Origin of the sequence: Hydrosulfovibrio ferrireducens, from assembly GCF_046883345.1 — a bacterium.
Classification (GTDB): domain Bacteria; phylum Desulfobacterota; class Desulfobulbia; order Desulfobulbales; family Desulfurivibrionaceae; genus Thiovibrio; species Thiovibrio ferrireducens.
Map to the genome: position 1 here is coordinate 56,325 of NZ_JALKCW010000005.1, position 52,902 is coordinate 109,226.

44 protein-coding genes, 1 tRNA gene and 1 pseudogene (1 of these 46 cut by a window edge) are annotated in these 52,902 nt (G+C 58.8%); 27 read left to right on the forward strand and 19 right to left on the reverse strand.

The genetic code is table 11. The features are described from left to right. Positions 1-637, forward strand: partial view of a proline--tRNA ligase gene (locus MWR57_RS01240; protein ID WP_479723928.1) — the final stretch only. It extends 1,088 nt beyond the left edge of the window; only the last 637 of its 1,725 coding nucleotides appear in the window; the start codon falls outside the window, past its left edge; it ends in the stop codon at positions 635-637. A gap of 37 nt (positions 638-674) precedes the next feature. After that, positions 675-2,831 (forward strand): RelA/SpoT family protein, encoded by a 2,157-nt coding sequence (locus tag MWR57_RS01245; RefSeq protein WP_423122966.1) that lies wholly within the window; start codon positions 675-677, stop codon positions 2,829-2,831. Positions 2,832-2,935: 104 nt separating this feature from the next. Here MWR57_RS01245 and rpmB read toward each other — a convergent pair whose 3' ends face one another. Continuing rightward, the gene (gene rpmB / locus MWR57_RS01250) at positions 2,936-3,130 is read right to left on the reverse strand and encodes a 50S ribosomal protein L28 (RefSeq protein WP_423122967.1); all 195 of its coding nucleotides are present in this window, start codon (positions 3,128-3,130) and stop codon (positions 2,936-2,938) included. A 509-nt stretch (positions 3,131-3,639) separates the two neighbouring features. On the opposite strand from rpmB, the gene resB reads away from it, so the two are divergent. From resB to MWR57_RS01270, 4 genes are all read left to right on the forward strand, one after another. Next, on the forward strand, positions 3,640-4,995 hold the full coding sequence (gene resB / locus MWR57_RS01255; protein ID WP_423122968.1) for a cytochrome c biogenesis protein ResB: 1,356 nt from the start codon (positions 3,640-3,642) through the stop codon (positions 4,993-4,995). 9 nt (positions 4,996-5,004) lie between these two features. Continuing rightward, a complete protein-coding gene (ccsB, locus tag MWR57_RS01260; protein ID WP_423122969.1) occupies positions 5,005-5,841 on the forward strand; it encodes a c-type cytochrome biogenesis protein CcsB in 837 nt (278 codons plus the stop codon). A 130-nt stretch (positions 5,842-5,971) separates the two neighbouring features. Next, a complete protein-coding gene (locus MWR57_RS01265; RefSeq protein ID WP_423122970.1) occupies positions 5,972-6,265 on the forward strand; it encodes a cytochrome c3 family protein in 294 nt (97 codons plus the stop codon). A gap of 132 nt (positions 6,266-6,397) precedes the next feature. Continuing rightward, positions 6,398-6,727: a hypothetical protein gene (locus MWR57_RS01270; RefSeq protein ID WP_423122971.1), complete on the forward strand. Its 330-nt coding sequence runs from the start codon at positions 6,398-6,400 to the stop codon at positions 6,725-6,727. A gap of 173 nt (positions 6,728-6,900) precedes the next feature. Here the strand turns inward: MWR57_RS01270 and MWR57_RS01275 are convergent, their stop codons facing one another. The 5 genes from MWR57_RS01275 to MWR57_RS01295 form a co-directional block, all read right to left on the reverse strand. Beyond that, positions 6,901-7,137: a hypothetical protein gene (locus MWR57_RS01275; RefSeq protein ID WP_423122972.1), complete on the reverse strand. Its 237-nt coding sequence runs from the start codon at positions 7,135-7,137 to the stop codon at positions 6,901-6,903. A 38-nt stretch (positions 7,138-7,175) separates the two neighbouring features. Beyond that, positions 7,176-7,529 carry a MerR family transcriptional regulator gene (locus MWR57_RS01280; RefSeq protein WP_423122973.1) on the reverse strand — a complete coding sequence of 118 codons (354 nt, stop codon included), beginning with the start codon at positions 7,527-7,529 and terminating at the stop codon, positions 7,176-7,178. Positions 7,530-7,618: 89 nt separating this feature from the next. After that, on the reverse strand, positions 7,619-8,803 hold the full coding sequence (gene nrfD, locus MWR57_RS01285) for an NrfD/PsrC family molybdoenzyme membrane anchor subunit (RefSeq protein ID WP_423122974.1): 1,185 nt from the start codon (positions 8,801-8,803) through the stop codon (positions 7,619-7,621). Between the two features lie 1,093 nt (positions 8,804-9,896). Then, positions 9,897-10,325, reverse strand: coding sequence for a cytochrome c3 family protein (locus tag MWR57_RS01290; RefSeq protein ID WP_423122975.1), 429 nt, complete (start codon positions 10,323-10,325; stop codon positions 9,897-9,899). A 22-nt stretch (positions 10,326-10,347) separates the two neighbouring features. Further along, a complete protein-coding gene (locus MWR57_RS01295; RefSeq protein ID WP_423122976.1) occupies positions 10,348-11,103 on the reverse strand; it encodes a 4Fe-4S dicluster domain-containing protein in 756 nt (251 codons plus the stop codon). A 364-nt stretch (positions 11,104-11,467) separates the two neighbouring features. Between MWR57_RS01295 and MWR57_RS14415 the strand changes: the two are divergent. Then, positions 11,468-12,169, forward strand: a pseudogene (locus MWR57_RS14415) (PAS domain-containing protein); the annotation flags it as partial. Then, positions 12,146-13,870: a sigma 54-interacting transcriptional regulator gene (locus MWR57_RS01300; protein WP_479723929.1), complete on the forward strand. Its 1,725-nt coding sequence runs from the start codon at positions 12,146-12,148 to the stop codon at positions 13,868-13,870. The pseudogene MWR57_RS14415 and the gene MWR57_RS01300, both read left to right, overlap by 24 nt. Before the next feature lie 187 nt (positions 13,871-14,057). Here the strand turns inward: MWR57_RS01300 and MWR57_RS01305 are convergent, their stop codons facing one another. The 10 genes from MWR57_RS01305 to MWR57_RS01350 form a co-directional block, all read right to left on the reverse strand. Continuing rightward, complete coding sequence (locus MWR57_RS01305) at positions 14,058-15,179, reverse strand: ABC transporter permease (RefSeq protein ID WP_423122978.1); 1,122 nt, start codon at positions 15,177-15,179, stop codon at positions 14,058-14,060. A 2-nt stretch (positions 15,180-15,181) separates the two neighbouring features. After that, positions 15,182-17,965 carry a ribosome-associated ATPase/putative transporter RbbA gene (gene rbbA, locus MWR57_RS01310; RefSeq protein WP_423122979.1) on the reverse strand — a complete coding sequence of 928 codons (2,784 nt, stop codon included), beginning with the start codon at positions 17,963-17,965 and terminating at the stop codon, positions 15,182-15,184. Then, the gene (locus MWR57_RS01315; protein WP_423122980.1) at positions 17,962-19,035 is read right to left on the reverse strand and encodes an HlyD family secretion protein; all 1,074 of its coding nucleotides are present in this window, start codon (positions 19,033-19,035) and stop codon (positions 17,962-17,964) included. Before MWR57_RS01315 ends, rbbA begins: the two co-directional genes overlap by 4 nt. Before the next feature lie 49 nt (positions 19,036-19,084). Next, positions 19,085-20,530 carry an AdeC/AdeK/OprM family multidrug efflux complex outer membrane factor gene (gene adeC, locus MWR57_RS01320; protein WP_423122981.1) on the reverse strand — a complete coding sequence of 482 codons (1,446 nt, stop codon included), beginning with the start codon at positions 20,528-20,530 and terminating at the stop codon, positions 19,085-19,087. Between the two features lies 1 nt (position 20,531). After that, positions 20,532-23,693 (reverse strand): efflux RND transporter permease subunit, encoded by a 3,162-nt coding sequence (locus tag MWR57_RS01325; RefSeq protein WP_423122982.1) that lies wholly within the window; start codon positions 23,691-23,693, stop codon positions 20,532-20,534. 12 nt (positions 23,694-23,705) lie between these two features. After that, complete coding sequence (locus MWR57_RS01330; protein WP_423122983.1) at positions 23,706-24,902, reverse strand: efflux RND transporter periplasmic adaptor subunit; 1,197 nt, start codon at positions 24,900-24,902, stop codon at positions 23,706-23,708. A gap of 158 nt (positions 24,903-25,060) precedes the next feature. Next, positions 25,061-25,636, reverse strand: a complete 576-nt coding sequence (locus MWR57_RS01335; protein WP_423122984.1) for a TetR/AcrR family transcriptional regulator — start codon at positions 25,634-25,636, stop codon at positions 25,061-25,063. A 686-nt stretch (positions 25,637-26,322) separates the two neighbouring features. Then, positions 26,323-26,769: a MerR family transcriptional regulator gene (locus MWR57_RS01340; protein ID WP_423122985.1), complete on the reverse strand. Its 447-nt coding sequence runs from the start codon at positions 26,767-26,769 to the stop codon at positions 26,323-26,325. Positions 26,770-26,789: 20 nt separating this feature from the next. Beyond that, on the reverse strand, positions 26,790-27,983 hold the full coding sequence (nrfD, locus tag MWR57_RS01345; protein WP_423122986.1) for an NrfD/PsrC family molybdoenzyme membrane anchor subunit: 1,194 nt from the start codon (positions 27,981-27,983) through the stop codon (positions 26,790-26,792). A gap of 89 nt (positions 27,984-28,072) precedes the next feature. Beyond that, on the reverse strand, positions 28,073-28,357 hold the full coding sequence (locus MWR57_RS01350) for a hypothetical protein (RefSeq protein ID WP_423122987.1): 285 nt from the start codon (positions 28,355-28,357) through the stop codon (positions 28,073-28,075). A gap of 785 nt (positions 28,358-29,142) precedes the next feature. Here MWR57_RS01350 and MWR57_RS01355 point away from each other — a divergent pair. Further along, positions 29,143-31,170, forward strand: a complete 2,028-nt coding sequence (locus MWR57_RS01355; RefSeq protein ID WP_423122988.1) for a penicillin-binding protein 1A — start codon at positions 29,143-29,145, stop codon at positions 31,168-31,170. A 153-nt stretch (positions 31,171-31,323) separates the two neighbouring features. On the opposite strand, the gene MWR57_RS01360 is transcribed toward MWR57_RS01355, so the two are convergent. Continuing rightward, on the reverse strand, positions 31,324-31,992 hold the full coding sequence (locus tag MWR57_RS01360) for a CBS and ACT domain-containing protein (protein ID WP_423122989.1): 669 nt from the start codon (positions 31,990-31,992) through the stop codon (positions 31,324-31,326). Between the two features lie 318 nt (positions 31,993-32,310). Between MWR57_RS01360 and pabB the strand changes: the two genes are divergently transcribed. Beyond that, complete coding sequence (gene pabB / locus MWR57_RS01365; protein ID WP_423122991.1) at positions 32,311-34,197, forward strand: aminodeoxychorismate synthase component I; 1,887 nt, start codon at positions 32,311-32,313, stop codon at positions 34,195-34,197. A gap of 109 nt (positions 34,198-34,306) precedes the next feature. Here the strand turns inward: pabB and MWR57_RS01370 are convergent, their stop codons facing one another. Both MWR57_RS01370 and MWR57_RS01375 read right to left on the reverse strand, forming a co-directional pair. Then, positions 34,307-34,759, reverse strand: a complete 453-nt coding sequence (locus tag MWR57_RS01370; RefSeq protein WP_423122992.1) for a CBS domain-containing protein — start codon at positions 34,757-34,759, stop codon at positions 34,307-34,309. Positions 34,760-34,831: 72 nt separating this feature from the next. After that, positions 34,832-36,388 (reverse strand): NAD(P)H-hydrate dehydratase, encoded by a 1,557-nt coding sequence (locus MWR57_RS01375; protein ID WP_423122993.1) that lies wholly within the window; start codon positions 36,386-36,388, stop codon positions 34,832-34,834. 476 nt (positions 36,389-36,864) lie between these two features. Between MWR57_RS01375 and MWR57_RS01380 the strand changes: the two genes are divergently transcribed. From MWR57_RS01380 to MWR57_RS01460, 17 genes are all read left to right on the forward strand, one after another. After that, positions 36,865-36,940 (forward strand) — tRNA-Arg (locus MWR57_RS01380). 104 nt (positions 36,941-37,044) lie between these two features. Next, positions 37,045-37,629: a LemA family protein gene (locus MWR57_RS01385; protein ID WP_423122994.1), complete on the forward strand. Its 585-nt coding sequence runs from the start codon at positions 37,045-37,047 to the stop codon at positions 37,627-37,629. Between the two features lie 42 nt (positions 37,630-37,671). Beyond that, the gene (locus tag MWR57_RS01390; RefSeq protein WP_423122995.1) at positions 37,672-38,535 is read left to right on the forward strand and encodes a TPM domain-containing protein; all 864 of its coding nucleotides are present in this window, start codon (positions 37,672-37,674) and stop codon (positions 38,533-38,535) included. Next, positions 38,536-39,168 (forward strand): TPM domain-containing protein, encoded by a 633-nt coding sequence (locus tag MWR57_RS01395; protein WP_423122996.1) that lies wholly within the window; start codon positions 38,536-38,538, stop codon positions 39,166-39,168. 111 nt (positions 39,169-39,279) lie between these two features. After that, positions 39,280-40,257, forward strand: a complete 978-nt coding sequence (locus tag MWR57_RS01400) for an ABC transporter substrate-binding protein (RefSeq protein ID WP_423122997.1) — start codon at positions 39,280-39,282, stop codon at positions 40,255-40,257. Between the two features lie 148 nt (positions 40,258-40,405). After that, positions 40,406-41,488 (forward strand): permease, encoded by a 1,083-nt coding sequence (locus MWR57_RS01405; protein WP_423122998.1) that lies wholly within the window; start codon positions 40,406-40,408, stop codon positions 41,486-41,488. Positions 41,489-41,497: 9 nt separating this feature from the next. Then, the gene (locus MWR57_RS01410; protein ID WP_423122999.1) at positions 41,498-41,881 is read left to right on the forward strand and encodes a DUF2703 domain-containing protein; all 384 of its coding nucleotides are present in this window, start codon (positions 41,498-41,500) and stop codon (positions 41,879-41,881) included. 28 nt (positions 41,882-41,909) lie between these two features. Then, entirely contained in the window at positions 41,910-42,344 is a 435-nt protein-coding gene (locus tag MWR57_RS01415; protein ID WP_423123000.1) for an arsenate reductase ArsC, read from the forward strand. A gap of 135 nt (positions 42,345-42,479) precedes the next feature. Next, positions 42,480-43,088, forward strand: coding sequence for a TetR/AcrR family transcriptional regulator (locus tag MWR57_RS01420; RefSeq protein WP_423123001.1), 609 nt, complete (start codon positions 42,480-42,482; stop codon positions 43,086-43,088). Continuing rightward, on the forward strand, positions 43,088-44,245 hold the full coding sequence (locus MWR57_RS01425) for an efflux RND transporter periplasmic adaptor subunit (RefSeq protein ID WP_479723930.1): 1,158 nt from the start codon (positions 43,088-43,090) through the stop codon (positions 44,243-44,245). The genes MWR57_RS01420 and MWR57_RS01425 overlap by 1 nt, the downstream gene beginning before the upstream one ends. Next, a complete protein-coding gene (locus MWR57_RS01430; RefSeq protein ID WP_423123003.1) occupies positions 44,242-45,447 on the forward strand; it encodes an ABC transporter permease in 1,206 nt (401 codons plus the stop codon). The genes MWR57_RS01425 and MWR57_RS01430 overlap by 4 nt, the downstream gene beginning before the upstream one ends. Before the next feature lies 1 nt (position 45,448). Beyond that, positions 45,449-46,159 carry an ABC transporter ATP-binding protein gene (locus MWR57_RS01435; RefSeq protein ID WP_423123004.1) on the forward strand — a complete coding sequence of 237 codons (711 nt, stop codon included), beginning with the start codon at positions 45,449-45,451 and terminating at the stop codon, positions 46,157-46,159. Positions 46,160-46,197: 38 nt separating this feature from the next. Further along, entirely contained in the window at positions 46,198-46,620 is a 423-nt protein-coding gene (locus MWR57_RS01440) for a cytochrome c (protein WP_423123005.1), read from the forward strand. After that, positions 46,607-48,091 carry an efflux transporter outer membrane subunit gene (locus MWR57_RS01445; protein WP_423123006.1) on the forward strand — a complete coding sequence of 495 codons (1,485 nt, stop codon included), beginning with the start codon at positions 46,607-46,609 and terminating at the stop codon, positions 48,089-48,091. The genes MWR57_RS01440 and MWR57_RS01445 overlap by 14 nt, the downstream gene beginning before the upstream one ends. 495 nt (positions 48,092-48,586) lie before the next feature. Continuing rightward, complete coding sequence (locus tag MWR57_RS01450; protein ID WP_423123007.1) at positions 48,587-50,521, forward strand: DEAD/DEAH box helicase; 1,935 nt, start codon at positions 48,587-48,589, stop codon at positions 50,519-50,521. A gap of 142 nt (positions 50,522-50,663) precedes the next feature. Continuing rightward, positions 50,664-52,472, forward strand: a complete 1,809-nt coding sequence (locus MWR57_RS01455) for a sensor histidine kinase (RefSeq protein ID WP_423123008.1) — start codon at positions 50,664-50,666, stop codon at positions 52,470-52,472. Further along, entirely contained in the window at positions 52,450-52,668 is a 219-nt protein-coding gene (locus tag MWR57_RS01460) for a hypothetical protein (protein ID WP_423123009.1), read from the forward strand. Before MWR57_RS01455 ends, MWR57_RS01460 begins: the two co-directional genes overlap by 23 nt. The last annotated feature ends 234 nt before the right edge of the window (positions 52,669-52,902 follow it).

A 52,902-nucleotide genomic window follows, 5' to 3' on the forward strand; every position in this document is an offset into this window, starting at 1 on the left:
GAACTTCCATCTGCTCAATGCCAATCTGGGCCGCGACTTTACCCCGCAGACCATCACCGACCTGCGCCAGGTCACCGGCGAAGACCGCTGCCCGCTTTGCGGCGGCAGCCTTGAGCTGACCCGCGGCATCGAGGTGGGGCATATTTTCAAACTGGGCACCAACTACAGCGAGGCGCTCAAGGCAACATTTTTGGACAACCAGGGTACGGAACAGCCCTTCATCATGGGCTGCTACGGCATCGGGGTCAGCCGCACCGTGGCCGCATCCATCGAGCAGAACCACGACAAGGACGGCATCATCTTCCCGCTGCCCATCGCGCCTTTCCAGGTCATCCTCTTGAACCTCTCCCCCAAGGACGAGGCGATCACCGGTGCAACCAACGAACTGTACGGCCAACTGGGCAAGGCCGGGATCGAGGTACTCTTGGACGACCGCGACGAGCGGCCGGGCAGCAAATTCAAGGACGCGGACCTGCTCGGCATCCCCTACCGGATCATGGTGGGCAAGGGCTTCAGCGAAAAGGGGGAGGTGGAGATCCGAGACCGGGCCACCGGCAACACCCTGAGCCTGCCCCTGGCCGAGGCCGAGGCAAAAATCATCGACCTGGTTCGTGGCGCGCTGACTCCGCCACAATGACCAGGGATCAACCGACACCATTACCGCCGGCAGCCGCATGGTTACCATAGAAGCAATAGTCGAACGGGCCAGGGGCTACATGCCCGAGGAAGATCTCGCCCCGCTCATAAAGGCGCATGAATTTGCCACGGAATGTTATTCGGGCAAGCATCGCCTTTCCGGCCGGCCCTTTCTGTACCACGCCCTCATGGTCACCGACATTTTGGCGACCATGCGCCTGGATGTCCCCACCCTCTGCGCCGGACTCCTGCACGGCGTGCTCAAGCATGCCGCCGATCTCAAGGGCACGGAGAAAACCCTCCGCGAAACCTTTGGCGACGATGTCGCCAATATCGTCAGGGGCGCCACCAAGATCACCGATGTCCAGTTCAACAGCCACCTCGCCTACCAGGCGGAAAATATCCGCAAGCTCCTCCTGGCCATGTCTTCCGATATCCGGGTTTTGCTGGTCAAACTGGCCGACCGGTTGCACGACATGCAGTCCCTGCGGCATATTCCGCGCGACAAGCAGGTGGAATTCGCCCAAGAGACCATGGAGCTCTATGCCCCGCTGGCCAGCCGGCTGGGCATAGACTGGCTCAAGCGGGAGCTGGAAGACCTTGCCTTTTCCCATCTCCATCCCGACGAATACGAGGATCTCGCCACCAAAACCCATACCTCCCTTGCCGATCGGGAAACCTATGTGGATGAGGTCAAGGCGCTGCTCAACCGGAAACTGGCCGAGCATGGCCTCAAGCAATTCCGGGTACTGGGCCGCCCCAAACACCTTTACAGCATCTACAAGAAGCTGGTGGCCCAGAATATCCCCTTCGAGAAGGTCTACGACAAGGTTGCCTTCCGGATCATCGTTTCCTCGGTCAAGGAGTGCTACGAGGCCCTGGGCATCATCCATTCGCTGTGGCCCCCGGTGGATGGGCGCTTCAAGGATTTCATCAGCACCCCGAAGAACAATATGTATCAGTCGCTGCACACCTCGGTGGTGGGGTTGCGCGGGGAGTTCATGGAGGTGCAGATCCGCACCGAGGAGATGGATCAGGTCGCCAAGGAAGGCATTGCCGCCCACTGGGCCTACAAGGAAGGCAAGGCCATCACCTCCAAGGACGCCAGGCTTTTCAAATGGCTCAAGCAACTGGTGTCCACCCTCCAGGAACTGGAAGACCCCAGGGAGTTTCTGGATGCGGTCAAGGGCGAGCTTTACGAGGAAGAGATCTTCGTGCTGACCCCCAACGGGGAGGTAAAGGAATTTCCCAAGGGCAGCACCCCCATCGACTTTGCTTACAGCATCCATACCGAGGTGGGGAATCGCTGCACCGGCGCCAAGATCAACGGCATCATCGCCCAGCTCAAAACCCAGCTCAAGAACGGCGATCTGGTCGAGATCCTCACCTCGCCCAAGCAAAAACCGAACCGCTCCTGGCTCGGGCTGGTCAAAACCGCCCGGGCCAAAAGCCGGATCCGCCAGTGGCTCAACCAGGAGGAGCGGGAAAAAACCCTGCAGGTCGGACGGGAAATTTGCGATCGTGAGCTGAAGCGGCACAACCTCAGCCTGAAAAAGCTGATCAAGACCGGCCACCTCCGGGAGCTTCTCAAGACCCTTGCCTGCAACTCCCTTGACGACCTCATGCGCCGTGTCGGCTCAGGAAAAATGACGGTTCAGACTATCATCAAGGAGCTGCAACCCGAGGAAATCAGGGAAACCCTGCCCGAGGACATTGTGCCGGAAACAACTCCGGCCAGGGGAGGGAAAAAACAGGACAAGGACAACATCATCCTGGTGAGCGGCGCGGACAATGTCCTCACCAAGATCAGCCATTGTTGCATGCCGGTACCCGGCGACGAGATCGTGGGCTTCATTACCTCGGGCCGGGGCATTTCCGTGCACAAGGCTTCCTGCCCCAACCTCGCGGCCTCGGACCAGCAACGGCTTATCGCGGTCAACTGGGCGGAAAACATCAAGGCCACCCACCGGGCCCAGATCCAGGTTGTCGCCCGGGATCAGAAAGGGTTGCTGGCCACGCTCAGCAATGCGATCAGCCACGACGACGCCAACATCCTCACCCTTGAAGCCACAACCTCAAGCGGCGGAATCGCCAAGCTTTCCATAATCGTTGAGATAAACAGCCGGGAACATCTCTTGCGCCTGTTGCAGCATGTGCAGCAGCTTGACGGTGTCCTGGAGGCCAGAAGAGCCTAGGGGCGTTGGGGCTGCTCCAACCCCGGGATTTCCCGAAGACAAACAAAAAAAAGCCCCGGCTTCTTAACGGAAGCAGGGGCGGGGAACATCAATGTCGGAGAATATCAGGCAGGCTTGACCACGGCGCCGGAACGGATACAACGGGTGCAAACACGAACCTGCATGCCGTTACCACCGGAGGTGGCCATTCTAACCCGCTGCAGGTTCGGCAGCCAACGCCTTCTGTTCTTGTTGTTGGCATGGCTGACATTATTACCGGTGGTCGGGCCTTTTCCACAAATCGCACATTTTTTTGACATGACAAAACTCCTTTACACCCAGAGGGTATAAGTTTCGTACGAGCAGGCAAGCTGCTCAACTCAGCTTTAACAAACCGCGCCAGCGGGTATCTTGAAATCACCAGACAGAGACAGCCTGAGTTCTTCCGGCCGATCCCTTTTCAAAGAGGAAAATGTATACACCTTCTCCCGGAGCTTGACAAGTATTTTGTTCTCTTTTTTTATCCTTCGGAAGAAAACGCGGCAGGCGCAAAAAGATCGGAACAAACCAAAAAAAGGAGTGTCTCACCTACAGACGGACTCACTGGCCATGCTTCCCGATGCCCTGGACAAAACCCGGCGTCCAACACCGCCGAAACCCATCTGGAGATGGGACGCCCCCTTTGCCGGGAGTTTTTTATTGACAGCCCAAGGCAAACACAGGTAGAGATTACAAACTATAATCTAATTGGTTACACTCCTATTAAAATACAGGGCTGTCCCTCTTTCCCCAGCCCCTCCTCCCCCAAAATCCTCGTCACAAGGCGCATATGAAAAAAACAGAAAACATGGTGTGGCGTTTTTTCGCATCGGTCAGGCTTGCCCTTTTTACCCTGCTGATCCTTGCCACGACCTCCGTAATCGGCACGCTTATTCCCCAAAAAAACCCGCCCGAGTTCTACATCGAGTCTTTTGGCCAACGCACCGCGCAGTTCTTTCAAATGCTCGACGTGCCGGATATGTACAACTCCTGGTGGTTTCTCTCCCTTCTTTTCCTGTTCAGCATCAACCTCATCGTCTGTACCATCGACCGGCTCCCCAACGTCTGGCAGATGGTGGTGCTGAATAATCTGGACACCGACCCCGAACGGCTGGAAAAAATGCCCCACCGCCAGCTTTTCCATGCCTCCGGAAACACCGCCGCCCTGACGGAAACAGCCATTGCCCTTCTGGCCAAGAACGGCTGGAAAGCCGCGCATGAAAATAAACCGGACGGTTCGCTCATCTTTTCTCAGAAAACCCCGTGGAGCCGTCTGGGCGTTTACGCGGTTCACCTGAGCATCCTCGTCATCTTCGCCGGGGCCATCATCGGCTCCCTGCTCGGCTTCAAGGCGGGCGTCATGATTCCGGAGGGAAGCGCCAGCGACACCGTCTACGAAAGCAGAACCGGCAGCCCCATCCCCCTTGGTTTCACCGTGCAGTGCGACGATTTCAATGTCGCGTATTACGCGGACGGGGCAACCCCGAAGGAGTTCCGCTCCATCCTCACCGTACAGGAAAACGGAAAAACCATGATTGACAAGCGTCCCATCATCGTCAACGACCCGTTGGACTACAAGGGAATCACCTTCTACCAGTCAAGCTATGAACCCATGCAGGGGTTCAACGTGGTCATCACCAACACAAACACCAAGGTCAGCCAATCCTTCCAAATTCCCTTCGGTCAGAAAATCAGTTGGGCCGACGGAGGCATCGACTTCGGAATTATCAACCAGGAAGTGCGCAGCCGCATGGGAGATGTCAACCGTCTGAAAGTCTGGTTCTCCGACGGACAAGGAGAACCGAGCATTTTCTGGATGGACAACAGCGCCAGCCAGACCATTACCACCCCGACAGCGACCTATGAATTCGCGGCAAGCCAGGTGTACGCCACCGGCCTACAGGTCGCCAAGGATCCCGGGGTATGGACCGTCTATGCAGGATGCACCCTGATGCTCATTGGCCTCTACGTGGCTTTCTTTCTTTCACACCGAAGGATTTGGGTTTATATTACCAGGGAAGAGAATGGGGACCGCTGCCGAATCCTGGTTTGCGGGGCCAGCAGCAAAAACAAGATCGCCTTTGAAAAAGAATTTGCCGCCCTAGTCCAGGGCTTCACGAACGACTCCTCGTTTCAAAACGCTTAAGGATCCGCCATGAATAGTTCACAACTCCTGGGCATTACAACGTTTGCGTACCTCTTCTCCGCGGTACTGTACATTGCCATCTTGGTCTTCCGGGCCAAAAAGATCGGCCTTTTCGCTACGCTGGTTACCGCCGGGGCGTTCCTGGTCAACACCGCCGGCATTGGCCTGCGCTGGTACGAATCGCACCAGATGGGGATCGGTTACGCGCCCCTTTCCAACATGTATGAGTCCCTGGTCTTTTTTGCCTGGTCCATCGCCCTCGTGTATCTCTTCATGGAAATACGCTACAAAAACCGTGTACTCGGTGCGTTTTCCATGCCCTTTGCCGCTCTGGCCATGATCTTGGCGGGCCTCAAGAACCCGGATATCAAACCGCTCATCCCGGCCTTGCAGAGCAACTGGCTCATCGCCCATGTCATCACTTGCTTTATCGGCTATGCAGCCTTTGCGGTTGCCAGCGGCATGGGGATCATGTACCTGGTTAAGGATCGAAGGACGGACAAGACCGCTGCCCCCCTCATCGCCTCCCTCCCTGAGCTCAAAGTGATCGACGACATCATTCACAAAACCCTGGTATTCGGTTTCTTATGGCTCACCGCAGGTATCATCACCGGCGCCGTCTGGGCGAATTCGGCCTGGGGCACCTACTGGAGCTGGGATCCCAAGGAAACCTGGTCGCTGATTACCTGGTTTGTCTACGCGGCAACCCTCCATGCCCGATTCACCAGGGGATGGGGAGGCCGCCGCATCGCCTGGCTGGCCATCGGCGGCTTTGTCTCGGTGATGTTCACCTACTATGGCGTCAATTTTCTCCTTTCCGGGCTGCACAGTTACGGCGGCAACTGAAGAACCGAAACGCGCATTCCATTCTTCCTGCTTGACAAGGCTCGGCAAGTGGGTTTATAAAACAACATTTGTAATTGAATGGGGATTCATATACCCAATTTATAAACCAACCGTATTAGGGAGAAGTATCATGAAAAAATCCGTTCTCTGTTCCGTAGCCTTCGCGCTGGTCCTGGGCTTTGCAGCCACCTCGGCACTTGCTGCCGACGTTGTCACCTATCCCGCGGCAAAAGCGCCGATGGGCAAAGTCACGTTCAACCACAAGGCTCATCAGACCAAACTTGGCGATTGCGCCAAGTGCCACGAAGGCACCCCGGCAAAAATCGCGATCAACAAAGAAGCTGCGCACGGCAAAGCCTGTCTTGATTGCCACAAAGCGATGAAACAGGGTCCGGCCAAGTGTGCTGAATGCCACAAGAAGTAAGTATTCGCGCGTAGCATGGATACAAAAAGGCTACTCGAATGAGTAGCCTTTTTTATTGTTTTTGCCTTAAACGGCACGGACGTGGTTACGCGGCACCTCTCTTCATCCCCCATACGGTTACCCCCAGCGCCCATGAAACATAGTGCACTTCTCCTCGCAGGCATGCTGCTTCTTCAGAACACGACCGCCCACGGCGGCGCGGTAGACAGCCCGGCAACAAAGGCTGACCATCCCACCGATGCCCCATCGGTTATCGTCCTGAAAAGCGAGTCAGGGAAAAGGCCTGCAATCTTTCCCCACGCCAAGCATCAGACCAAGCACGACTGCGACACCTGTCACAAAAACGAAAACTTCCCAACGAACAAAAATTGGGACCTCAAGACCGGGCATGCCCTCTGCATGGGGTGCCACAAGGCAAAAAACGAAGGCCCGACCAAATGCAATAACGCGTGTCACCAATAAACCAACCGACTGCTTTTTTGGACAAAAAAAGGCTGCTCAACCGAGCAGCCTTTTTTCTTGCCTTCCGCCATTCCTGCAACCAAGGGTCAACCATCAGTTACTTCTCAACGCAACTGGCCGCTCACTCCTGATCACAGAAACCATGCCCAGAGCAACGCTCATCGTTTTCGTCGTTAGCACCTCGCCTCAGGCTCAACCCCGTTACCCTGCTTTGCCAGGGATACCACGCTGCAAACGGCGGCAATGGCGGAAAACGGACCCAAGAGCAGAAACAGGGCAAAGGTCGCAATTCCCCAGAAAACCTCGCTGATCCGGCGAAAAGAATCCCTGGCCGAAACACTTCCTGTCGCTTCATCCGCGCCCAAACCGCCGAGGCTGATCTTATCCAGAAACTGTGTGATGGTGGTCATTGTCGTTCTCCTTGTTAAAAACAAAAGCCGAGTACCGCTCAGGCAGCAACATCTCCCGATCTCTGCTCAACACTGATTTTTCTGGGAACAAGCCCGCTGGACATGAAGGCCGTGCACTGCTTTCTTTTCTCAAAGGGGCAGTCGGCAATGTTCCAGCAGGGGGTGTACTGCAACAACTTTTTTATAGCGGCGATGCTGATGCCATGCTCATGGATCATGTCGCGCAGACATTGGATCCATTTAATGTCATCCATGGTGTAGTAGCGCCACTGCCCGTTGCGCAAAGGCTTGACCAGATTTTCCCTTTCGTAGATCCTCAGGGTCCGCGGGTGCACTTCCAGCATTTTGGCCGCAGTTCCTATGGTGAAGATTGCTTTATTGTCAGATATCATCGTCTCTACTCCGGTTTGAACCTCCCGCGGGCGGGATATCCCGCCCGCGGGAGGTCATTTGTCTTAATTCAGCCTCGCGTGGGCAGTGATCAATGATGACCGCTGGGCCGGAAAGCCTTGCCAAAAAACCGCTCCCCAAGGAGGAACCCGAGACCGACAAGACCGAAACCACCCAGGGCGATCAAAAATTCGGCCACGGAGGGGATATAGGAAAGGTAGGTCGGCAGATCATCGAAGCCGTTATAGATCGGCACGATCTGGCCGGCGACCACGATATCGAAGCGCTGGAAGTACGCACCAACCAACACCATGAGGGCAGCAGCGGACAGAGCCTGCTGGCTCTTCATCCGGGAGAGGGTCAGGATCACGATGGGGGCAAGCATGCCGACCACGGTCTCGAACACCCAAAAATTCATGGCGAGCGGACCCTGGAGCAGGCTCAGGGCGGCAAGACGAACATCTTCCGCGCCACCGGCAAAGGCGGCGATGAACTTCCAGGTGGTGGCGATGGCCAGCAGCACGAGGGTGCTGAACATGACCTTGCCGGCGCCCTGGAGACCTTCGCGGGTGGACTGGCTCATTTCCTCGCCCCGCATCTTATAGGCCCAGTTGCTGAACAGAATGATCGCGGCGGAACCGGTCATAACGGCGGAAGCAAGAAAATAGATGGGCAACTGGGAACCGTACCAGAAAGGCCGTGCGGAAAGGGTCGCGAACACGGCGCCAAGGTTGGTGTTGGCCGCAAGCTCAGCCAGGGCGCCAAGTACGCCAAGGGTAACAGCCAGAGAGTATTTTTTGGTCAGGATCAGGTAAAATTCCACAAACATGAAGCCCACGGCCATGCTGTACAGGGTTCCCATCCACCAGATGTTGGAGGTCAGATTCGGGGAAAGCATGTTGTAGAGGAGCATGCGATGGGGATTCTCAAGCTCAAGGCCGATGATGAGGAACCCGCCGAAGATGACCACGATGGAGAGGTATACCATGCGGTTGGCCAGCGCGGTCAAACGATTGTGCCCGAAGATGTGGCTCAGCACGGCAAGCAGGCAGAGCCCGGTGGAGATGATGGCGAAATACGCGTAATTCGCGATCAGGATGCCCCAAGGCATCTCCCGGGTGTTGGCAAAGGCATGTTCATGCCCGACAACCTGGGCATACAGACCGGCGCCGACACCGACCAGGGCCAGGATCGCGCACAGGATGGTGGCTTTGGTCACGGTCGGGGTAGCGACCTTTTCCTCTGCCACCTCAGCGAGTGAGAATGTGTTCAACATGATTTTTCCTCCCTAAAATTTTTACCTGCAAATTAACAGTTAGTGTAACTCACTCCCGGCCAGGGAGTTATTTCTGCAAACTTCGTTTAATTTTCGCTTTCAGCCTGTACTCAAACAGTTGCTGGTATTTTCTGGAGCAAGGGTTACTTTCCGGGCCGCCACCCGTTGATTGAGGAGTTTCTCCCCTCCAGAACATTTTCCGCCAACTCTCCCTGGCCACCTCCTTTTCTGTGCATTCGCTTGCTCGGCAATGGGCTTTCCCTTACACTGCTCCCATGTCGGTAATATCAAAGAGCAAAGTGCGTGCCACAACAAATCGATCCACCTTCTTTTTTAGGAAAAATTCAGTTTTCCATAGAGAAGCAAGGAGTTAGAGTTTTACAACCACAGATTTCATATCTATCGCGGACATATGCTGTTGCAGGTTATTTAACGTGCAGGGCTATTTTTGATCTGACACCCCGCCCACAATGGACGCAAAACGATCCACCTGCCAAACACAAGGCTCAATCGCCAATAAAACGTAAAAATAACATAACTACAGGGCGATACGACACTCACCCCCCATAGCATGCCGCACTGCCTCCCCAGGAAGCCTCAACGCATGTCTGTTTTTTTGTTTATTAAAATCAAACAGATAGACAAAAAACGGCGCAACATACGCCTCCTCAGCCCCACGCACACGTCGACATGACTCTTCCGGGAGGATCATATCTCGATCATTTCCGAACAAAACGCACTGGAATAGCGCAACGGACAAAAAAGGAAAACAGCGAGAAACCGGCACCTTCACACCCAGGACTCATCTGCGCCTGGACGCAAGGGCGCACAAATCGGCAGGACAGAACAGAAGGCGAGAACTCACCTATTATTTGACAATACGGATTGTAATACGATTGCGAGGGGTCCAGGGATTTCCTGAACCAAGAGCCTGGTGTTGGCAGGTGGGCGAACAACAGTAGAAAGGAGGCAAACAAAAAAAAGCGGAAAGCCCAAGCACCCCCAGACTTTCCGCTTAAAAAACAGGACAGGCATCAACCCCTTTCGTCTGCTCGCTATCGCGGCAAACGAAAGGATTGAAACACCGATAAAATCAATGCTTACCGGTTGCCTTGCCCTGGGGCGCGGGGCCGGTCAGTTTATTGTACCCCTTCACGCCCACATGGCAGGTGGCGCAACGGGTGTTGGAGGCAAAAGCCATCTGCCCGTCATGGCAGGCGCCGCAGTATTTCCCTTTGTACAAGGAAGCCATGGTGAAATCCGCCTTCTCCTCGGCAGCTCCGGCTGCCATCTCAAAGAGTGTGTCATGGCACATATCACAGGAAAGACCGGCGTCCATGGTGTGGGTTTTATGATAAAACACCACGCCCTTCACGGGTTTTGTCCAAATAATGGGCGCCTTCGGCCCATAGGTATCCTCATCGTAGGCTTCCTCGCCAAAGGACTGGCTGGAAAAAACCAGGAGGCCGATCACAGCCGCCAAGCCCACCATATTCATTACGCTCTTATTATTGCGTTTCATTACGGCCCTCTCCGCTGTTTGGTTAATCATTCATGTAGAACACGTTGGGCATGGCGCCGGTTTCAGGACGAAGAACCCAAACAACCTTCTCAGGCGTGTGGATCAGCTTGTACGCCTCACTGTCGTAATTGGTGAGATCCCCGAATACGCGAACTCCAGCCGGACAAGCAGCGGAGCAAGCCGTCGTGCTTTCGCCCTTGGACAGGCGGGTGTCGAAACAAAAATTGCACTTGTCAACGGCCCGGTTCTCTTCCTTGAAATAACGGGCATTGTAAGGACAGGCTGCCATGCAGGTCTTACAGCCGATGCAGCGCTTGTAATCCATCATGACGATACCGTTTTTCTTGTCCTTGTAAGTTGCGGTGGTGGGGCACACCCGGACACAGGGCGGACGATTGCAATGGTTGCAGAGCACCGGCATGAACACCCGCTCTTTCTCTCCCCTGGCAATCTCCCGCTCCTGCTGGAGAATGGTGGTGCGGTAGCCGTAGGAAGGCACGTTATTGGTCTTCACGCAGGCTTCCATACAGCGTTCACAGTCGATGCAGCGGTTCTGCCGCATGACCATGGTGTAATGGGGGCTGTACGGAAAACTTCCGGCGGCGGGCACCGGACCCATGGCGCTCTCGGCCTTCCGCGCGGAGGTCAGGGAAAGCACGGAACCCCCGACAAAAACACCGGTTACCGCCAACCCAAAGCGAAGGAATCGGCGGCGCTCCTCGGAAGGAAGGTTTTCAACCCCCTCATTCTCGAGTTTTTCAAGATCATCTATCTTCATTCTCACGTCTCCTCAGTTATTTCAGAAGGGTGCTCGACCTCTTCCACCCTTCAGGAATCGGATAATCCAGAAGGTATTTAAGCAATTAACGTTTGGTTTAATTGCCAATGGATAAATTCAAGCCATTGTAATTTGACAAACCCGCATGTCAAGATAATTTTCACGCGTTCTGGGCAAACGTCCCATTGTCCCCGCACCCGACCGGACCCTAAATCCGTCAACCTTCTCCCATTTTGAGAAAAACACCTTGCTTCTTGCCTTTCCGCAAGCGCACTTTGTTTTTTTTTGCTATATCCTTTAATAGATTCAAGAATGATTCTTAACAATTATCCATAACCCAAAAGACTCCATTATTTCATAAACCATGGACGCCAAAACCACCCCCCCTTCTTCCCTGGCCGTACAGGAAGCAGTTTTCACCGTCAATGAAAACTGGCAGATCACCTCCTTCAACCACGCAGCGGAAAAACTCATGGGCCTCACCACCGGTGAGACCATCGGCAAGAGCTGCCAGGATGTTTTCAGCGGATCAGGCAAGTTTGAGGCACTGTGCAGTCTGTATGGTCCGCTGGCCTCCGGCCGCGCCATGCATGGGTTGCGGGTCGTGATGCACAAACCGGACAGCAAGGACTCGGTCATCCTCCTGGTCACGGCGATCCCCATTCCCGACAAAGACGGCAAACTCACCGGCGCCATCATCACCCTCCGCGACGCCACCGACCCGGGCCACATCTACCCGCTGGTTTTAAACAGCATCGCCGACGGCGTCTTCACCGTGGACAAACATTTCCGCATCACCTCCTTCAACAAGGCGGCCGAAGAGATTACCGGCTGGACACGCCAGGAAGTGGTAGGCATCTCCTGCAATAAAATCTTCCAGTCCAATATCTGCGGCGCCGACTGCATCCTGGCCCAAAGCGTCAACGAAGGAAAATCCATCGTCAATCGTTCCATCTATATCAAAGGAAAGAATGGCCGGACCATCCCCATCAGCATCAGCGCCTCGCCGCTCATCGACCCGGAAGGCCAGGTCATCGGCGGGGTGGAAACCTTCCGGGACATTACTTCCAGCCTGCAACAGGATCTCATCCTGGACAGCATTGCCGACGGCGTCTTCACCGTGGACCGGAATTGGCATCTGACCTCCTTCAACAAGGCGGCGGAACACATCACCGGCTGGAACAAGGATGAGGTTCTCGGCAAGCCCTGCAGCTCCATTTTCCATTCGAGCATCTGCGGGGATGCCTGCATTCTCGCCCAGAGCGTGGAAAGCGGCCAGCCCATCGGCAACCGCTCCATCTTCATCAAGGGCAAGGACGGGGAGACCATCCCGATCAGCATCAGCGCCGCCCCCCTTACCGACCCGGACGGCGACGTGATCGGCGGGGTGGAAACCTTCCGCGACCTCACCTCGGTCATGACCAAGGATCTCGTCCTGGAAAGCATCGCCGACGGGGTGTTCACTGTAAACCGCAGTTGGAAGATCACCTCCTTCAACCGGGCGGCCGAATTGATTACGGGCTGGAAACGGCAGGATGCCATCGGCAAGTCGTGCAGCGACGTGTTCCACTCCAGCATCTGCGGCGAAAACTGCGCCATCGCCCAAAGCCTTTACAGCGGCAAGCCCGTGGCCAACCGCTCCATCTTTGTCAAGAACATCGACGGCAAGCAGATCCCCTTAAGCATCAGCGCCGCCCCGCTTCTTGACCACGAAGGCAACGTCATCGGCGGGGTGGAAACCTTCCGGGATCTGAGCGTGGTCACGGAACTGCGCAAACAGCTTTCCCGGCGCTATACCTTCGGCGAGATCCTGAGCAAGAGTGCCTCCATGCAGCGGATCTTCAGCATCCTGCCCGAGATCGCCCACAGCGAAAGCAATGTCCTGGTGCTCGGCGAATCGGGCACCGGTAAAGAGCTGGTGGCCCGCGCCATCCACACCTCGAGCCGGCGCAACAAAGGCCCATTCATGGCGGTCAACTGCGGCGCCCTGCCGGAAACCCTGCTTGAGTCCGAGCTTTTCGGCTACAAGGCCGGCGCCTTCACCGACGCCAAGCACGACCGGCCGGGCCGCTTTGCCAGCGCCGAAAAAGGCACCCTGTTCCTCGATGAAATCGGGGATATTCCCGCCTCCCTCCAGGTCAAGCTCCTGCGGGTTCTCCAGGAAAAGGTGTACGAACCCCTTGGTTCCAACAAACCGGTCAAGGCCGACGTGCGGATCATCGCCGCCACCAATCGCAACCTGCAGCAGCTTGTCCAGGAAGGCATCTTCCGGGAAGATCTCTTCTATCGCCTGAACGTGGTGAAGATCCTCCTCCCCCCCCTGCGGGAGCGCATGGAAGACGTGCCCATGCTCGCCGAACATTTCATCAAACAATTCAGCAATCAGCAGGGCAAGGATATCGTCGGGATTTCCGATGAAGCCTTAGGCATTCTCATGCGCTACGGCTTCCCCGGCAATATCCGCGAGCTGGAAAACATCATCGAGTACTCCTTCATCCTCTGCCATGGAGGGTTCATCCGGCCGGAACATCTCCCCGAACCGTTTGCCCCCAAAAGCCAGGAAAGTCCGCACTCCGGCCCCATCCCGCTCCACAAGCCCCTTCCCCTCGAGGAGATCGAGAAACAGGCGATCTTTCAATCCCTGGAACGGAACCACTGGCGGCGGATGAACACCTGCCGGGAGCTGGGCATCTCCAAGGACACCCTACGCCGGAAGATCGAGCGGTATGGACTGAAGAATCCCTTTGGCGAGGACCTTGGCGACTGAACGCTCCCTTGCGCCGCCACGGTTTTCGGCAAGACATGGGTGAAGGGGGTTCGAGGGTTCGCCGGACACCATGCTCCACCGCTACGCAGGTTCCCCCGCACATCGCGTCCACCCATAGGCCGACGATTCCCGCTTAATTCCCGCTTGAGACTTTTTCACACGGCCCGCAGCCGTGGGCTTGGCCTTTTTACCCCAAGATCCCGATGGTTTTGCGAAAGCGGACCAGCGTGATGCCGAAAAAAACCGCCCCGATCACAACGAGAATGGCGCACTGCGGCCACACCACATCGAGGCCTGCCCCCCGATAGAGAATCGCCTGGGCCAATGAGACAAAATGGGTGGTCGGCGCTATCTGCATTATCACTTGAATCCAATCAGGCATGCTTTCGCGCGGGGTGACGCCGCCGGAGAGCATCTCCAGCGGCATCAGGATAAGCATTAACAGCAGCCCGAACTGCGGCATCGAGCGCGCGATGGTGCCCATGAAAATACCCATGGAAGTCGTGGCGAACAGATGCAGCGCGGTGCCGGCCAAAAACAGCACGAGCGAACCTTCAATGGGCACCGACAAAAGCCCCTGTACCACAAACACCAGGGCGAAAGCGCAGGCAACAAGCACCACCAGCCCCATGGCCCAGACCTTGCTCGTCATGATCTCACAGGGCGTCACCGGCATGACCAGCAGATGTTCGATGGTGCCGTGCTCCCGCTCACGGATCAAAGCGGCGCCGGTGAGCACGATGGAGAGCATGGTGACGTTGTTGATGACTTCCATCACCGCCCCGAACCAGGCCTGGGTCAGGGAAGGGTTGAAGCGCGCCCTCAAGGCCAAATCCACCGGCGGCGCCGCAACCCCGCGGTAACGCTGGACGAACTCGGTTACCTCGCTGGTGATCATGGTCTGGATATAGCCACTGCCGGTAAAAGCCTGGCTCATGCGGGTCGCATCGACATTGAGCTGAATCGTCGGTTGCCGCCCAGCCAGCAGATCGCGCTGAAACTCCGGGGGGATGTTCAAGGCGAAGGTATCGAGGCCAGCATCCATCCTGGCATCCATCTCGGCCTGGGTGATCATCACCGGCGAGAGAAAATGGGGGAGATAAAAGGCGTCAACGATCCGCGCCGACAGCGGCGACCGGTCTTCGTCCACGATGGAGATCGGCGCCTTGTTGAGGGTTTCCGGCATTGCCGTGGCGGCCGAGTAAATCGCCGCCGTAAAGGCAAAAAGGATCAACCCCAGCATGATCGGGTCTCGGGCCAGGCTGCGCAATTCCTTGATACCCAGATGGCGAATGGTGGCGAAACGCATGTTCAGGCCTCCTGTTTTCGCAGCAACAGCGCGCATAGCCCGATCAGCACGGGAACGGCCAGGATGAGCGGCAGGAAGGATGCCTGGAGGTCCGCAAAACCAAGCCCCTTGGAAAAGGTGCCGCGGGCAATAACCAGGAAATACGTGGTGGGGTAGATGGCGCCGATCATTCTGCCCACCCCCTCCAGTGAGGAGACCGGGTCGGTCATGCCGGAGAACTGTACGGCAGGCAGAATGGTGAGCACTGCCGTGCCGAAGATTGCCGCAATCTGGCTGCGCACAAAGGTGGAGAACAGCAACCCCATGGCGGTGGCGGAGATGACATACAGCAGTGCCGCCGTTGATAAGGCAAGAAAGCTCCCCCGCATCGGCACGCCGAAAACAGTCACCGCAAGCAAGGCCATGAGCAAAAAATTCACCATTGCCAGCCCGATGTAGGGCAGTTGCTTGCCGAGCAGAAACTCAAGCCGGGTAACCGGCGTGACATAGAGGTTGACGATGGAGCCGAGCTCTTTTTCCCGCACCACGCTGAGCGCGGTGAGCATCGCCGGAATCATCATCAGCAGCAGGGGAATCACCGCCGGCACCATCGCCACCAGGCTTTTGACATCGGGGTTGTAGCGAAACCGGGTTTCGATGTTGACCAGCCCAACGGAGCGGGATTGGCCAAGCTTGCGCGCGGCCAGGTCGGCCAGCCAGTGGGCATGCATCCCGCTCACATAGCCCTGAATGGTTTCGGCCCGCTGCGGCATGGCCCCGTCGATCCAGGCCCCGATCGCCACCGGAGTGGAGCGGTCCAGATCGCGGGCAAATCCCGGAGGTATCTCCAGGGCCAGGCTGATCTCGCCGGCCCGCATGCGCCGGTCCAGATCGGCGTAATCGACAATTGGCGCATGCTCGATGAAATAACTCGAACCGGCAAGATTGCGCGCATAATCACGGCTGGCCGAGGTCTGGTCGCGATCGAGTACGGCAAAGGCCAGATCCTCCACATCCATGGTGATGCCGTACCCCATGATCAGCATCAGAATGACGCTGCCGAGCAGCGCCAAGGTGGCCCGGATCGGATCCCGGCGGAGTTCCATCCCCTCACGCCGGCTGTAGCTGAACAGGCGGCGGAGGCTGAAGCCGATTTTTTTATTGGGGGTGGTTATGCCGCGGGACGGCGGCACGGAAGGGGCCATGGCCGCGGTTGTCGGCGGTTCAGGAGTCTTTCTTTCCGGCGCCGCATCTTCCAGATACCCGATAAATGCCTCTTCCAGCGTTGATGTCCCACGTTGTTGCATGAGCGCGGCGGGCGTATCGCTGACCAGCACCTGCCCGGCATGCATCAGCGAGATGCGGTCGCAGCGTTCGGCTTCGTTCATGAAATGGGTGGAGATGAAGATGGTGACCCGGTCGCGGCGGGCAAGATCGATCAACATTTGCCAGAAACCATCCCGGGCGATGGGGTCAACCCCAGAGGTGGGTTCATCGAGGATCAGCATCTCCGGGCGATGGATCATCGCCACCGCCAGGGAGAGCCGCTGGCGTTGCCCCAGGGGGAGACTGCCGGGCAGCGCGGCCATGACCCCGGACAGGCCGAAACGGCTGGCCATTTCATCCACGCGTCCGGAAATCTGCTCCGCGGGGACACTGAAAAGCCGGGCGTGCAGGGTCAGATTCTGTTCCACGCTCAGTTCGGAATAGAGCGAGAAGGATTGGGTCATGTACCCGACCCGCCGCCGGGTTTCAAGATCCTTGGGGTTTACCGCCTGGCCGAACAGCCACGCCTCTCCCGCGCTGGCCGTCAGCAGGCCGGTCAGCATCTTCATGGTCGTAGTCTTGCCGCAGCCGTTGGAACCCAAGAAACCGAAGATCTCGCCGCGGGCGATGCGAAAACTCACCCGGTCCACCGCGGTGAAGTCGCCGAAACGCATGGTCAGCTCCTTTGCCTCGATCGCTATCTCGTCGCCATCGGTGGCGCGGGGTGGAATCCGCACCGCCCGGTGATCGGCGCGCTTTTCTTCTGGCAGCAGGGAGATGAAGGCGGACTCCAGTGTCTCGCTGGCCGTGCGGTCAAGCAGTTGCCGAGGAGTGCCACAAGTCAGCACCCGCCCGCCATCCATGGCCACCAGCCAGTCGAAGCGGGCAGCCTCTTCCATGTAGGCGGTGGCCACCAGCACACTCATCCCGGGTTGCCCGGCGCGGATGCGGTCGATCAGCTCCCAGAACTGGCGGCGCGAAAGCGGATCAACCCCGGTGGTGGGTTCATCGAGGATCAACAGATCGGGATCGTGGATAAGCGCGCAGCAGAGTCCGAGTTTTTGTTTCATGCCCCCGGAAAGCTTACCCGCCGGGCGATCCCGGAAAGGCGAGAGTCCGGTGCTTGCCAGCAGGTCGTGGATACGGCGGTGGCGTTCGCCGCTGTCCTGGGCGAACAAGCGGCCGAAGAAATCGATATTTTCAAATACCGACAGCGTGGCGTAGAGATTCTTGCCCAACCCTTGCGGCATATAGGCAATGCGCGGGCAGACAATCTTCCGGTGGTGCGCTTCAGCCATGTCGCCGGCCAGCACCTCGATCCGGCCGGTCTGGATGACGCGGGCGCCGGCGATCAGCGAAAACAGGCTGGATTTGCCGACCCCGTCCGGTCCGATCAAGCCGACCATTTGCCCTGTCGGCAGATCCAGGGTGACCCGGTCCAAGGCAAGCGTCTTGCCGTAACGCAAGCTGACATCGGTTACCCTCACGACCGGCGCGATTCCTGCCGCAACAGAGGAAGGAGTCGCCAGGTCGCCGGTCATTGCGGCAGCCTCACCTGCAGAGCGGCCGGCCATTCACGCTGCGGATCGAGCCGCACATAGGCCATGCCCGGCAACCCGGTCTTGACATGATGAATATGTTTCTTGAGCAGCTCCGGAGCGATTTGCGCCTTGACCCGGAACATCAGCTTCTGGCGTTCGCTGGCGGTTTCCACGGTTTTGGGGGTGAATTGGGCCACGTCGGCGACAAAGGAAATCGTCGCAGGGATGACGTACTCCGGCGCGGCATCGAGCACCAGCCGCGCCTCCGAGCCGATCGCCACCCGGCCCGCAATGGCAGATGGCAGAAAGAAGGTCATGTACACATCGCTCAGATCGAGCAGATTGAGAATCTTGCCGCCACCGGCAACCACCTCGCCGGGCTGGGCAATGCGATACTGCACGCGGCCGTCACGGGTCGCCTTCAAGGCGCTGTCGTCGAGGTCTGCCTGGAGCCGCTCTAGCGTGGCCCGCGATGCCTCGACAACCGAACGCGCTTCAACCTCCTGGGATTGTGCCGTGGCAATCGCGGCTTCCGCCGCTGCTATCTGCGCGTTGGCCGCACGGATTGCCGCTTGGCTGCTCAAGGCCTGGGCGCGGTCGTCGTCCAGTTCCTGGGTAGCGATGGCCCCGATGCCGGCCAGGGATTCCGAACGCGATAGACGTTTTAAAGCCGCATCATATTCGGCCTCGCGTTCTGCGAGCAGCGCCATGGCCGCGGCTCTCTCACTCCGGCGCTGCACCACTTGGCTTTGCACGGTTTGCACACCGCTTTCCGCCTTGCGCAGATATGCTTCCGCCTCACGATGCTGGGCAGCGAGCGTCTCGGTATCCATGCGCGCAACAATCTGCCCGGCAGTGACGAAGTCGCCTTCCTTCACCAGGATGGCCTTGATCCGCCCCGCCGTCTTGGCGGCGATGTCGATTTCAACCGCCTCGATGCGGCCATTGCCGCTGGCAAGCCCGATTTCCCGATCCTTGCTGGCAAACATTCGCCAGCCGAGGCCTCCCAGAACAGCCAGAAGCAGGAACCCGGCAACCGCGATCAGCCATCTTCTCTGTTGCCCTGCCATAGCAATGCTCCTTTTCCGGCCGTGGTTTATTCTTCACCTCGGCCGCTGCTCACGGAATGTATGGCGCAGACGCGACTTCCCCCCCGCCACCGAGCACTTTGTATAATGTTACCATATTCAGCAGCCGGATCAAACGAGTGGCGATCAGCTCCTGCTGTGCGCCATACAGCGAGCGCTGGGAATCGAGCACGGCCAGATAGCTGTCAACCCCTTTTTCATAGCGGGCTTGGGAGAGACGGTGACTTGTGGCGGTGGCGTCGGTGAGGGACTGCTGCGCCGTCAGTTGCTCATCGATGGTTCCCCGCTGGGCAAGGGCGTCGGCCACTTCCCGGAAGGCGGTCTGAATCGCCTTTTCGTACTGGGCAACGGCGATATCCCGGTCCACCTCCGCCACCTTCAAGCTGGCCCAGCGTGAGCCCGCATCAAAAATCGGCAAAACGATGTTCGGAGCAAAGGCCCAGGCGCCGGAACCTGAGCTAAAGAGGGTGGCGAGTTCGTCGCTGCCCACGCCGACGGAGCCGACCAGGGTGATGCGCGGAAAAAACGCGGCCCGGGCCGCGCCGATGTTGGCGTTGTATCCCTTGAGCAGGTTCTCGGCCGCCAGAACATCGGGGCGACGGAGCAGCACCTCGGAGGGCAGGCCGGGCGCGATATCCTGCACAGCGGTGAGGTTTTCGGAAAGCGCCTTCGGAAGCAACTCGGCAGGAACCGGAGCGCCGACCACCACGTTGAGCCCGTTTTCATCCTGGGCCACCAGGGTCGTATAGCGGGCAACATCCGTCCGCGCCGCATCGACTCTGGTTTGCGCCTGCCGCAGATCCAGCTCGGAGGCGGCCCCCACCTCAAAGCGGCGCTGAATCAGTTGGTGGGTGGCCTGCTGGGTTGTGAGGGTTTCCCGGGCCAATTGCAACCGCTCGCGGTCGGCGGCCAGGCTCAGGTAGTTGGCAGCCACCTCGGCCACCAGGCTGATCTGCACCGTGCGGCGCGCTTGCTCGGTGGCGAGATGGTGCTCCAATGCCCGGTCTTTCAAACTTTGCACCCGACCAAACAGATCAAGCTCATAGGCGCTGACCCCGAGGCCGGCGCTGTACTGCTCGACGGTTTCCGCCTGGCCGGTGGAGGAAAGTGTTTTCGGAATGCGCTGTTTGCTGCCGGCGCCGGTGGCATCGATCTGCGGCAGCAGCTCGGCACGCTGGATCCGGTACTGGGCCCGTGAGCGCTCGATGTTGAGGGCGGCGATGCGCAGGTCGCGGTTATTCGTAAGGGCCAGGGCGATCAGCTTTTGCAGTTGCGCATCGACAAAGAACTCCTGCCAGGCAAGACCGGCCGCTTCCTGGTCGGCTTGGTTGCCACTTGGCTCTTGATACGCCTGCCCGCTCGGCCAGGCAGCCGGCACCGGCGGTTCCGGTCGGGCATACCTGGGGGCCATGGTGCAGCCGCCCAGGCACAGCAATGCGGCCAAAGGCAGACACAGGGCTGTGCTCTTCGCTTTCATCTCACTGCACCTCCGCAACGTTGGGATCAGCCGGGGATTGTGGCGCCGGCTGCTTTTTTGCAAAGCGCCGGGAAACCAGGACAAAGAAAAACGGGATGAAGATCAGGTCGATGAAGGTGGCCGAGAGCAAGCCGCCGGTGACCGCGGTGCCGATGGCGTTCTGGGCCGCGGCGCCCGCCCCGCGGGTCAAAGCCATCGGCAAGGTGCCGAAGAAAAAGGCCAGCGAGGTCATGATGACCGGACGCAGCCGGGTCTTCACCGCCGCCAGGGTGGCCGCAACCAGCTCTTGCCCCTCCTGCATCTGCGCCTTGATGAATTGGATGATCAGGATGGCATTCTTCGTGGAAAGCCCCACCGTGGTCAAGAGACCGATTTGAAGATAGACATCGTTGGGCAGGACGCGCATGGTGACCGCGGCAACCGCACCCACCAGCCCCAGCGGCAGCATCAACAGGTTGACAAAGGGGATGGTCCAGCTCTCGTACAGCGCCGCCACGGCCAGAAACACCACCAACAGCGAGATGGCGTAGAGGGCCGGCGCCTGTTTGCCTGCCTGTTTCTCCTCATAGGAGAGGCCGCTCCATTCGAAACCGAATCCGGGCGGCAGCTCGGCGGCCATCCTTTCCATCTCGGCCATCGCCTCGCCGGTGCTGATCCCAGGGGCCGCCTGCCCCATGACCTGCACGGAGGGAATACCGTTATAGCGTTCCAACCGGGGAGAGCCATACTGCCAATGGGCGGTGGCAAAGGCCGAAAACGGCACCATCTCGCCCTTGGCATTGCGGACATACCAGCGGTTGATATCCTCCGGCAGCATCCGGTATTTGGCCTCGGCCTGGAGATAGACCTTCTTGACCCGGCCGTTCTGGATGAAGTCGTTGATGTAGGAACTGCTCCAGGCGGTGCTCAGCACCGTATTGATGTCGTCCGGGGAGAGCCCCAGGGCTCCGGCCCGCACGTCATCGATGTCGAGCTTGAACTGGGGGGCATCGTCCTGGCCGTTGGGACGGACGGCGATCAGCTTGGAGTTGTTCTTGGCCATGCCCAACAATTGGCTGCGCGCCTCCATCAGCTTGTCGTGTCCCAGGCCGCCGCGATCCTGGAGCTGAAAATCAAAGCCATTGGCCTGCCCCAACTCGATCACCGCCGGGGGAGAGAAGGCAAAGGCCAAACCGTCACGAAACTGCGAGAAGGCCTGCATGGCCCGCCCGGCCACGGCGACGGCCTTCAACTCCTTGGATTTGCGCAGATCCCAGTCCTTGAGCCGCACAAAGGCGAGCCCCATGTTCTGGCCACGCCCCGCGAAACTGAAGCCGGCGATGGTGATAATGGCCTCCACCGACTTGGCCTCCCGCTCCAGGAAATGCTGCTCCAGTTGCTCGATGAGCTTCAGGGTCCGCTCCTGGGTAGCGCCGGCCGGCAACTGCACCTGGCAGATAATAAAGCCCTGATCCTCGTCCGGCAGAAAGGCGGTGGGCAGACGCAGAAAAAGGAAGGCCATGACCACGACAATGAGCCCGTAAACCACCAGATAACGGACCGGTTTGGCAAAGGAGCGGCTCACCAGCCGTTCGTACTGATCCCGGCGGCGATCGAACCACTTGTTGAACCAGCGGAAGAAAGGGCAATACCAGCCGCTCTCACAGGCCTCATGTCCCTTGGGCACGGGTTTTAGCAGGGTGGCGCAGAGGGCCGGAGTGAGGATCATTGCCACCAGCACCGACAGGATCATCGAGGATATGATGGTGATGGAGAATTGGCGGTAAATAACCCCGGTGGAGCCGCCGAAGAAGGCCATGGGCAGAAAGACCGCGGTGAGCACGGTGGCGATGCCCCAGAGGGCGCTGGTGATCTGGCCCATGGACTTGATGGTGGCCTCCCGCGGCGAGAGCCCCTCCTCGGACATGATCCGCTCCACGTTCTCCACCACCACGATGGCATCGTCCACCAGCAACCCGATGGCGATGACCAGGGCGAACATGGTCAGGGTATTGATGGAAAAGCCGCTGGCCGACAGCACCCCGAAGGTGCCGAGCAGAACCACCGGCACCGCGATGGTGGGGATCAGGGTGGCCCGGAAATTCTGCAGGAAGAGGAACATGATGATAAAGACCAGGCAGACCGCCTCAAGCAAGGTCTGGACCACCTCTTCCATGGAGATCTTGACAAAGGGGGTGGTGTCGTAGGGATAGACCACCTTCATGCCGGGGGGGAAATATTTTTCCAGTTCCGCCATCTTGGCCTTGACCCGATCGCCGGTATCCAGGGCATTGGCGCCGGCAGCGAGCCGGATCGCCATGCCGCCCATGGGTTTGCCCTTGTAGCGCGACTGAATATCGTAGCTTTCGGTGCCGATCCTGCTTTCCGCGACATCCTTGAGTCTGACCGTGGAGCCGTCAGGGTTGGTGCGCAGGATGATGGCGTCGAACTGCTCCGGAGTCTGCAGCAGGGTGCGGGCGGTGATGGTGGCGTTGAGTTGCTGCCCGGCCACCGCCGGAGTGCCGCCGAACTGACCGGCCGAAACTTGCGCGTTCTGGGCCTGCAGCGCCTCGATCACATCGTTGGTGGTCAGGCGAAAATTGTTCAGCTTGGCAGGGTTCAGCCAGATCCGCATGGCGTTCTGGAAGCCGAACAACTGCAATTCCCCTACCCCCTCCAGACGGCTGACGATGTCCTGGACGTTGGAAACCATATAGTCGGCTAGGTCGTTACGGTCCATGGAACCGTCTTCCGAAACCAACCCGATGATGAGCAGGAAGTTCTTGGTGGATTTGACCACCGAGATCCCCTGGCGCTGCACGATCTGGGGCAAGAGCGGCGTGGCAAGCTGCAGCTTGTTCTGCACCTGAACCTGGGCGATGTTCGGGTCGGTGCCGGCCTTGAAGGTCAGGTTGATGGCCACCGTCCCGGATGAATCGCTGGTGGAGGACATATAGATCAGGTTGTCGATGCCGTTGAGCTTCTGCTCGATGACCTGGGTGACGGTATCCTGCACGGTCTGAGCCGAGGCGCCCGGATACCTGGCATTGATGGTGATCTGGGGCGGGGCGATGGGCGGATACTGGGAGACCGGCAGGGTCTTGATCGCCAGCAACCCGGCCAGCATCACCATGATGGCGATGACCCAGGCAAAGATCGGGCGGTTGATGAAAAAACGAGGCATGGAGGGGCTCCTTTACTTTTTAGCGGGCGAAGGCTGCGAGGCACCGGCCGGGGAAGTCTCCGGCTTGGCGCCAAACACCACTGCCTTGACCTGGGTTCCCGGGCGCGCCTTTTGAATCCCTTCCAGGATCACCCGATCTCCCACCTTCAAGCCATCACTCACCAGCCAGTTTTCACCAACCGTGCGCGAAACCTTGATGACGCGCGGCTCCACCTTCTCCTCACCGCCGACCACCATGACCATGGCCTCTCCTTTCGGATTACGGCTCACTCCGCGCTGCGGCACCAGGATGGCCTGTTCGCTGACCCCTTCCTGCACGATGGCGCGGACGAACATGCCGGGCAGCAGCAGTTGCTCCGGGTTGGGAAAAAGAGCCCTCAGGGTGACGGAGCCGGTGCTTTGATCCACGGTCACTTCACTGAATTTCAGGACTCCCTCCTGCGGATAGGAGCTACCATCTTCCAGTACCAGCGTGACCTTTGTCTGGCCTGCATCCTGCCCCTTGATCTCGCCATTGGCAAGATTGCGCTTCAGGCGGAGCAACTCAGCGCTGGATTGAACCACGTCCACATAGACGGGATCAAGCTGCTGAATCGTGGCCATGGGCGCCGCCTGGTTCGCCGTGACCAAGGCCCCGCCGGTTACGGTCGAACGGCCGATCCGGCCGGATATCGGCGCCTTGACACTGGTATAATCCAGATTGATGCGGGCGGCGTCAACAACCGCCTGATTGGCCGCCACCTCGGCTTCCGCCTGCTTGAGCATTGCGCTGGCGTCATCATGCTCCTGCCGGCTCACGGCATTGATTGCCACCAACTCGCGGAAGCGTTCTTCCTTGAGCCGGGCAGGAAGAAGATTGGCCTCGGCTCGGGCCAGGGCCGCCTTGGCGCTGGCATAGGCGGCCTGATAGGTGGCCGGATCAATCCGGTACAGCACCTGCCCAGCCTTCACCTCCGACCCCTCCACGAACAGCCTTTCCTGAATGATTCCTCCCACTTGTGGACGCACCTCGGCAATCAAGCGGGGTGAGGTCCGGCCCGGCAGCTCCATGGTCAAGGTGACCGGCGCGGTGGTTATGGCCACAATCCCCACCTCGGGGGCGGAGGGTTGAGCCCCGGAGGGAGAGTGTTGTTTGCAGCCGGTTATCGCGAATATGCCGATTACGAGTCCCGCCAGGGCGAGCAGTTTGATTTTGCCAATGGTTTCCATCAATAAATACCTCAAAGGAATTGAGCCACTTCCTCGCTTGCTCGCCAGCGCAACGAACTGATGCGCCAGCAGCGGGAAGAATTGCACGACCGAACACAAGAACACGGAGTTACTCCGCACCGCGACATAACGACCTTTTCCGGAAATGCCGCGCGCAGTTACCTCTTGATCCCATCCCAGCAGGCCTGAACGGTTTGCGCGATTAAGGATGCATCCAGTTCGACGAAACCAAGGATATGGTCCCTGGCCACAGCCAGAAGAGGGCCAAACGCCAAGGCAAAAAGCACAACCAGAGGGAGGTCCTTTACAATCTGTTGGGCAACGCCCTCTTCGAGGAGGCTGCGGTACAGATCCCCATTGCCTTCGCTGCCCAAAAGTCGATCCCGGCGAAAGGCCACACCATAGGGGGAGTTATGATACTGCTCCAGGTAGCGAAAATCCAAGGGGTTATCGATGAAATAGCGCAGCAGCGCCGTGCTCAGATGGACAAACCGTTCCCTGAGCGAACTATCAGGCGCATATCCTTTCAGGATTCCTGCACAGATTCTATCATGCAACGCCTGAAACAATTCATTGATAAGCACGTCCTTGTTTTCAAAATAGCGGTAGATGGTCCCCGCTCCCACGCTGGCCCGCTCGGCAATTGCGGCAATGGGGGCGTCGTGAAACCCATGCTCGGCAATCAGTTCCAATGCCGCGTGCAGTATTTCCTGACGTTTTTCAGAAGTCGCCATAGGGGGTCCCTTTTCCGGAATGAATGTTCACTCCGCGAATATATTGCGTTATCCCTCCCTGGTCAAGATATTTTGCAGCACGGAGCCTTCACGCAGAGAATGGACTGGACTGCGGGAAGACGGACATCACCATCAGGCCTTTCCATCTTTTGCGAAGAAACCCAATAAAAAAAGATTCATCCGGGAATCGCGGAGAAAGAGGCGATGAAATCAGTCCGTTTATTTCTTTGCTTGCCAAAAAAAACGAACTAAAGAAAGGGCGACCAGGCACTTGTCCCGCCGATGGCGGGATGCCAGGAGTTTATGCCCCGCATGGGGTACTCAAACAGTGCAAAGCCCTTTTTCGGCAGACTCTCCGCTGCTCGGCTGCGTGCCAACGGGATTTTCCCTTCCCCCATTTGTCCTGCCGCGCCTCGCAGACGGGGGCGGAAAAAGACGCTGAAACTGTCTGAGGGCGAAGCCCGAGTTTTTCCGCGTCCCGCCCTCGGCGAGAAGTAAGGGAAGCCCGTAGGGCCAGGACCGGTTGGGGTGCCTTTTTCTTGTTTCTTCTTTTGGGCACGCAAAAGAAGAAAGAGAGAACCGCAAAAATGCCTCGACACTTTCCCTGCAATTCCCGGATGAACTAAAAAAAAAGGGCCGAAGAGAATCTCTCCGGCCCTTTTTTTATTGGTTAACCACCAGTCGTATCAACTGCGCCCGACCAGCTTCTTGCGGCCGGAACCGGCGCTTTTCTTGGCCCGGTCGGCCGCCTTGGCTTTTTTTTCTGCCACCTCATCGCCCGCGACACGCAACGACCTCGGCACGGCCCTGTCGAAAAGACATTCGCAGGTTTCATGAACCTCACCGGGGCATTCCGCGATCTCCCAGCACGGCGCAAGGGTCAACAACCTTTTCAACCCCGGAATGCTGATCCCCTGATCATGGATCATGGAGCGCACACATGACACCCACTTGATGTCGTTCAAGGAATACAGCCGCCGGGATCCTGTATGCTGGGGATGAACCAGCCCTTCTGCCTCGTAGATACGAAGTGTTCTCGGATGAACATCCAACAGCTTTGCTGCCACCCCGATGGGGTAAATCGGCAAATCAGGCCGCAAAGGCTGGATGGCCGTTTTTTTCTTGGCCACCATAATCCTTCTCCTCTGCGCGCTTAATGATCCTCGGACAAATGCCCCCTGAAAAGCCTTTCACCCATAAAAAATCCCATGACACAGATTCCCATTGCCCCCAAGGTGATGACAATCTCATGCAGGGAAGGGGTGTAGGTGAGCAGATGCGGCATATCAACAAGCCCGAACTCATGGTACCAAGGCACGAGCTGTCCTACCACAACCAGATCGTAGCGCATGAAGAAGATGCCGACAACGCTGGAGACCGAGGCCCAGAAGAGCACGGGCAGATTTTTGGCGCGGGCGGCCAGGATCATGGCAAAGGGAATAACCATGCCGAGCATGACCTCGCCGAGCCAGAAGTTGATCGCATAGGGGCCGCTCACCAAAGCCATCATGGCCTCGTATTTTCCCGGCGGCTGACCGCTGATGCCGGAGATCATCTTCCAAGTGGTGAAGAACATGATCACCGCGATCAGGGTTGCCCCCAATTTTGCCGTGGCCATAAGGGAGTTCTCCAGCTTCTCGCTCATCTTCCAGCCATTGGCCCGGTAGCCGAGATAATGGAAGAAGATAACCGCGGCGCAGCCGGACATCATGGCTGAGGTGATGAAATAGATGGGCATGTACGGCCCATGCCAGAACTCACGGCCGGAAAGCAGACCAAAAACCGCGCCGAGGTTACTGTGGGCGGCGATACCGGAAACCAAACCCAGCAGGCCGAACATCCCGGCGATCTTATGCTTCTCCATCTGCAACAGCGCAAACTCGACAACCATGAAGAAGAGATACGCTCCATAGAGGGTTCCCATCCACCAGATATTGGAGGTGGGATTGGGGGAGAGCATATTATAGATGGGCATGCGCCAGGGGTTTTCAATCTCGAATCCGATCACGAAAAAACCGGCGACAATGGTGACGATGGCCATGAACACGGAACGCTTGGCAATGGGCTTGAACGACTCAACCCCAAAAACATGGCCGATGGAGGAAATCAGACACAACCCGGTGGAACTGACCACAAAGAATACATAGGTGGCAATGAGCAACCCCCAGGGAACTTCCCGGGTGACGCCGAAGGTGTGCTCATGGCCGACATACATGGAATGCACCCCGGCGGCAAGACCGAGGGCGGCGAGCAGGCCGCCGATGGCAATGGTGACGTTGTAGGAACGGGTGGGGCTGGCAACGAGGCCGCCTTCCCGCGGCAATACATCAGCTAAAAAATTATTCATGGGAACAACTCTCCTTATGCGTAATTTAATCGTTAATCTTGCGATCCAGAATGACGGAAACCTTGCCCGCTAGTCTCCACAAGAGAGCATCATGGCAATGTTTCCTCATTGGCCTGGATCAACGGTTTGATTTTGAGATCAAATACGGTATGGAGTGTTGCACCTCCGATCCAGAAAATTAAAAAAAGTAGACCTTCCATTTTTTTCTCCTCAATCAAACGACCTGATCTTCCAGGCTTGTGGTTCATCGTCGACCCGAACGGAATGGCGGTTCCAAACGAATCACTTCCGCGACGTACCAAACCATATTCCTCTTCCCTGCGACCCTCCTTTGCGTGTTGTTTTTCAGTGAAAATCTTTAGGCCGTCCCACATGGGGGAAACCCACCCGAGCCAATACTGTTATTCTCAAATTACAAAATGGAAAAAGCCATTGTCAAGTTTTTATTCTTTCGAGATTCCGGTTTTTGGTATTTTTTTTATGCACATTTAGCCCAAAATGAAAACGCCTCTTAACAAGAGGGCGCAATATCTCTTTTTCCGACAACTCCAGCATACTGTTTTCCGCACGGAAACAACGCGAAAAAACAGGAAGATAGCCTGGAATTTCCAACACAAAAGCGAAAACGGCAGACCGGACTCCACCATCACACAACACACAATGCGGCACAAGGCCAACATCACCAGACTTGGCAAAAAATGATCCGACTGCGCGCGAATCAGGGATCAAAATGAGCCAAGCGCGTACAACTATACCCGCAAGAGAAAATCCGAACAACCCAAAAAACACCGCGATGAAAATAAGTTAACCAACCGAAACAAAAGGAGATAATATTAACCTGAAACAATAAACAGCAAAAAAACCACACGCTGGCACAGTGATTGCTTTAAGACACAGAAGGGAACAACATGGTTTTCCGACCATGCGAGACACAAGACAGACGACCTTCCGTCTTTCCGCGCAAGCGGACTCAATCTATTCCTTCCCTGCAAAGGATCCTCGGTGGCGGCCTAGGATCCTTTTTTTCTTTCTCCCCGGAAGCCTCTCACCCAAGAAATGTAGTGACCTTGCCGCGCTAACCCTGTATTATCATGCGCTGACGCCACCGGGTGGAAATCGACATCGTCTTGTTCCGCTCTATTAATGAATAGCTTTTTCAGTGTCTGCCGTGCAAAATACGACCCAGCCCACAATCAGGACCTGGACCCATGTCCAGCTCACGCTCTTCCTGCTCGCCATCAGCCTCATCCTGACCCTCGGCCTGGGCGCGGCCTTATACCTCTTTATCTCCCTTGATATTCCCTCAATCGGCACCCTGAAACACTACCGTCCCGCCACCACTTCCATCATCTACGACGCGGAAAAACAGCCGATCACCCATGTATCACGGGAAAACCGGACCCTTGTCCCGCTTTCGGCAATGCCGGAGTTTCTCCCCCAAGCATTCATGTCCGCGGAAGACTCCCGGTTTTATCAGCACAGCGGGGTTGATGCCTGGTCGATCATCCGGGCGCTTATCCACAACATTCGTTCGGGGGAACGGGGCCAAGGCGGCAGCACCATCACCCAGCAGGTCGCCAGGGCGCTTCTGCTCACCCCGGAAAAAACCTACACTCGCAAGATCAAGGAAGCAATTCTCGCCTACCGGATCGACACCGCCCTCAGCAAAGAGGAAATCCTCCACATCTATCTCAACCAGATTTATCTGGGCAGCGGCGCCTATGGAGTTGAGGCCGCGGCCCAGATCTACTTCGACAAACGCGTTCAGGATCTGAATCTTGCCGAAGCCGCGCTTCTTGCCGGGTTGCCGCAAGCGCCAAGCCGGTACTCACCGTTTCGCAACTTCAAGCTTGCCAAGAACAGACAGCTCTATGTCCTGAACCGCATGGCGGAAGAGGGATATATCACCCCGACCGCCGCGCAAAAGGCCTATGAAAAAACCCTGCTCTGGAATCCCGCCAAGGAAGGCCCCACGGAAAACAACTATTTTGTTGAGTATGTAAAGGCCTACGTCGAAAGCAAATATGGCACCGAGGCCCTACTGACCGGCGGCCTTCGCATCTACACCACCCTTGACCAGAACATGCAGCAGGCCGCCAACATGGCCATAAAACGCGGCACGGCCAAATGGGCCATCCGCCAGAGCAAACACGCCGATACCCTGCCCCAAGCCGCCCTGATCTCCATGGAAGTGAAGACCGGCCGCGTCCGGGCAATGGTGGGAGGCACCGATTTTGACAAAAGTCAGTTCAACCGGGCCACCCAGGCCCGCCGTCAGCCGGGTTCAGCCTTCAAGCCCTTTATTTACGCCGCCGCCCTTGAAAACGGGATGACCCCGGCCACCATGATTGTCGACGAACCGATTCATTTTCGCGGCGCCACCGCGATGCAGTATTGGGCGCCCAAGAATTACGACAATAAATTCGAGGGCCCCACCTCCTTTAGAAACGCGCTGGTTCGCTCGCGAAACGTCCCCACCATCAAGATTCTGCAACAGGTCGGGGCAGCCAAGACCATCGATCTGGCCAGAAGGCTGGGCATCACCTCCCCCCTGGTAAAAGATCTCTCCCTGGCCCTGGGAACCTCCGGAGTTTCCCCCCTTGAGATGATCCGGGCATACGCCGCCTTTGCCAACAATGGCCGGATGCCCCAGCCTCTTTTCATTGAAAAAATTGTGGACAGCAGCGGCAAGGTGCTCGAGGAACAGCAGCCCTCCTTCAGCGAGGCCGTTGATCCACGGGTTGCCTACCAGATGACCCGCATCATGGAAGCGGTCATCACCGACGGCACGGCCAAAGGCATCAGCAGCTTCGGCGCGCCCGCAGCCGGCAAGACCGGAACCACGGACCAGAATGTGGATGCCTGGTTTGTCGGCTATACCCCTGAGCTGACGACCTGCGTCTGGATAGGGCACGACCAGAACATCTCCCTGGGCAGCGCCGAAACGGGCGGACTGGCAGCAGCGCCCATCTGGCTTGATTTCATGAACCAAGCAAAGAAGACCTATCCCCCGTCCGGCGGTTTCCAAATTCCTCCGGGTATTGTCTTGCTGCCCATGGACAACCGCACCGGCCAGCCAGGGTCAGCGGTCGGCGGCCCTGTCACTCTGGAGGCCTTCCGGGAAGATACCCCGCCTTGGCCCCAGGAAGAACCGCCCACCACCGAGAGCAGCGACTCGCTTTTATAGCCTGGAACAAAAAAAGCCGTGTTTCCGGGCACTCCCGGCAACACGGCTCATAATGCGTCCACTCTTTTTTTGACAGTTCGCTGAAGATCCTGCGGTTTGTCTCAGCTCCGCAGCTTCACTGCCTCGTCTTCATCTTCTCCGGCTTCCGCCGGATCAAACAGCCCGTTTGCGCGGCATGTTTTTCAATTCGTCCTTGCCATGGTAGACCACGGTAAATGTTTCCCGCAGCTCCTTGGTCATCGCTTCCTCCTGGCCGGCATCATCGATCATCACCCGAACAGCCACCCGTTTTTTCCCTTCCGGGGCATCCTCGAACGAGGTGAGAACACTGATAACCCTGGCATTGAATTTGCGGAGGGACTCAATAACCCGGGTCACCGAACCAGCGACATCAGGCAGGTCGAGCACAAACTGAACGGCGCCATCCTTGATGCCCGTGCTGTGAATGAAGCCCCGCAGGACATCGGTTTCGCTCAGCAGCCCGACAAGATGCCCCAGCCCGTCCACCACGGGCAAACCGGAGATCTTGTCCTCCAGCATGACCAGCGCGGCTTTTTCCAGGGTATCGTCCTCGCTCAGGGTAAGCGGATTGGAGGTCATCACGTCCTTCACCTTCATCTCCGACAACAAATAGTACAGTTCATGGATATCCAGGGATGTTGTCTTGGAAGGTGAAGCGTCTTTCACATCCCGATCCGTCACGATCCCGATCAATTTCCCATGGGAAACCACCGGCAGACGACGGATGCTGTTTTCCTTCAGTATCCTGGTGGCACGCATCAGAGAAGTGTTCTCATCCACGGTCAGGACGTCTTTCGCCATCCAGTCTCTAATCAACATAACGCACAACCCTCCATAGATATTGTCTAACCAAAGCTCACGCAGAGCAATTCTTGTCCGCACCAAAAATATGCCGGTGGATACCCGGCACCTGTTTTTATAAAATATTCCTATTGTTCCCGCAAGACGAAGTGCGCCTCTTGTCCCAAAAATCACAAAGAAAGCCGCAACTGCCCACGGCATCCTTTTTTACCTTGCTTAACTTCCCCCGACTCGGTAAAGAATTTACATTCCAGAAAGGACCATTCCTCCAGAAACATGCGCTGCGCCGACCAGAATAACCATCATGAAAAAAACCCAATGCCTTGCCCCCTAACAGACGAGACCTTAACCCGGATCATGGCCATGGCGGCCAGCGAGGACTGCGTTTTTCTTGAGACCAGCAGGGTAACCGCCGAGGAATCGCGCTCCTATTTTTTCCACACCCCGGTAACCCATCTTGCCTGTTACCCCCACGACGACCCTGCCCGGTTTTTCCAACAGGCCGAGGATTTTCTCGCGGAGGGGTTGTACCTGGCCGGCTGGCTGGGATATGAATTCGGGTATCTACTCGAACCCTCCCTGGCAAAACACATCCGCCTCGATCCGCACAAGCCCCTGGCCAGACTGGGCGTGTTCCGCGCCCCTCTGATCTTCGACCACCTTTCGGGAGAGCCGCTCGGCGCCCTTTGGCCGAATCCGCCTCAAACCGGGACCTCCACCGGCTACCGCATCACCAATCTGCGTCCCAGCCTCGGGAAAACCGATTACACCGCAGCCCTTGCCAGGATCAAGGAATATATCGAAAGCGGCGACACCTACCAGGTAAACTTCACCCTGAAGCTGCTCTTTGACTTCGAGGGTTCACCGGAAGCGCTCTATCAGGCATTGCGGCGCAACCAGAGCGTCTCCTTCGGCGCCTACCTCCGCTCCGGCGATCAACGCATTCTTTCCTTTTCTCCGGAACTGTTTTTCAAGAGGAGCGGCGAACAGTGCCTGGTCCGCCCCATGAAAGGCACCATCCGCCGCGGCCCGTATCAGGCGGAAGACGCCCGGTTGATGGCGTTTTTGCAGACCGATGCAAAAAACCGCAGCGAAAACGTGATGATCGTCGATCTGCTGCGCAACGACCTGGGCCGCATCTGCACCCCGGGAACGGTGCAGACTCGCTCCCTCTTCGACATCGAAACCTACGAGACCCTGCACCAGATGACCTCCACCATCACCGGCCATCTGCCCAGGGAAACACGGATCGAATCCCTGTTCAAGGCCCTGTTCCCGTGCGGCTCGGTCACCGGCGCCCCCAAGATCCGGACCATGGAAATCATCCGCGCGCTGGAAAACGGGGCGCGCGGCGTCTACACCGGGGCCATCGGCTTCATCGCCCCCACGGGTGAGGCAACCTTCAACGTGCCGATCCGCACCATCGAACTCAACGGGAGCACTGGCGAAATGGGCATCGGCTCCGGGATCATCCACGATTCCGACCCGGAGCAGGAGTGGCGGGAGTGCCTGCTCAAGGGACGTTTCCTGAGCGATCCGGCCCCCCCCTTCAGCCTGATTGAAACCCTGCTCTGGCAGCCGGGTTCCGGCTACTGGCTCCTGGAGGAACATCTGGAACGGCTGGCCGCTTCCGCCGCCTACTTCCGCTATCCCGCAAACCCGCCCGAGTTTCTGGCCCGGCTCGAAAGGCTGGCCCTGAATTTTGCCGCCTCGCCCATGCGGGTGCGGCTAACCCTGGCACGAAGCGGCCGGATGGAACTCGAGGCCGCCCCCTGCCCGGCCCCGGCCTCCATCACCTGGCCGATGCCGCGGACTGCCCGCGCGGAATTGCCGAAAGTGAGCATCTCGGCCAAGGCCACGGATCCCAACGCACCGTGGCTTTTTCACAAAACCACCCGGAGGGAGCTGTACGACAGCGAGCGGCAACGGGCCGTGGCCGAGGGGATGTACGAGGTACTTTTCACCAACACCAGGGGAGAGGTGACCGAGGGAAGCATCACCTCCATCTTTATCCTGCACGGGGAAACCCTGCTTACCCCAGCCATGGAATGCGGCCTTCTGCCCGGAGTTTTCCGAAGATATCTGCTGGAGCACGCCCCCCTCCCGGTGCGGGAAGCCATCCTGACCCGCCGGGATCTTGAACACGCCGAGGCGCTGTTCGTGGGCAACTCGGTGCGCGGCCTGGTCCAGGTCCGGCTCGACTGAATTATACCCACAGTCCATACGTTTCCGTTGAGCAGACATGCTGCTCAACTCAGCTTTTCACCCTTCGGGTATAAGTTTTGTTTGAGCAGGCAAGCTGCTCAACTCAGCTTTACCCCCTGGCCAGGGTCCGGATAATATCCGATTTGCCGACCACGCCGACCAGAACGCCGTTCTTGAGCACCGGCAGGGTATGAACCTTTTTCTCGGCCATGATGGTGGCGATTTCGTCCAGGGGGGTATCCTCACGAATGGTCACGGGTTCCCGGGAGCAAATATCCCCCACCGTGGCGCCGGTCATTTTGGTGATCTCCTTTTCCACCGTTTTGGCGCGGTCCAAAAAGATAACCGAGTCCAAAATGGAGATGGCGGTGGGGATGTGAAACCTCTTGGTCTGATCCACCAGATCGCTTTCCGTCACCACGCCGATCAGCAGCCCGTCCTCATCGACCACCGGCGCTCCGTTGATGCGGTGCGCCCAGAGAACGCCCGCCAGTTTTTCCACCGGCAGATCCGCCTTTACCGAAACGACCTTCTTCGCCATGATCTCCTTGGCTATCAGCATGTGTTTTCTCCCAAAAAAATTTAACGCAAAACCGCAAAAACACCCGGTTACGAATTATCCCCACCCAATCATCTATAGTGCGCCGCCTTTCTCCAGCACCTCCTGAAAAGCCGCGGGAATCTCCGCGGCCAACTCACCGGCCAGAAAACCAAACGGCCGCCCTGCCCGGACAATCCGGTCCCCGGCCAGGCCGTGGACATAAACCCCCAGGCAGGCGGCCTCAAAAGGCGCCACGCCCTGGGCCAACAGGCCGCCGATGAGTCCGGTCAGCACATCGCCCATGCCGCCCGCGGCCATGCCGGGATTGCCGGTGGGATTGATGGCCAACCGCCCGTCCGGCGCGGCAATGATCGTGGACGCCCCCTTCAGGACCAGATACACGCCATGCCGTTTCGCAAAATCCGCGGCCACCGCCCGACGCTTGCCCTGTATCTCAACGGTTGAAATCCCCGCCAATCGGGACATTTCCCCAGGATGGGGAGTCAAGACCCGGGGTCCGGCGGCAAGCACGGCAACCTCTCCGGCCAGCAGATTGAGGCCGTCGGCATCAACCACCATGGGTTGCCGCAACTCCCGGTAAAACTTGCGCACCACCTGCCCGGTTTCTTCCGCTGTCCCCAGGCCGGGGCCAACAGCCACCGCCGCCTTGCCATGGGCCGAGGCCAGCAACTGTTCGTAGTCGGGTTCGGAGAGATAGTTTTGCGAAAAAGCGAGCGGTTCGGTCATGGCCTCGGGCAACGCTCCCTGCAACACCCCACAGAGCATCTTGGGCGCGGCGATGGTCACCAACCCTGCCCCGGAGCGCGCCGCGCCCAAGCCGCAGAGCACCGCGGCCCCGGCTTTGCCCAGCGAACCCGCCAGCGCCAGCAGGTGGCCGAAGGTTCCCTTGTGGGACGCCACCCCCCGCGCCGGGATCACTCCCTTGACCCAGGCATGATCCAGCCACTCCACCGTAATCCCGATCCGCTCCACCACCTCGGCGGGGATGCCGATATCGATAACCTCAAGCAACCCGACATATTCCTTGCCCGGCGGTTCGACCTGGGCAAACTTGGGCAGACCGTAGGTGCAGGTGAGCCGAGCCCGCACACTGACGCCCTGGGGAATACCTGTGTCGCCAGCCAGCCCGGAGGGGATATCCACCGCCACCACCGGCACCTCGCTGGCGTTGAGACATCTGATCACCGCGGCGAACACCCCGGTGACCGGGCTGCGCAGCCCCGTGCCGAAAAGGGCGTCCACCAGAAGATCGCTCTCCCCCACCAGCCGTTCCACCCAAGACAACTCCTCTTCGTCAAGGCAGGTGTAGAGCGGCATGGCCAACTGCTTGACCCGATCCAGATTTCGCGCCGCATCCCCCTGCAATTTCTCAAGGGGAACCAGGCTCACCACCTGCGGCCGGGCGCCCTGCTCCAGAAGAAGCCGGGCGATCACCAACCCATCGCCTCCGTTATTGCCGGGTCCGGTAAAGATAAGCACCTTGCGTTCGTTCAGCCCTCCAAAATGGCGGGCCATGGCCGCCACCGTACCGCGTCCTGCGTTTTCCATCAGCTCCAGGCCGGGAATGTTGTATTCCGCGCTGGTCAATCTATCGCAGAGCAGCATCTGTTCCGCAGTGGCAATCTTCATTCCGCCTCTCCCTCAAATATCCGGCGCGCCCTGGGCACGATCGTCCGACAGCACCGGGGTCTCACCCCAAAAACGTTTCGGTCAAAGACGCCCCGGCCCCTGCCAGGTTTCAATGTATCCTGCGTCATTCTAGCACATCCCGGCAGGCGGGCCAGCATTTTTGTTCCAATCGCTGAGAGGCGCGGGCCGCGACAAACGCCGCGTGCGGCAGGAGAAAAAAACGACCGAAGGCGGCGGAGATGGGGAAACTCTCTCCTTGTTATTGCGAAGTACGTCATTGTTTCCCTTTTACGAGGCCACCATTTTCCCCACATCTTTCTCCACTCCGGAGGGAGCGCAACAGAGGCATGAGCAATCCAGTCCGGATCACTCTTCTGCCAAGCGGCACAAGCGCTTCCAGCCAAGAAAGATATTGCGCATTGAACTGCCGATGGTATAGTACGACCCTTCTTTTGTGCTGAAAAAGGAATACTTCAGCCCTCGTAGCTCAGGGGATAGAGCAACCGCCTCCTAAGCGGTAGGTCGTACGTTCAAGTCGTACCGAGGGCACCAGTAATTTTCCGGATATTTCCTCCCCGCCGTGCCTGTTGTCGCCGGATCCACGGAGGAAGACGCCGATATCACGATTTCCCAAGACCATTGTAAGGAGAACCACCATGCAGAGATTCCTCGTATTTGTCAGTGTAGCGTTTCTCACCCTGGGCTTGAGCGGTTGTGGCTACAACACCATCCAACAAAACGACGAAGCCGTGATCGCGGCCTGGGGCGATGTGGAAGCCTCCTACCAGCGGCGGGCAGATCTCATTCCCAATCTGGTGGAAGCGGTAAAGGCCTACGCGGCCCACGAGAAAGAAACCCTCACCGCCGTAACCGAGGCGCGGGCCAAGGTCGGCACCATCCAGGCCGGGGCCGAAGTGGTCAATAACCCCCAGGCCTTTGCTAAATTCCAGGAAGCGCAGGGAGGGCTTTCTTCCGCCCTCTCCCGTCTGATGGTGGTGGTAGAGCGCTATCCCGACCTCAAGGCCAATCAGAACTTCCTCGATTTCCAGCACCAGCTCGAAGGCACGGAAAACCGGATCAACGTGGCCCGGGTCCGGTACAACGAGGCAGTGCGGATCTTCAACACCTCCATCCGCACCTTCCCCAACAACCTGACCAACAAGCTCATGCTCCAACTGCCGCGCCGCGAGGCTTTCAAGGCGGAAGAGGGCGCGGCCAAGGCCCCGGCGGTAAAGTTCTAACCCATGTCGCACCCTGGGCGGCATACCGCATATCGGGCCGGCATGGCGCAGCGGCTCCTCTTTCTTCTCGGCCTCTGCCTTCTTTTTGTTGTTGCTCCCGCAGCAGCCAAGGCGCTGGAGGTTCCGCAATACCAAGGGTATGTCACCGATCTGGCCGGGATGATCTCGCCGGCTGAGCGCCAGAGGCTGGAGCAGACGCTCCTGGCCTTTGAGCAGTCCGACTCCACCCAGATCGCGGTGCTGACCATCCCCTCCCTGGAAGGCGACGCGCTGGAGGATTTCAGCATCCGCGCGGTGGAGGCCTGGAAGATCGGCCAGAAGGGCAAGGACAACGGGGTTCTGCTCCTGGTCAGCAAGGACGACCGCAAGATCCGCATCGAGGTGGGCCGAGGGTTGGAAGGGGTGCTGACCGACCTTCTTGCCGGCCGCATCGTTGATCAGGTCATATCGCCGCGCTTCAAGGCGGGCCAGCTTGACGAAGGCTTTGCCGCCGGAGTTGCCGCGATCATCAGCGCCGCCCGGGGCGAATTCAAGGGTACCGGCAGACCTGGCCGGGGAGCGCGTACCTCCGGCCAATCCTCCCTGTTCAACTACCTCATCTTCTTTGCCATCCTGGTCGGCTTTCTCGGACGGTTGAGCAAACCGGCAGGCGCCCTCACCGGAGCGGCGCTCCTGCCGCTGTTCGCCTCCCTCGGGGTCTCTTCGCCCCTGGGCTGGCTGATCCTGCTCCTCCTTATCCCGGGCGGCGCCCTGTTGGGGCTGCTGCTCCCGATCCTCTTTGCCAATGCCGGACGGGGGGGAGGATTGTATATGGGAGGCGGCGGCTTTGGCAGCGGCGGTGGCGGAGGTTTCGGCGGCTTCGGCGGCGGTGGGTTCGGAGGCGGCGGCGCCTCGGGGGGCTGGTAGATGATGCGCGCAGAGACTTTTTTTACAGAGGCGGAAAAGCAGCGGATCGCCGCGACCATCTCCGGGGTGGAGGAAAAAACCTCCGGCGAGGTTGTCGCCATGGTGGTGGACAGCAGCGACACCTACCCCGAGGCAAGGATGCTGGCAGGCCTCAGCATCGGCGGCCTGATAGCCCTCGTCATCACCGACCTTTTCCTGGCCGACAGCCTCGGATACTTTCTGCCCCTTTTGCTGGGCGGCGCCACCCTTGTGGGCGGCCTGGCCAAGTTCTGCCCCCCGCTGCTCCGGCTGTTCATCCCCGAAACCCGGAAGGAAAGCCGGGTGGCAGAACGGGCGCTCCGCACCTTTTACGAAAAGGAGCTCCACACCACCCGCGACAACACCGGGGTACTGTTCTTCATCTCCCTGCTCGAACACAAGGTCTGGATTCTGGCGGACAGGGGCATCTACCTGAAAATTTCCCAGGAAACCCTGCAGGCATACGCCAACGAGGTCGCCACCGGCATACGGCAAGGACAGGCCTGCGACGCCTTGTGCCGGGAGATTGAAGCGGTGGGCGGTATCCTGGCCAACCATTTTCCGGTCAAAACCGATGACACCAACGAGCTTTCCAACCAGGTGCTCACCGGCTGAACCCACCCTGGAAATTCTCCTGTTCTTTTTTCCATCCCCGGTGCTATGATGCTGCAATAAGGCAATTGCCCCTTCCTTTCAGTCCCCCTCCGCCGGCAAGGGAACCGCCCCATGCACACACCCCGAATCAGCGCCCTCTTCCTCAAAACCGCCCTTCTCAGCCTCGCGGTAATGCTGCTCATCCCGGAAACAGGATTTGCGGCCCGCTGCCTATACGTTTCCTCCTACCATGCCGGTTATGTCTGGAATGACGACATCGAGGACGCCATGAAAAAGGTGCTGTCCGGCCAATGCGAGATCAAAAAGTTCTACATGGACGGCAAACGCAACCTCTCCCCGGAATTTGCCCGGCAAAAGGGGCTGGAAGCGAAAAAACTCATCGAAACCTGGAAGCCGGATGTGGTCATCGCCGCCGACGACAATGTCTCGCGGTACCTGGTCATGCCGCACCTCAAGAATGCTGCGGTGCCCGTGGTATTTTGCGGAGTCAACTGGACCGTGGAGCCCTACGGCTACCCCTACCGCAACACCACCGGCATGGTGGAGATCGGCCCCGTTGAAACCCTGGCCAAGGAGGTGCGCAGAGCCGTTCCCAATGCCAGACAGGGGGTGTTCCTTTCCGCGGACGAAATGACCCAGCACAAGGAAGTTGCCCTGAACCAAAAGGTGTACGCCAAGCATGGCATCACCATCACGCACCGGCCGGTGAAAACCATGGCGGAATGGGAAAACGCCTTCCTCGAGGCGCAGAAGGTTGACTTTATAATTCTCGGCAACAACGCAGGGATCAACGATTGGAGCCATGATCTCGCCCTTGCCCAGGTCAGGAACAAGGCCACCAAATTCACCGTTTCCTACCTGGACTGGATGGCGCCCTACACCATGCTGACCATGGCCAAGATCGCCGGAGAACAGGGGGAATGGGCGGCCAAGGCGGCCTTGCGCATCATCAAGGGCGCCAGGCCGGACAGCATCCCCATTGCCGCCAACCAACGCTGGAACGCCTTTATCAATCCATCCCTCCTGAAAAAAACCGGCTTCACCCTTTCCCCTGAAATCACGAGCAAGGCCGTTCAGGTCGGGCCATAAGAAGCGGGAACGTCTCGTTTCCAGCCCCCCAGCCCGCCCCGCTCCAATCTGTCCCCTTGACAATGCCGAAGCATAGCCATATAGTGATTTGGCTATATAGACATATCCCCCATTCACACACCCGCCGCACACCACAAGGGATACACGAATGCAACCCATCACGCTGGCCAATCTTGCTCCGCAACCTCCACGGCCAAAACCGCCTCTTCCCCCGGCCGTCATCATCCGCTACCTGGCGGGGGGGCTCCTCTCCCTGTCCCTCTGGTTTCTTGTCTACAAACAGCTTCCCGCCCTGGCCGATTTCCTCGCCTTTGATTTGCTCGCGCTCTCTCCGGACAGCCGGATGGGCAAGGCCATCCAATTCTTCCTCTATGACACGCCCAAGGTGCTGATGCTTCTTGCTCTGGTGGTTTTTGCGGTGGGCATCCTCCGTTCCTTCTTCACTCCGGCAAGAACCCGCAAGATCCTCGCGGGCAAACGCGAATCCGTGGGCAATGTGCTAGCCGCCTTGCTGGGCATCGTCACCCCCTTCTGCTCCTGCTCCGCCGTGCCCCTGTTCATCGGCTTTGTCACCGCGGGCATCCCCCTGGGCGTCACCTTTTCCTTTCTCATTGCCGCGCCCATGGTCAACGAGGTCGCCCTGGTCCTGCTCTATGGGCTGCTGGGCTGGAAGGTGGCCGGACTCTACCTCGTCACCGGCCTTGTCATCGCCATTGTCGCAGGCTGGACCATCGGCCGCCTCCACATGGAGAACCATGTGGAGGAATGGGTCAAGCATGTGCTGGCCGGCACCACCGAAGCCGCCATGCCGGAAAATATCCGGGAACGGGTGCAGTACGGATGGCAGGCGGTGCGGGACATCGTGGGCAGGGTCTGGATCTATGTCATCCTCGGCATCGCTGTAGGCGCGGGGATACACGGCTATGTGCCCGAAGGGTTCATGGCCTCGATCATGGGCAAGTCCGCCTGGTGGTCGGTGCCCCTGGCCGTGGTCATCGGCATCCCCATGTACGCCAACGCCGCGGGCATCGTCCCGGTCCTCCAGGCCCTGCTTGCCAAAGGCGCGGCCCTGGGCACGGCCCTGGCCTTCATGATGAGCGTCATCGCCCTCTCCCTGCCGGAGATGGTCATCCTCCGCAAGGTCTTAAAACCGGCGCTCATCGCCACCTTTGTCGGCGTGGTCGGCAGTGGCATCCTGCTGGTGGGCTATCTTTTCAATCTGGTTATCTAGGAGAACACAATGGAAACAATCACGGTTGAGTGGCGCCATCTGGACAAAGAAGGAAAAACCTGCGACCGGTGCGCCGAGACCGGACAGGGTATAGCTGAGACGGTGCAACGCCTGCGGGAGGAATGCAGGGGAAAGGGGGTGGAGATCCTGTTCACGGAAACCAAGCTGAGCGGGGCGGAGATCAGCCAATCGAACCTGATCCTCATCAACGGCAAACCGCTGGAGAGTGTCTTGCCCATGACAACAGCCTCGGAAAGCTGCTGCTGCTCCTGCGGCGACCTCACGGGCAAGGAGGAATCCTGCCGCACCATAATCAGGCACGGCCAGGTTCATGAAGCCATCCCCCAGGAATTCATCCGGGAGGCGATCTGCCGAGTCGCGGGCTGCTGCTGACAGCAAACCCAACCCAGGATCATTTTCCATGCGCACACTGAAGATTCTTTTTCTCTGCACCGGCAACTCCTGCCGCAGCCAGATGGCCGAGGGCTGGGGCAACTCTCTCCATCCGGATCGCTACGAGTTTTACTCGGCCGGCATCGAAAAGCACGGCCTCAACCCCCTGGCAATAAAGGTCATGGCCGAGGCCGGAGTCGATATCAGCACCCAGTATTCGAAGCTGCTCTCCGAACTGGAGTCCATCACCTTCGACTATGTGATCACGGTCTGCGACCATGCCCATGAGCAATGCCCCCTGTTTGCCGGCAAGGCGATCAGATTGCACCAAGAATTTCCCGACCCGCCCCGTCTCGCCAAGAACGCCGCCAGCGAGGAAGAGGCTCTGGGCCATTACCGGAATGTGCGCGACGCCATTCGGGAATACCTGGTCAACCTGCCCAGCATCCTTGCCAGCCTGTAACCCTAGCCCGCTTTTATGATCACTTGGCGCTCGATGTGCCGCGAGCAATACACTCATGGCCCTGAATAAAAATCTTGACACAAGCACCGCTTCCGATAAAGATAGTAATCAATTACTATCTTTATCGGAGCTTTTATGATCCCACATGTCAAACATCTTCCGGCGAACGAGCGCCGGGCGGTAACGGTCGAAACCGTTATCAAATTGGCCGCGGAACGAAACCCGAGCGATATTACGACGGCTGCCATTGCCGAACGCATGGGCCTGACCCAGGGCGCGGTATTTCGCCATTTCCCCAACAAGGACGCCATCTTGCAAGCAGTAATAGAGTGGGTGGCGGAGCGGCTGCTGTTTCTGGTGGATAAAGCGGCGCGGGCCGCTCCGTCTCCGCTCGCCGCGCTTGAGGCCATGTTCATGGCGCATGTGAATTTTATCATTGAGCACCCGGGCATCCCCCGCATACTGTTCGGCGAGATGCAACATGCCGGGGAGACGATACCAAAGCGCATTGCGCAAACACTGACACACCGCTACCGAGAGCGGCTGCATCGGCTGATAGAAAGAGGGAAAACAAATAAAGAACTGGACGCCAATCTCGACAGGGAGGCTGCCGCCTTTCTCTTTATCGGCATGATCCAAGGCCTGGTGATGCAATCACTCTTGGCCAATGACGTAGGACGCATTATGCATGATGCGCCAAGAGTCTTTGCCATTTTCCGGCAGGGAATAAGGAACACACAATGATGAAACGTTTCCCCATACACATACAAGGACGCACCCTGGCGCTGGTGGTGGTGCTGGTGCCTCTTCTCGCCCTCTTCATCTATGTCGCCCTGCGTTCGGGGCCGCTTGCCCCGGTGCCCGTGACGGTGACCACGGTGGAAGATCGCGCCATCTCCCCGGCCCTGTTCGGTATCGGCACCATTGAGGCGCGCTACACCTACAAAATTGGTCCCACCTTTGCTGGGAGGATCAAACGCCTGGATGCGCAGGTGGGCGACACGGTTACAGCCGGACAGGTGCTTGGCGAAATGGACCCGGTTGACCTTGACGAAAGGATCCAGGGCCAGGAGGCCGCGCTGAAACGCGCCAAGGCGCTGCTCAGTGAAGCCCTGGCGCGCCAGGGCTACGCGCAAACGCAATCCCGGCGCTATGAACAGTTGCTGGAAGTGCGCGCGATAAGCGAGGAAACCGTGGCCACCAAAAAGCATGAGCTGCAGGTGGCCGAAGCAGGCTTGAACGCGGCGCGGGAGGAATTGGCTCGCGTTCAGGCCGATCGCGAGGCATTGATCGCCCAGCGCAAAAACCTGAAGCTTGTCGCTCCGGTGGATGGCCTGATCACCGCGCGCGACGCAGACCCCGGCACCACGATTGTCGCCGGACAGGCGGTGGTGGAGCTGATCGATCCGAAAAGCCTGTGGGTCAATGTCCGCTTCGACCAGATTCGTGCGCACGGGCTTGCCGCCAAATTGCCGGCCACAATCGTCTTGCGCTCGCAGACAGTCGAGTTGCCGCGGGGACGAGTATTGCGGGTGGAGCCATTGGCCGACGCTGTGACCGAGGAAACCCTGGCCAAGGTTGTATTTGACCAGCTTCCCGAGCCGTTGCCGCCGATCGGCGAGCTGGCGGAAGTCACCGTTGCCTTGCCACCGCTGCCGGCCGCGCCGGTCATCCCCAATGCCGCTGTCCAGCAACGCAATGGCGGCTTGGGGGTATGGCAGGTGCACAACGGCGACCTGCGCTTCACCCCGGTCATCTTGGGCGCCGCCGATTTGGATGGCAATGTGCAGGTGCGCGAGGGGCTGCAAGCCGGCGACCAGGTGATTGTCTATAGCGCAAAGTCCTTGAGCGCGCGCAACCGCATCACCATCGTTGACCGGATTCCCGGAGTGAAGCCATGATCAGCCTTGCGGGCCGGGACATCATGCATGCCTGGGGCAAATTCGTCTTTACCGGCGTGGGCCTTGGCCTGCTGATCGGCATAACCCTGTCCATGGCCGGCATCTACCGCGGCATGGTGGACGACGGCAAGGTCTTGCTCGACAACAGCGGCGCCGATCTCTGGGTGGTGCAAAAGGACACCCTCGGGCCCTATGCCGAATCGTCCAGCATCTACGACGATACCTGGCGTTCGATCCGCACCATGCCGGGTGTCGCGCGGACGGCCAACGTCACCTACCTCACCATGCAGGTGCGCCAAGGCGAGCGCGACGTGCGCGCCATGGTCACCGGCATCATGGCCGGAGAGCCGGGCGCCCCCGGCTGGCCTCCGTACCTCGTCGCCGGCCGGCAGATCACCCGGGGCCATTACGAGGCCGTAGCCGACCTTGCTTCCGGGTTCAAACTCGGCGACCGTCTCCAGATCCGCCGCAACCATTACACCGTGGTCGGCCTGACCCGGCGGATGGTCTCTTCCGGCGGCGACCCGATGATCTTCATCCCCCTCAAGGATGCCCAGGAGGCCCAGTTTCTGAAGGACAACGACGCCATCCGCCAGCAACGCCGCCGCACCGCGGAAAACCCGGCCTTCAACCGGCCGCAGGTTCCGGATCTCCTTGCTGCGGTCATCGCTTCGCAAAGCACCAACCCGTACGTCAACGCCGTTCTGGTGCGGATTGGCTCGGGCCATGCCGCCGAGAAGGTGGCGGAATCGATCCGCAGATGGAAACGCTTGACGGTCTACACCCGCGCCCAGATGGAAGAAATCCTCATCGGCAAGCTGATCGCCACTTCGGCAAGACAGATTGCCATGTTCCTGGTGATTCTTTCCATTGTCAGCGCGGCCATTGTCGCGTTCATCATCTACACCCTGACGCTTGGCAAGATCCGCGAGATTGCCGTGCTGAAGCTGATCGGCACCAAAAACCGAACCATTGTCGGCCTGATCATGCAGCAATCCATTGCTCTGGGCCTGATCGGCTTTGTGGTGGGCAAGATCACGGCCACCCTGCTGATGGCGCCGATCTTTCCCAAATATGTGCTGCTGGAGCCGATGGACTCCATTATCGGCTTCATTGCCGTGGTGGTAATCTGCATCCTCGCCAGCATCATTGCCATTCACGCAGCCCTCAAGGTCGATCCGGCCGAGGCCATTGGAGGCTGACATGACAGGCAAAGGCATTCGCATCGAAGGTCTGCGGAAACGCTATGGCAGCGGCGACACCGCCGTCGAGGCCCTGAAGGGCGTGGACATGCAAGTGGCTCCCGGCGAGGTGATCGGTCTGGTCGGCCCTTCCGGCTCGGGCAAAAGCACGCTGCTCAAGTGCTTGGGCGCGGTGATCGAGCCCAGCGGCGGGCGGATGATTCTCGGCGACGAGGTGATCTATGACGACGGCTGGAAGGTTACTGATTTGCGCGCACTGCGCCGCGACAAAATCGGCTTTATATTTCAGGCGCCATACCTGATCCCCTTCCTCGACGTTACCGACAACGTCGCTCTCCTGCCCATGCTGGCGGGAATACCGAATGCCGAGGCGCGCAGCCGGGCAGTAGAGCTGTTCACATCACTCGATGTGGAGCATCGCGCCAAGGCCATGCCCTCGCAGCTTTCCGGCGGCGAACAGCAGCGGGTGGCCATTGCCAGAGGCCTGATCAATCGCCCGCCGGTTATTCTGGCCGACGAACCCACCGCGCCGCTCGACAGCGCACGTGCTCTCGCGGTAATCCGAATTCTCAACGATATGGCCCGCAAATACGAAACCGCCATCATCATCGTCACCCACGACGAAAAGATAATCCCGACCTTCAAGCGCATCTATCACATCCGCGATGGCGTGACCTACGAGGAAGCCGGCGAGGGCCGGGGGTTCGAATGAAATACAACCGTACCGCCAAGGCAATCGTTGCCGCTGGAATGATCGGCATGTTCCTGGCGCCTGCACGCTCGGCAACCTGGGCCAACAACACTGTCGAAGCCAACCCGCTCGCCCTGCATAAGATCATGCAAGACCTGGCCGTGGATATGCAGGCCGTTGCCGATGGCATTTCCCGCGAAGATTGGCCCCTGGTGGCAAAAAATGGTCTGCGGATAGCCGGCCACCCCCAACCTCCGCTGGCTGAAAAGATGCGCATCTTGAATTTTATCGGCTCCGATGCCGGAAAATTCAAGGGCTATGACGAAAAAATCCACCAAGCTGGACAGGAAATGAAACGCGCTGCTGCGCGCCAGGACGGGACGGCGGCTATCCTTGCGTTTGCAACGTTGCAAAATAGTTGCCTTGCCTGCCATAAGAGTTTTCGCAAATCGTTCCAGGAGCATTTTTATGAGCAGCGCTAAACGGATCAGTGGCTGTATCCCCTTCACCTTCATCCTGCTCGGCCTGCTGACGGGATGCGCGGTGGGTCCCGCTTTCAAGCGCCCCGCGACGCCGGACACACCAACCTACACCGCCACCCCCTTACCCGCGCAAACATCCCCCGTCCCCACACCGTTGGGAGAAGCTCAGCATTTCGTCGCGGGCGGCTGGGTCAACCCGCAATGGTGGCAGGAACTCGGCTCAGCCAAACTGAATGCGCTGATCGACGAAGCCTTGCAAGCCAGCCCCACCTTGGCCAAGTCTCAAGCCGTGTTGCGCCAGGCGCAGGAGCTGTACGCCGCACAGGCCGGATCGACCCTGTATCCGCAGGTTGACGCCACCCTCGGCGCCCAGCGGCAGCGAACCACCCCCAGCTCCTTGGGCCAGGTTGGCGACCCCCGGGAATTCTCCCTCTACAATGCCGGCGTCGGCGCTCGCTACACGCTCGATTTAGCCGGCGCCACCCGCCGCTCCCTCGAGGCTCTGGCCGCCAACATCGATTACCAGCGCTACCAACTGGAAGGCGCACGGCTGACCTTGACGGGCAACATCGCCACCGCGACCGTCACCCAAGCGAGGCTGGCCGGGCAGATTCAGGCCACGGAAGCCATCCTCCATTCCCAGGAAGAACAACTGGGCCTGACCCGGGAACGGGTGCGCCTCGGCCATGCCGCTCCCGACGATGTGCTCGCCTTGCAAACCCTGGTGGAACAGACTCGCGCCGGGATTCCGCTGCTGCGCAACCAGCTCCAGCAGAACGACCATCTTTTGGCCGTACTCGCCGGCCGGGAACCGGGCGCGGGAGGCTTGCCATGCTTTTCCTTGCAGGAGTTCACCCTGCCAGCCGATCTGCCGCTTACCGTACCCTCCGAACTGGTGCGCAATCGCCCGGACATTCAGGCTGCCGAGGCCCTGCTGCACTCGGCAAACGCCGAATACGGCGTGGCGATCGCCAAGCTGTATCCACAGCTCAATCTCAGCGCCACGCTTGGCTCGCAAGCCTTGACCGCCGGCGCCTTGTTCGGGAGCGGTTCCGCGGTCTGGAGCCTGGTGGCGCAACTCACCCAACCCTTGTTCAACCCCGGATTGCCGGCGGAAAAACGTGCGGCCCTTGCCGCATTCGATGCGGCGGCGGCGAATTACCGGAATGTCGTGCTCGAAGCCCTGCGCAATGTTGCCGACGTGCTGCGGGCGCTGGACAACGACGCGCAGAGGCTGGCCGCCTTGGCTGCCGCCGATGCCGCGGCGCAGGAATCTCTTGCCTCCATGCAGCGCCAGTATTCGCTGGGCGCGGCCGGGTATATCCAACTGCTTACGGCGCAGCAGCAGGCGCAGCAGACTCGAATCAGCCTGATCGAAGCGCAGGCGCGGCGCCTTGCCGATAGCGTTGCCCTGTACCAGGCCATGGGCGGCGGAAGAACAAACGACGGCGAAGAGCTTGTCCGTAAATAAATCTTTGGTGCTCGCCTCCGGCTTTTGGCCGTTTTGGGCCGCTTCTCAATCGTCCCGCCCAAATCCGCCTCACAATCCGGCGCGATCCCTGAAAAAATTATTTACGGACACGCTCTAAAATTCGGCAAGGCCGCGCCTATTTTTCGCGCCACCATGGCGTATTCAGGCAACAATCAGACATTCCGCTTGCTTTCCTCAACGAACCATGGTACATATCGCAATTCATTGTGTTGCCTCTGCCTGTAATCGCTATACGAACAAAAGCGCACCGCACAAAGCCTCTGCCGAGGGCGTGCGGTTTTTTTGTTTAGGAGCCGTTCGTTATTCAATAACTTGTGCAATCCTGAACGTTCCTTTACGGCTCCTTATGCCGTTTTACCTACCCAGACGACAACATTATTTGCATAACGGCTTATGGGTCGTTGGGCCGCAAGGATCTCTTTTTTCCTGCACAGCAACCCTTCACCCACACGCCCTTCAATAAGGAACACCATCATGACCACCTTTGCTGACCTTGGCATCCATCCCGACATCATCTCCGCCCTTGAAGCCCTAGGCTTCACCGCGCCAACCCCGGTTCAGGAACAGATCATCCCGATCCTCCTTGATAAACCGGTGGATATCGTCGGCCTGGCCCAGACCGGCACCGGCAAGACCGCGGCCTTCGGCATCCCCCTGGTGCAGCTCTGCTCGCCGGATAGCCGCAAGACTCAGGCCCTGGTGCTCTGCCCGACCCGGGAACTCTGCATGCAGGTGGCCCGCGACCTCAACAGTTTTGCCAAGAATCTTCCGGCCATCCGGGTCTGCGCCATCTACGGCGGGGCCAGCATCGACAACCAGATCCGCTCCCTGCGCCAGGGCGCGCCGATCATCGTGGCCACCCCGGGCCGATTGCACGATCTGATGCGCCGCCAGGAGATCGATCTTTCCGCTGTCCGCTCGGTGGTGCTGGACGAAGCCGACGAAATGCTGCAGATGGGGTTCCAGGACGAGCTCAACGCCATCCTCGCCCAGACCCCGGCGGACAAACACACCCTGTTGTTTTCCGCCACCATGCCGCAAAGCGTGGCCTCCATCTCCAGAAAGTACATGAAAAACCCGCTGGAGATCACGGTGGGCACCCGCAATGCCGGTTCGGAAAACATCCGCCACGTCTACTACATGGTCCACGCCAAGGACCGCTACCTGGCCCTGCGCCGGTTGGTGGACATGAACCCGGACATGTACGCCATCATCTTCTGCCGTACCCGCCAGGAGGTCAACGATGTCGCGGACAAGCTCGGCAAGGACGGCTACAACGCCGACCCCCTGCACGGCGAACTCTCCCAGAGCCAGCGCGATTACGTGATGCAGCGTTTCCGCAGCAAGTCGGTGCAGTTGCTGGTGGCCACCGATGTGGCGGCCCGCGGCCTGGACGTCACCGACCTGACCCATGTAATCAACTACAACCTGCCCGATGACTCCGCCAACTACACCCACCGCAGCGGCCGCACCGGCCGGGCGGGCAAGACCGGCATCTCCATCTCCATCATCCACATGCGCGAACGGTTCCGCATCAAGGAGATCGAGAGCAAGATGAAACGGCAGTTCGAGCTGGGCAAGGTTCCCTCGGGACACGAGGTCTGCAAAAAGCAGCTTCTCCACAAAATCGAGACCATCAAGAACGTCGAGGTAAACCATGCCCGGCTCGCCCCCTTCATGGAGGCCATCACCGAGGCGTTGGCCGATCTCGACCGCGACGAACTGATCCTGCGTTTTGTCTCCCAGGAGTTTGCCGACATCCTGGCTCATTACCAGAATGCCCCGGACATCAATGTTTCGGACAAGGGCCGCGGCCAGGATGAGGGCTACAACCGCCCGGAGAGCAGATTTGCCAGACCGGAACGCCCGGAGGGCAGATTCGGCCGCCAGGACGACCGTGACCGCGGCGAACGCGTGCATTTCAGCCGGTTTTATCTCAATATCGGCCAAAAAGACGGCCTCTATCCGGCCCGGCTCATCGGCCAGATCAACGATGCCAGCGGTTCCGCCTCCATTAAGATCGGGCGCATCGAGATCCTGGACAACACCGCCATGCTCGAAGCGGACAGCCGTTTCGCCCAGAAAATCATCGAAGTGTTCCAAGGCCTCAAGGTCAATGGGCGAGACGTCGAGGTAAAGACCCTTGACACCCCCAAGGGCCGCCCTGCGAAACCTGCCGGCGGCGGCTACCCCGGACGCGGCAACAAGGGCGCCAAGCCGTCATACAAGCCCTCCTCTTCGGGCAAGCCCTATGGCTCGAGCAAGCCGCATACTTCGGCCAAACCATATGCCTCGGTCAAACCGTATGCCTCGACAAGGCCCGCATCCCCGGGCAAACCGGCATCCGCATCCAGACCGCCGTCCGCCGGCGTTCCCAGACGCGGGAAGAAGAAGCCTTTCCCTGAATGAGCGTAGCTTCCTTCGAACAGGGGCCCTTGCTGAAATATTTTTGCCAGGGGCAGGATCTAATAATAACCTGACCACATTCTAACAATCCCATGCTATCCTGTTGCTGTTGGCCCAATCAACCCCAACCGCAACAGGAATTGCCATGCATCATAAACGCCTTATCTGGCAGTTGTATCCAAGCCAGCTCCTCATCACCATCATCGCCCTGCTGGCCGCGGCCGGATACGGGGCATACTCCCTCCGCGCCTTTCAACTGGCCCAGACCGGCGCCGGTCTTGAAGCGCGGGCCCACCTGACCCAAGAGCACGTTCTCTCCCTGCTGGCCGCAAAGGACCCGGCTGCATTGCAAACCTTCTGCGCCAGCGCCGGAAAGCGCTCCGGAACCCGGCTGACCGTTATTGCCACCAACGGCGAGGTTTTGGCCGACTCCGACGAAAATCCCGGCCGCATGGAAAACCACGCCGGACGGCCGGAGATCATCGCCGCCCTTGCCGGCCGCCCCGCCCCCTCGCTGCGCTTCAGCCATACCCTGCAGGAAAACATGATGTACGTGGCGATTCCCCTGGTGCAGAACGGCAAGGCCAGGGGCGTGCTACGAACCGCGATCCCGGTGACCTTCATCGACAGCGCGCTGAGGGAAATCTTTTTAAAGATTATCTGGGGTTGCCTGATTGTCGCCCTGGTGGTGGCACTGGTCGCCTGGTTCATCGCCCAACGCATCAGCAGGCCGCTGGAAGAGATGCGGCTGGGCGCGGAACGTTTTGCTGGCGGCGCTTTCACCGCTAAGCTGCGGGAGGAAGGAGCCGAAGAGGTGGCGAGCCTGGCCCGGGCCATGAATGCCATGGCCGATCAGCTCGACACCAGGATCAAAACCATCGCCCGGCAGCACAGCCAGTTGCAGGCGGTCTTTTCCAGCATGGTCGAAGGGGTGATCACCGTGGACACCGAGGAGCGCATCCTCGATATCAACCAGGCCGGAGCCCGGCTGCTCAACATCGCCCCGGAAAAGATCCGGGGGAAAAGCGCCCTGGTGACGGTGCGCAACCTGGCCCTGCAACGCTTTATCAGCCAGACCCTTGCCTCGGCCAAACCCATCGAAGGCGAAATCGACCTCACCGGCCCAGACGGGCAGGAAAAATATTTCTACGCCCACGGCACCCGGCTCCAGGACGCCTCGGAGATGACCAGCGGCGCGATCGTCGTCATCAACGATGTCACCAACCTCCGGCGCTTGGAAAACATGCGCCGAGATTTCGTGGCCAATGTTTCCCACGAGCTGAAAACCCCGATCACCTCCATCGAAGGCTTTACCGAAACCCTGCTGGATGGCGCCTTGGAAAGCCCCGAGGATGCCCGGCGGTTTGTGGAGATCATCGCCAAGCAGTCCAAACGGCTGCACGCCATCATCGAGGATCTTCTCGCCCTTTCCCGGCTGGAACAGGAGCAGGAGCACACCGAACTGGTGCTGACGGAAGAAAAGATCATTACCCCTCTGCGGAGGGCCATCGAGACCTGCGGGCTCAAGGCAGCCGAGAAAAAGATCAGCCTCGAACTGGCCGCGGACGATGATCTCACCGCCGACCTCAACGGACCTCTGCTCGAACAGGCAATCACCAACCTCATCGTCAACGCCATCAAATACAGCGACGAAGGCGGGAGGGTAATAATCCGGGCCGATCAGCGGGACGAAGATACCATCGCCATCGAAGTGCAGGATTTCGGCACCGGGGTCGCAGCCCAGCATCTGCCGCGGTTGTTCGAACGCTTCTACCGCAGCGATGCGGCCCGCAACCGCAAGGTCGGCGGCACCGGCCTGGGGCTGGCCATCGTCAAACACATTGTCCAGGCGCATGGAGGCGAGGTGGGTGTCACAAGCGAGGTCGGCAAGGGCACAACCTTCACCATCCTGCTTTACAAGGAGAAACACCATGAAAACACCAAGACAACATGACAAACCCACCTTGAGTACCGCCCTGGAAAAAGCGGCCAAACATATCTGCACGGCCAGAAGCGGACTATGCCCCCATGTGGTCGAACAGTACCCCTGCCCCAGCGACTGCACCCTGGACACCATAGCCTGGGAATGCTGGGCTCAGTACTTTCTTGATCAAGCAACCCCTCCCCGATCCCGGGAAAAAACCGCCTGAAAAAACTCGCTCCGCCCCTCCTGGCCTGCCTCCCCTCCTGAACCAAATCATGTTGCAACGCTAACACGCCCCTCACATAACCCCCTTATAACTCTAGCAGGATGTTGAAAAAGAGTCTTCACTGAAGGCGTTCTTGCCGTCAGCCCTGATTTTCAAATTGTTCTTTGAAACTTTGCACCCACCCTGTGGGAGATTCTGCCATATTTCGATGCACTTTTCTTCATTTCAGGGGAA

Excerpts from the sequence above, each read along its gene's own strand:
- MWR57_RS01405 (WP_423122998.1), top strand. The coding sequence starts at position 40,406 with ATGCAACCCATCACGCTGGCCAATCTTGCTCCGCAACCTCCACGGCCA.
- MWR57_RS01400 (WP_423122997.1), top strand. The coding sequence starts at position 39,280 with ATGCACACACCCCGAATCAGCGCCCTCTTCCTCAAAACCGCCCTTCTC.
- MWR57_RS01315 (WP_423122980.1), bottom strand. The coding sequence starts at position 19,035 with ATGGCAGGGCAACAGAGAAGATGGCTGATCGCGGTTGCCGGGTTCCTG.
- MWR57_RS01340 (WP_423122985.1), bottom strand. The coding sequence starts at position 26,769 with ATGGTGGCCAAGAAAAAAACGGCCATCCAGCCTTTGCGGCCTGATTTG.
- rbbA (WP_423122979.1), bottom strand. The coding sequence starts at position 17,965 with ATGACCGGCGACCTGGCGACTCCTTCCTCTGTTGCGGCAGGAATCGCG.
- MWR57_RS01335 (WP_423122984.1), bottom strand. The coding sequence starts at position 25,636 with ATGGCGACTTCTGAAAAACGTCAGGAAATACTGCACGCGGCATTGGAA.
- adeC (WP_423122981.1), bottom strand. The coding sequence starts at position 20,530 with ATGAAAGCGAAGAGCACAGCCCTGTGTCTGCCTTTGGCCGCATTGCTG.
- nrfD (WP_423122974.1), bottom strand. The coding sequence starts at position 8,803 with ATGTTGAACACATTCTCACTCGCTGAGGTGGCAGAGGAAAAGGTCGCT.
- MWR57_RS01295 (WP_423122976.1), bottom strand. The coding sequence starts at position 11,103 with ATGAAGATAGATGATCTTGAAAAACTCGAGAATGAGGGGGTTGAAAAC.
- rpmB (WP_423122967.1), bottom strand. The coding sequence starts at position 3,130 with ATGTCAAAAAAATGTGCGATTTGTGGAAAAGGCCCGACCACCGGTAAT.
- MWR57_RS01430 (WP_423123003.1), top strand. The coding sequence starts at position 44,242 with ATGATCAGCCTTGCGGGCCGGGACATCATGCATGCCTGGGGCAAATTC.
- MWR57_RS01390 (WP_423122995.1), top strand. The coding sequence starts at position 37,672 with ATGGCGCAGCGGCTCCTCTTTCTTCTCGGCCTCTGCCTTCTTTTTGTT.
- MWR57_RS01440 (WP_423123005.1), top strand. The coding sequence starts at position 46,198 with ATGATCGGCATGTTCCTGGCGCCTGCACGCTCGGCAACCTGGGCCAAC.
- MWR57_RS01395 (WP_423122996.1), top strand. The coding sequence starts at position 38,536 with ATGATGCGCGCAGAGACTTTTTTTACAGAGGCGGAAAAGCAGCGGATC.
- MWR57_RS01445 (WP_423123006.1), top strand. The coding sequence starts at position 46,607 with ATGAGCAGCGCTAAACGGATCAGTGGCTGTATCCCCTTCACCTTCATC.
- MWR57_RS01455 (WP_423123008.1), top strand. The coding sequence starts at position 50,664 with ATGCATCATAAACGCCTTATCTGGCAGTTGTATCCAAGCCAGCTCCTC.
- MWR57_RS01270 (WP_423122971.1), top strand. The coding sequence starts at position 6,398 with ATGAAACATAGTGCACTTCTCCTCGCAGGCATGCTGCTTCTTCAGAAC.
- MWR57_RS01280 (WP_423122973.1), bottom strand. The coding sequence starts at position 7,529 with ATGATATCTGACAATAAAGCAATCTTCACCATAGGAACTGCGGCCAAA.
- MWR57_RS01325 (WP_423122982.1), bottom strand. The coding sequence starts at position 23,693 with ATGCCTCGTTTTTTCATCAACCGCCCGATCTTTGCCTGGGTCATCGCC.
- MWR57_RS01370 (WP_423122992.1), bottom strand. The coding sequence starts at position 34,759 with ATGCTGATAGCCAAGGAGATCATGGCGAAGAAGGTCGTTTCGGTAAAG.
- ccsB (WP_423122969.1), top strand. The coding sequence starts at position 5,005 with ATGAATAGTTCACAACTCCTGGGCATTACAACGTTTGCGTACCTCTTC.
- MWR57_RS01350 (WP_423122987.1), bottom strand. The coding sequence starts at position 28,357 with ATGTGGGACGGCCTAAAGATTTTCACTGAAAAACAACACGCAAAGGAG.
- MWR57_RS01425 (WP_479723930.1), top strand. The coding sequence starts at position 43,088 with ATGAAACGTTTCCCCATACACATACAAGGACGCACCCTGGCGCTGGTG.
- resB (WP_423122968.1), top strand. The coding sequence starts at position 3,640 with ATGAAAAAAACAGAAAACATGGTGTGGCGTTTTTTCGCATCGGTCAGG.
- MWR57_RS01330 (WP_423122983.1), bottom strand. The coding sequence starts at position 24,902 with ATGGAAACCATTGGCAAAATCAAACTGCTCGCCCTGGCGGGACTCGTA.
- nrfD (WP_423122986.1), bottom strand. The coding sequence starts at position 27,983 with ATGAATAATTTTTTAGCTGATGTATTGCCGCGGGAAGGCGGCCTCGTT.
- MWR57_RS01410 (WP_423122999.1), top strand. The coding sequence starts at position 41,498 with ATGGAAACAATCACGGTTGAGTGGCGCCATCTGGACAAAGAAGGAAAA.
- MWR57_RS01420 (WP_423123001.1), top strand. The coding sequence starts at position 42,480 with ATGATCCCACATGTCAAACATCTTCCGGCGAACGAGCGCCGGGCGGTA.
- MWR57_RS01305 (WP_423122978.1), bottom strand. The coding sequence starts at position 15,179 with ATGCGTTTCGCCACCATTCGCCATCTGGGTATCAAGGAATTGCGCAGC.
- MWR57_RS01435 (WP_423123004.1), top strand. The coding sequence starts at position 45,449 with ATGACAGGCAAAGGCATTCGCATCGAAGGTCTGCGGAAACGCTATGGC.
- MWR57_RS01450 (WP_423123007.1), top strand. The coding sequence starts at position 48,587 with ATGACCACCTTTGCTGACCTTGGCATCCATCCCGACATCATCTCCGCC.
- MWR57_RS01290 (WP_423122975.1), bottom strand. The coding sequence starts at position 10,325 with ATGAAACGCAATAATAAGAGCGTAATGAATATGGTGGGCTTGGCGGCT.
- MWR57_RS01460 (WP_423123009.1), top strand. The coding sequence starts at position 52,450 with ATGAAAACACCAAGACAACATGACAAACCCACCTTGAGTACCGCCCTG.
- MWR57_RS01275 (WP_423122972.1), bottom strand. The coding sequence starts at position 7,137 with ATGACCACCATCACACAGTTTCTGGATAAGATCAGCCTCGGCGGTTTG.
- MWR57_RS01245 (WP_423122966.1), top strand. The coding sequence starts at position 675 with ATGGTTACCATAGAAGCAATAGTCGAACGGGCCAGGGGCTACATGCCC.
- MWR57_RS01415 (WP_423123000.1), top strand. The coding sequence starts at position 41,910 with ATGCGCACACTGAAGATTCTTTTTCTCTGCACCGGCAACTCCTGCCGC.
- MWR57_RS01360 (WP_423122989.1), bottom strand. The coding sequence starts at position 31,992 with ATGGCGAAAGACGTCCTGACCGTGGATGAGAACACTTCTCTGATGCGT.
- pabB (WP_423122991.1), top strand. The coding sequence starts at position 32,311 with ATGCCTTGCCCCCTAACAGACGAGACCTTAACCCGGATCATGGCCATG.
- MWR57_RS01375 (WP_423122993.1), bottom strand. The coding sequence starts at position 36,388 with ATGAAGATTGCCACTGCGGAACAGATGCTGCTCTGCGATAGATTGACC.
- MWR57_RS01385 (WP_423122994.1), top strand. The coding sequence starts at position 37,045 with ATGCAGAGATTCCTCGTATTTGTCAGTGTAGCGTTTCTCACCCTGGGC.
- MWR57_RS01265 (WP_423122970.1), top strand. The coding sequence starts at position 5,972 with ATGAAAAAATCCGTTCTCTGTTCCGTAGCCTTCGCGCTGGTCCTGGGC.